This is a genomic window from Companilactobacillus sp. (assembly GCF_022484265.1).
GTDB lineage: Bacteria > Bacillota > Bacilli > Lactobacillales > Lactobacillaceae > Companilactobacillus.
On sequence record NZ_JAKVLR010000001.1, the window covers coordinates 2,422,198 to 2,479,868 of the forward strand.

The 57,671-nt window shown below is 38.8% G+C and carries 61 protein-coding genes, 5 tRNA genes and 1 pseudogene (2 of these 67 only partly in view); 63 read left to right on the forward strand and 4 right to left on the reverse strand.

Annotation, left to right across the window (positions count from 1 at the left end):
* The 10 genes and pseudogenes from LKF16_RS11520 to yedF (LKF16_RS11565) form a co-directional block, all read left to right on the forward strand.
* On the forward strand, nt 1–146 hold the 3' portion of the coding sequence (locus LKF16_RS11520; RefSeq protein WP_291471329.1) for a proline racemase family protein. 868 nt of this gene lie to the left of the window's left edge; the window shows 146 of its 1,014 coding nt (coding positions 869–1,014); its start codon lies beyond the left edge, outside the window; it ends in the stop codon at nt 144–146.
* A 15-nt stretch (nt 147–161) separates the two neighbouring features.
* Entirely contained in the window at nt 162–1,085 is a 924-nt protein-coding gene (locus LKF16_RS11525) for a sulfite exporter TauE/SafE family protein (protein WP_291471326.1), read from the forward strand.
* Nucleotides 1,086–1,183: 98 nt separating this feature from the next.
* Nucleotides 1,184–2,152, forward strand: a pseudogene (gene selD / locus LKF16_RS11530) (selenide, water dikinase SelD); the annotation flags it as partial.
* Between the two features lie 11 nt (nt 2,153–2,163).
* Complete coding sequence (yedF, locus tag LKF16_RS11535) at nt 2,164–2,760, forward strand: sulfurtransferase-like selenium metabolism protein YedF (protein ID WP_291471323.1); 597 nt, start codon at nt 2,164–2,166, stop codon at nt 2,758–2,760.
* An 11-nt stretch (nt 2,761–2,771) separates the two neighbouring features.
* Nucleotides 2,772–3,038, forward strand: a complete 267-nt coding sequence (locus LKF16_RS11540) for a DUF3343 domain-containing protein (protein WP_291471322.1) — start codon at nt 2,772–2,774, stop codon at nt 3,036–3,038.
* Nucleotides 3,039–3,047: 9 nt separating this feature from the next.
* Nucleotides 3,048–4,949: a selenocysteine-specific translation elongation factor gene (selB, locus tag LKF16_RS11545; protein ID WP_291471320.1), complete on the forward strand. Its 1,902-nt coding sequence runs from the start codon at nt 3,048–3,050 to the stop codon at nt 4,947–4,949.
* A gap of 5 nt (nt 4,950–4,954) precedes the next feature.
* Complete coding sequence (locus LKF16_RS11550; protein ID WP_291471318.1) at nt 4,955–6,115, forward strand: aminotransferase class V-fold PLP-dependent enzyme; 1,161 nt, start codon at nt 4,955–4,957, stop codon at nt 6,113–6,115.
* On the forward strand, nt 6,115–7,506 hold the full coding sequence (selA, locus tag LKF16_RS11555; protein WP_291471316.1) for an L-seryl-tRNA(Sec) selenium transferase: 1,392 nt from the start codon (nt 6,115–6,117) through the stop codon (nt 7,504–7,506). The genes LKF16_RS11550 and selA overlap by 1 nt, the downstream gene beginning before the upstream one ends.
* 308 nt (nt 7,507–7,814) lie before the next feature.
* Complete coding sequence (gene yedE / locus LKF16_RS11560) at nt 7,815–9,035, forward strand: selenium metabolism membrane protein YedE/FdhT (protein WP_291471315.1); 1,221 nt, start codon at nt 7,815–7,817, stop codon at nt 9,033–9,035.
* 14 nt (nt 9,036–9,049) lie between these two features.
* Nucleotides 9,050–9,304, forward strand: coding sequence for a sulfurtransferase-like selenium metabolism protein YedF (yedF, locus tag LKF16_RS11565; RefSeq protein ID WP_291471313.1), 255 nt, complete (start codon nt 9,050–9,052; stop codon nt 9,302–9,304).
* Between the two features lie 56 nt (nt 9,305–9,360).
* On the opposite strand, the gene cbpA is transcribed toward yedF (LKF16_RS11565), so the two are convergent.
* Together cbpA and LKF16_RS11575 are read right to left on the reverse strand one after the other, a co-directional pair.
* Nucleotides 9,361–10,023 carry a cyclic di-AMP binding protein CbpA gene (cbpA, locus tag LKF16_RS11570; RefSeq protein WP_291471310.1) on the reverse strand — a complete coding sequence of 221 codons (663 nt, stop codon included), beginning with the start codon at nt 10,021–10,023 and terminating at the stop codon, nt 9,361–9,363.
* Nucleotides 10,024–10,634: 611 nt separating this feature from the next.
* Nucleotides 10,635–11,618: an L-lactate dehydrogenase gene (locus LKF16_RS11575; protein ID WP_291471308.1), complete on the reverse strand. Its 984-nt coding sequence runs from the start codon at nt 11,616–11,618 to the stop codon at nt 10,635–10,637.
* A 147-nt stretch (nt 11,619–11,765) separates the two neighbouring features.
* Here LKF16_RS11575 and pth point away from each other — a divergent pair, with 147 nt between their 5' ends.
* The 21 genes from pth to LKF16_RS11680 all read left to right on the forward strand — a co-directional run bounded on the left by pth (nt 11,766) and on the right by LKF16_RS11680 (nt 38,550).
* Nucleotides 11,766–12,323: an aminoacyl-tRNA hydrolase gene (pth, locus tag LKF16_RS11580; RefSeq protein WP_291471306.1), complete on the forward strand. Its 558-nt coding sequence runs from the start codon at nt 11,766–11,768 to the stop codon at nt 12,321–12,323.
* A 24-nt stretch (nt 12,324–12,347) separates the two neighbouring features.
* Nucleotides 12,348–15,875: a transcription-repair coupling factor gene (gene mfd, locus LKF16_RS11585; RefSeq protein WP_291471304.1), complete on the forward strand. Its 3,528-nt coding sequence runs from the start codon at nt 12,348–12,350 to the stop codon at nt 15,873–15,875.
* Nucleotides 15,875–17,440 carry a putative polysaccharide biosynthesis protein gene (locus LKF16_RS11590; protein ID WP_291471302.1) on the forward strand — a complete coding sequence of 522 codons (1,566 nt, stop codon included), beginning with the start codon at nt 15,875–15,877 and terminating at the stop codon, nt 17,438–17,440. The genes mfd and LKF16_RS11590 overlap by 1 nt, the downstream gene beginning before the upstream one ends.
* Before the next feature lie 2 nt (nt 17,441–17,442).
* The gene (locus tag LKF16_RS11595) at nt 17,443–17,685 is read left to right on the forward strand and encodes an RNA-binding S4 domain-containing protein (protein WP_291471301.1); all 243 of its coding nucleotides are present in this window, start codon (nt 17,443–17,445) and stop codon (nt 17,683–17,685) included.
* 100 nt (nt 17,686–17,785) lie between these two features.
* The gene (locus LKF16_RS11600) at nt 17,786–18,181 is read left to right on the forward strand and encodes an FtsB family cell division protein (RefSeq protein WP_291471300.1); all 396 of its coding nucleotides are present in this window, start codon (nt 17,786–17,788) and stop codon (nt 18,179–18,181) included.
* A gap of 22 nt (nt 18,182–18,203) precedes the next feature.
* Entirely contained in the window at nt 18,204–18,611 is a 408-nt protein-coding gene (locus LKF16_RS11605; RefSeq protein WP_291471299.1) for a S1 domain-containing RNA-binding protein, read from the forward strand.
* Between the two features lie 52 nt (nt 18,612–18,663).
* Nucleotides 18,664–19,992, forward strand: a complete 1,329-nt coding sequence (tilS, locus tag LKF16_RS11610; protein WP_291471298.1) for a tRNA lysidine(34) synthetase TilS — start codon at nt 18,664–18,666, stop codon at nt 19,990–19,992.
* On the forward strand, nt 19,992–20,537 hold the full coding sequence (hpt, locus tag LKF16_RS11615; protein ID WP_291471297.1) for a hypoxanthine phosphoribosyltransferase: 546 nt from the start codon (nt 19,992–19,994) through the stop codon (nt 20,535–20,537). Before tilS ends, hpt begins: the two co-directional genes overlap by 1 nt.
* Nucleotides 20,538–20,617: 80 nt before the next feature.
* Entirely contained in the window at nt 20,618–22,828 is a 2,211-nt protein-coding gene (gene ftsH, locus LKF16_RS11620) for an ATP-dependent zinc metalloprotease FtsH (RefSeq protein ID WP_291471296.1), read from the forward strand.
* 47 nt (nt 22,829–22,875) lie between these two features.
* Nucleotides 22,876–23,760 (forward strand): Hsp33 family molecular chaperone HslO, encoded by an 885-nt coding sequence (hslO, locus tag LKF16_RS11625; RefSeq protein ID WP_291471295.1) that lies wholly within the window; start codon nt 22,876–22,878, stop codon nt 23,758–23,760.
* A gap of 69 nt (nt 23,761–23,829) precedes the next feature.
* Nucleotides 23,830–24,834 carry a tRNA dihydrouridine synthase DusB gene (gene dusB, locus LKF16_RS11630; protein ID WP_291471294.1) on the forward strand — a complete coding sequence of 335 codons (1,005 nt, stop codon included), beginning with the start codon at nt 23,830–23,832 and terminating at the stop codon, nt 24,832–24,834.
* A gap of 56 nt (nt 24,835–24,890) precedes the next feature.
* Entirely contained in the window at nt 24,891–26,381 is a 1,491-nt protein-coding gene (gene lysS, locus LKF16_RS11635; RefSeq protein ID WP_291471723.1) for a lysine--tRNA ligase, read from the forward strand.
* Nucleotides 26,382–26,528: 147 nt separating this feature from the next.
* A tRNA-Val gene (locus tag LKF16_RS11640) sits at nt 26,529–26,601 on the forward strand.
* 34 nt (nt 26,602–26,635) lie between these two features.
* Nucleotides 26,636–26,718 (forward strand) — tRNA-Leu (locus LKF16_RS11645).
* Between the two features lie 32 nt (nt 26,719–26,750).
* A tRNA-Thr gene (locus tag LKF16_RS11650) sits at nt 26,751–26,823 on the forward strand.
* A 4-nt stretch (nt 26,824–26,827) separates the two neighbouring features.
* Nucleotides 26,828–26,899 (forward strand) — tRNA-Gly (locus LKF16_RS11655).
* 116 nt (nt 26,900–27,015) lie between these two features.
* A tRNA-Pro gene (locus tag LKF16_RS11660) sits at nt 27,016–27,089 on the forward strand.
* A 385-nt stretch (nt 27,090–27,474) separates the two neighbouring features.
* Complete coding sequence (locus LKF16_RS11665; RefSeq protein ID WP_291471291.1) at nt 27,475–29,988, forward strand: ATP-dependent Clp protease ATP-binding subunit; 2,514 nt, start codon at nt 27,475–27,477, stop codon at nt 29,986–29,988.
* A gap of 253 nt (nt 29,989–30,241) precedes the next feature.
* Entirely contained in the window at nt 30,242–33,862 is a 3,621-nt protein-coding gene (gene rpoB, locus LKF16_RS11670; RefSeq protein WP_291471289.1) for a DNA-directed RNA polymerase subunit beta, read from the forward strand.
* Nucleotides 33,863–33,896: 34 nt separating this feature from the next.
* Nucleotides 33,897–37,571: a DNA-directed RNA polymerase subunit beta' gene (gene rpoC, locus LKF16_RS11675; protein ID WP_291471287.1), complete on the forward strand. Its 3,675-nt coding sequence runs from the start codon at nt 33,897–33,899 to the stop codon at nt 37,569–37,571.
* A gap of 154 nt (nt 37,572–37,725) precedes the next feature.
* The gene (locus LKF16_RS11680; RefSeq protein WP_291471285.1) at nt 37,726–38,550 is read left to right on the forward strand and encodes an alpha/beta hydrolase; all 825 of its coding nucleotides are present in this window, start codon (nt 37,726–37,728) and stop codon (nt 38,548–38,550) included.
* Here LKF16_RS11680 and LKF16_RS13105 read toward each other — a convergent pair.
* The gene (locus LKF16_RS13105) at nt 38,510–39,223 is read right to left on the reverse strand and encodes a prepilin peptidase (protein ID WP_363305607.1); all 714 of its coding nucleotides are present in this window, start codon (nt 39,221–39,223) and stop codon (nt 38,510–38,512) included. The two genes, LKF16_RS11680 and LKF16_RS13105, sit on opposite strands and share 41 nt — an antisense overlap.
* A gap of 231 nt (nt 39,224–39,454) precedes the next feature.
* Between LKF16_RS13105 and rpsL the strand changes: the two genes are divergently transcribed.
* Genes rpsL through fusA form a run of 3 tightly spaced genes read left to right on the forward strand, consistent with a single transcriptional unit; the run spans nt 39,455 to nt 42,504 of the window.
* The gene (gene rpsL / locus LKF16_RS11685) at nt 39,455–39,868 is read left to right on the forward strand and encodes a 30S ribosomal protein S12 (RefSeq protein WP_291471283.1); all 414 of its coding nucleotides are present in this window, start codon (nt 39,455–39,457) and stop codon (nt 39,866–39,868) included.
* A gap of 31 nt (nt 39,869–39,899) precedes the next feature.
* Nucleotides 39,900–40,370 carry a 30S ribosomal protein S7 gene (rpsG, locus tag LKF16_RS11690; RefSeq protein WP_291471282.1) on the forward strand — a complete coding sequence of 157 codons (471 nt, stop codon included), beginning with the start codon at nt 39,900–39,902 and terminating at the stop codon, nt 40,368–40,370.
* Between the two features lie 34 nt (nt 40,371–40,404).
* On the forward strand, nt 40,405–42,504 hold the full coding sequence (gene fusA, locus LKF16_RS11695) for an elongation factor G (RefSeq protein WP_291471280.1): 2,100 nt from the start codon (nt 40,405–40,407) through the stop codon (nt 42,502–42,504).
* Nucleotides 42,505–42,551: 47 nt separating this feature from the next.
* On the opposite strand, the gene LKF16_RS11700 is transcribed toward fusA, so the two are convergent.
* Nucleotides 42,552–43,616, reverse strand: a complete 1,065-nt coding sequence (locus LKF16_RS11700) for a CPBP family intramembrane glutamic endopeptidase (protein WP_291471279.1) — start codon at nt 43,614–43,616, stop codon at nt 42,552–42,554.
* 402 nt (nt 43,617–44,018) lie between these two features.
* Here LKF16_RS11700 and rpsJ point away from each other — a divergent pair, with 402 nt between their 5' ends.
* From rpsJ to rplQ, 29 genes are all read left to right on the forward strand, one after another.
* On the forward strand, nt 44,019–44,327 hold the full coding sequence (rpsJ, locus tag LKF16_RS11705) for a 30S ribosomal protein S10 (protein ID WP_048704087.1): 309 nt from the start codon (nt 44,019–44,021) through the stop codon (nt 44,325–44,327).
* 31 nt (nt 44,328–44,358) lie between these two features.
* On the forward strand, nt 44,359–44,994 hold the full coding sequence (gene rplC, locus LKF16_RS11710; RefSeq protein ID WP_291471275.1) for a 50S ribosomal protein L3: 636 nt from the start codon (nt 44,359–44,361) through the stop codon (nt 44,992–44,994).
* Between the two features lie 17 nt (nt 44,995–45,011).
* Nucleotides 45,012–45,635, forward strand: coding sequence for a 50S ribosomal protein L4 (gene rplD, locus LKF16_RS11715; protein WP_291471274.1), 624 nt, complete (start codon nt 45,012–45,014; stop codon nt 45,633–45,635).
* The gene (rplW, locus tag LKF16_RS11720; protein WP_291471273.1) at nt 45,635–45,922 is read left to right on the forward strand and encodes a 50S ribosomal protein L23; all 288 of its coding nucleotides are present in this window, start codon (nt 45,635–45,637) and stop codon (nt 45,920–45,922) included. The genes rplD and rplW overlap by 1 nt, the downstream gene beginning before the upstream one ends.
* A 16-nt stretch (nt 45,923–45,938) precedes the next feature.
* Entirely contained in the window at nt 45,939–46,772 is an 834-nt protein-coding gene (gene rplB / locus LKF16_RS11725) for a 50S ribosomal protein L2 (RefSeq protein ID WP_291471271.1), read from the forward strand.
* A 34-nt stretch (nt 46,773–46,806) separates the two neighbouring features.
* On the forward strand, nt 46,807–47,088 hold the full coding sequence (gene rpsS / locus LKF16_RS11730) for a 30S ribosomal protein S19 (protein WP_291471269.1): 282 nt from the start codon (nt 46,807–46,809) through the stop codon (nt 47,086–47,088).
* Between the two features lie 19 nt (nt 47,089–47,107).
* On the forward strand, nt 47,108–47,461 hold the full coding sequence (gene rplV, locus LKF16_RS11735) for a 50S ribosomal protein L22 (RefSeq protein ID WP_291471267.1): 354 nt from the start codon (nt 47,108–47,110) through the stop codon (nt 47,459–47,461).
* Between the two features lie 17 nt (nt 47,462–47,478).
* Nucleotides 47,479–48,153 (forward strand): 30S ribosomal protein S3, encoded by a 675-nt coding sequence (rpsC, locus tag LKF16_RS11740; protein WP_291471266.1) that lies wholly within the window; start codon nt 47,479–47,481, stop codon nt 48,151–48,153.
* Between the two features lie 3 nt (nt 48,154–48,156).
* Complete coding sequence (rplP, locus tag LKF16_RS11745) at nt 48,157–48,588, forward strand: 50S ribosomal protein L16 (RefSeq protein WP_010624918.1); 432 nt, start codon at nt 48,157–48,159, stop codon at nt 48,586–48,588.
* Nucleotides 48,578–48,772: a 50S ribosomal protein L29 gene (gene rpmC / locus LKF16_RS11750; protein ID WP_125707004.1), complete on the forward strand. Its 195-nt coding sequence runs from the start codon at nt 48,578–48,580 to the stop codon at nt 48,770–48,772. The genes rplP and rpmC overlap by 11 nt, the downstream gene beginning before the upstream one ends.
* 23 nt (nt 48,773–48,795) lie before the next feature.
* A complete protein-coding gene (rpsQ, locus tag LKF16_RS11755; RefSeq protein ID WP_291471261.1) occupies nt 48,796–49,068 on the forward strand; it encodes a 30S ribosomal protein S17 in 273 nt (90 codons plus the stop codon).
* Nucleotides 49,069–49,099: 31 nt separating this feature from the next.
* Nucleotides 49,100–49,468 (forward strand): 50S ribosomal protein L14, encoded by a 369-nt coding sequence (gene rplN, locus LKF16_RS11760; RefSeq protein ID WP_291471259.1) that lies wholly within the window; start codon nt 49,100–49,102, stop codon nt 49,466–49,468.
* Nucleotides 49,469–49,500: 32 nt separating this feature from the next.
* The gene (gene rplX, locus LKF16_RS11765) at nt 49,501–49,785 is read left to right on the forward strand and encodes a 50S ribosomal protein L24 (protein ID WP_291471257.1); all 285 of its coding nucleotides are present in this window, start codon (nt 49,501–49,503) and stop codon (nt 49,783–49,785) included.
* Nucleotides 49,786–49,801: 16 nt separating this feature from the next.
* Nucleotides 49,802–50,344, forward strand: a complete 543-nt coding sequence (gene rplE, locus LKF16_RS11770) for a 50S ribosomal protein L5 (protein ID WP_291471255.1) — start codon at nt 49,802–49,804, stop codon at nt 50,342–50,344.
* A gap of 15 nt (nt 50,345–50,359) precedes the next feature.
* On the forward strand, nt 50,360–50,545 hold the full coding sequence (locus tag LKF16_RS11775; RefSeq protein ID WP_291471253.1) for a type Z 30S ribosomal protein S14: 186 nt from the start codon (nt 50,360–50,362) through the stop codon (nt 50,543–50,545).
* Between the two features lie 29 nt (nt 50,546–50,574).
* Nucleotides 50,575–50,973 carry a 30S ribosomal protein S8 gene (gene rpsH / locus LKF16_RS11780; protein WP_291471251.1) on the forward strand — a complete coding sequence of 133 codons (399 nt, stop codon included), beginning with the start codon at nt 50,575–50,577 and terminating at the stop codon, nt 50,971–50,973.
* A 30-nt stretch (nt 50,974–51,003) separates the two neighbouring features.
* Complete coding sequence (gene rplF / locus LKF16_RS11785; RefSeq protein ID WP_291471250.1) at nt 51,004–51,534, forward strand: 50S ribosomal protein L6; 531 nt, start codon at nt 51,004–51,006, stop codon at nt 51,532–51,534.
* A 16-nt stretch (nt 51,535–51,550) separates the two neighbouring features.
* Nucleotides 51,551–51,916: a 50S ribosomal protein L18 gene (rplR, locus tag LKF16_RS11790; RefSeq protein ID WP_291471248.1), complete on the forward strand. Its 366-nt coding sequence runs from the start codon at nt 51,551–51,553 to the stop codon at nt 51,914–51,916.
* 18 nt (nt 51,917–51,934) lie between these two features.
* Nucleotides 51,935–52,435 (forward strand): 30S ribosomal protein S5, encoded by a 501-nt coding sequence (gene rpsE / locus LKF16_RS11795; protein ID WP_291471246.1) that lies wholly within the window; start codon nt 51,935–51,937, stop codon nt 52,433–52,435.
* A 17-nt stretch (nt 52,436–52,452) separates the two neighbouring features.
* Entirely contained in the window at nt 52,453–52,638 is a 186-nt protein-coding gene (gene rpmD / locus LKF16_RS11800) for a 50S ribosomal protein L30 (RefSeq protein ID WP_125768922.1), read from the forward strand.
* A gap of 30 nt (nt 52,639–52,668) precedes the next feature.
* Nucleotides 52,669–53,109 (forward strand): 50S ribosomal protein L15, encoded by a 441-nt coding sequence (gene rplO, locus LKF16_RS11805; RefSeq protein WP_291471241.1) that lies wholly within the window; start codon nt 52,669–52,671, stop codon nt 53,107–53,109.
* Nucleotides 53,109–54,404: a preprotein translocase subunit SecY gene (gene secY / locus LKF16_RS11810; protein WP_291471239.1), complete on the forward strand. Its 1,296-nt coding sequence runs from the start codon at nt 53,109–53,111 to the stop codon at nt 54,402–54,404. Before rplO ends, secY begins: the two co-directional genes overlap by 1 nt.
* A gap of 24 nt (nt 54,405–54,428) precedes the next feature.
* Nucleotides 54,429–55,082 (forward strand): adenylate kinase, encoded by a 654-nt coding sequence (locus LKF16_RS11815; RefSeq protein WP_291471237.1) that lies wholly within the window; start codon nt 54,429–54,431, stop codon nt 55,080–55,082.
* 102 nt (nt 55,083–55,184) lie between these two features.
* Nucleotides 55,185–55,403 carry a translation initiation factor IF-1 gene (gene infA, locus LKF16_RS11820; RefSeq protein ID WP_010624903.1) on the forward strand — a complete coding sequence of 73 codons (219 nt, stop codon included), beginning with the start codon at nt 55,185–55,187 and terminating at the stop codon, nt 55,401–55,403.
* Between the two features lie 32 nt (nt 55,404–55,435).
* Nucleotides 55,436–55,552, forward strand: a complete 117-nt coding sequence (gene rpmJ, locus LKF16_RS11825; protein ID WP_010018546.1) for a 50S ribosomal protein L36 — start codon at nt 55,436–55,438, stop codon at nt 55,550–55,552.
* 21 nt (nt 55,553–55,573) lie between these two features.
* Nucleotides 55,574–55,939: a 30S ribosomal protein S13 gene (rpsM, locus tag LKF16_RS11830; RefSeq protein ID WP_291471223.1), complete on the forward strand. Its 366-nt coding sequence runs from the start codon at nt 55,574–55,576 to the stop codon at nt 55,937–55,939.
* Between the two features lie 16 nt (nt 55,940–55,955).
* A complete protein-coding gene (rpsK, locus tag LKF16_RS11835) occupies nt 55,956–56,342 on the forward strand; it encodes a 30S ribosomal protein S11 (protein ID WP_057814566.1) in 387 nt (128 codons plus the stop codon).
* Nucleotides 56,343–56,405: 63 nt separating this feature from the next.
* Nucleotides 56,406–57,347: a DNA-directed RNA polymerase subunit alpha gene (locus LKF16_RS11840; RefSeq protein ID WP_291471216.1), complete on the forward strand. Its 942-nt coding sequence runs from the start codon at nt 56,406–56,408 to the stop codon at nt 57,345–57,347.
* Nucleotides 57,348–57,374: 27 nt separating this feature from the next.
* A protein-coding gene (gene rplQ / locus LKF16_RS11845) for a 50S ribosomal protein L17 (RefSeq protein ID WP_291471215.1) crosses the window boundary here: on the forward strand, nt 57,375–57,671 show its 5' portion. It continues 84 nt past the right edge of the window; only the first 297 of its 381 coding nucleotides appear in the window; the start codon lies at nt 57,375–57,377; its stop codon lies beyond the right edge, outside the window.

The window sequence follows — 57,671 nt, forward strand, 5'->3', positions numbered from 1 at the left end:
TCTATGGTCGAATCGTAAAGGAAACTAAGGCCGGAGACCTTCCTGCTGTCATTCCAGAAATTACTGGTTCTGCCTGGATCACTGGCTTTAACCAATTTGTATTTGATCCAACAGATCCACTATCAGATGGATTTGAATTGAAGTAGGGGAGGAAACTTATTATGATATTACGCATTATTCAAACAATCTTAGCTATTTTATTGATTTACGTAGTAATCCTTTTTGGTAGAGATATCTACAAGCACCGTCACGAAAATGACGGAAGCATTCCTAAAGCTGCCGGAATCGGATTTATTACTAACTTCTTCGATGCTTTAGGTATCGGAAGCTATGCTCCAACGACAATGTTGTTGAAGCTAACGAAATATTTGAAGTCAGATAAATTGATTCCTGGAACATTAACAGTTGCTTGTTCAATTCCAGTTATCGCAGAAGCTTTCTTGTTCACTAACACAATTAAAGTTGAAGGAACAACCTTGATCTCAATGGTTGTTGCTGCTGCTGTCGGATCATTTATCGGTTCAAAAGTAATGACTAAATTTAATGAAAAAATCGTTCGTATCGTTATGGGTATTGCTCTAGTTATTACTGCCGTATTGATGCTACTTTCACAACTTGGCGTTTTGAGTGCTTTAGGTGCTGGAAACACTGCTATCGGTCTTCACGGAACAAGCTTAGTTATTGCACTTGTTGGTAACTTTATCTTAGGTGCCTTGATGACTGCTGGTGTTGGTTTGTATGCTCCATGTATGGCTTTGGTATATATGCTAGGCATGAGTCCTGCAGTTGCCTTTCCAATCATGATGACCTCATGTGCCGTTCTAATGCCCGTTGCAGCCTACGAATTCATTAAGACTGGTAACTATAACAGGAACGCTAGTATTGGTATCACCATTGGTGGTATTGTAGGTGTAGTAATAGCAGTTCTATTCGTTAAGAGTTTAGACTTGAACGTCTTGACATGGTTGATCATTGTTGTTGTAACATTTACCGGTTTCCAAATGTTATATCAAGGTATCAAACAAAAGAACGAAACAGTCAAACAAGCTCAACAAAATTCTGAAACTAGTTCAGAAACTAAATAGAGCAGTTTAGGATTGCTAATTTTTAAAAAGGGGATGAAATTATGAGTTCAGCTGATGAAAAATTAATCGTATGTGGTGGTTGAAGCTCCAAATTAGGGCCAGGTAGGCTCGAAGATATTCTCAAAGATCTCCACCAAGATAAACAGCCTGATGTAATGGTTGATTTTGATACGACTGATGATGCCGCAATTATCAAGATCAACGACGATACAGCAATTATTCAAACAATTGATTTCTTCCCAACCATGGTTAGCGATCCCTATCTATTTGGTAAAATTGCTGCAGCTAATGCATTGAGTGACGTTTGGGCCATGGGTGGCTCAGTCGTTTCTGCTTTAAATATTGTTGGTTTCCCTGAAGAAATGAATCCAAATATTTTAAAGAAGATTTTACAAGGTGGATTAGAGAAAGTTACTGAATCAGGTGGTTTCTTAGCAGGAGGTCACTCGATCCAAGATCAAAGACCAAAGTATGGTCTTTCAGTTAATGGAATCGTTGATCCAAAGAAAATTTGGAGAAACGATACTTGTCAATTAGGCGACGACTTGATTTTGACCAAGCCACTAGGCGTTGGTATTATCACGACAGCCTACAGTTATGAATCTGTTAGTGAAGACGCATTTAATGCAGCCGTTAATAGTATGTCAACTTTGAACAAGTATGCATCAGAAATTATCAGAAATTATCCAGTTACAGCATGTACTGATATAACCGGATTTGGTTTACTAGGTCACTTAAATGAATTTTTGGATGACAAGTATTCCGCTGAAATTGACTCGACTAGCGTACCAATTTTGCCATCTGCATACGAGTGTGCAGAAGAACTATTGGTAACTGGTGGCGGTCAACGTAATCGTAAATTCCTTGAGGACAAGGTCGACTTTACATTCGACGATATGGCCCTTGAAGAAGTCTTATATGATCCCCAAACTTCTGGTGGTTTGTTATTTAGTATTGATCCTAAATATACTGACGAAGTTTTGGAGAAATTAAATACATTGGATCTAAAGAGTGCTCGAATCGGTCGAGTTACTGAAAAACAAGATCACGAAATCATTGTTAAATAGGGGGAAACATTTTGAAGACAGTAAATGCATTAGACAAGGTATGTCCTGCACCAATTATTATGGCTAAAAAGGCTTTAAAAGAAGAGTCAGAAATCGAAATTAAAGTTAATGACGATATGGCTCCAGAAAATTTAAAGAAATTAGCTCAACAAAAGAAATACGACTATAAAGTTGTTGAAAACGGTCCTAGCGAATGGACAGTCACTTTGAAAAAGACTGCCGAATCAGATCAACCAGATTCAGCAAAAGCTGGTTTTAACGAACAAGGCGAGTCCTATATCGTAGTTATCAATACTGATGTCATGGGACATGGCGATGAACAATTAGGTCAAAACTTACTACACGGTTTTGTTTATTCATTAACAGAACAAGATGTCTTGCCTGACAAGATCATTTGCTACAACGGTGGTGTTAAGCTTCTTCAAGAAGGTTCAGATTATTTGACTGACTTGAAAGCTTTACAAGAAGCTGGCGTAAAGATCTATGGTTGTGGTGCATGTATCGATTACTTCAACCTCAAGGATAAGATTGCAGTTGGAGAAGTCACTAACATGTTCAACATTGTTGAAATGATGCGCAAGCAAAACAGAATCGTTAGACCAGACTAGAGGTAATTGAAATGGCACAAATTTTTGGATTAATGACATTTAACACCACTCACGAGGCAATTGAGATCAAGGAATTGTTGCGACAATATCCTGAATACACTACAAGTATTATTTCAACCCCTGGTAGTATTTCAGCCGGTTGCGGGATGAGCGTTAGATTCAACTATGAAAAAAAGGCTGACATTTTGAAATTACTGTCTGATAAGGGATTAGACTATCAAAAGATTTACAAGGGGACTCGCGTTGGTGTTAAAAGCACTTATGCGATTGATCAATAGGAGGATATCATGGAAACAGTAGGTCAAGATCAAATTATTATTGCGACGGCCGGACATGTGGATCATGGTAAAACTACTTTAATCAAAGCTCTCACTGGAATCGATACTGATACCATGGAAGCTGAAAAAAAGCGTGGCTTAACGATTAACTTAGGCTTCGCTTTTTTCGATTTACCGAATCATGAACAAGTGGGAATCGTTGATGTTCCAGGACATGAGCGATTCTTAAAAAATATGATTGCCGGTTTAAGTGGGATTGATTTAGTTTTACTAGTGGTCGACGCTGCTGAAGGAATTATGCCACAAACTAAGGAACACGTTGAGATCATGTCGTTATTAGGCATCGATAATTACATTGTCGTGCTCAGTAAGATCGACACAGTCGACGACGATATCCGCGAATTAGTTACAGAAGACGTGAAAGATTTTTTGAAAAAACACGATATCGAAGCACCAATCGTACCAGTTGACGCTATTAGTGGCACCGGTATGAAGAATTTGATCGAAATCATGGATAAAAAAGTTGATTCGATCAAGAAACCGAAATATAACGGTATTCCTCGAATCAACGTTGATCGTTCATTTTCTATTAAGGGATTTGGAACGATCATTACCGGAACGTTGCTAGAAGGCGAACTGACTAAAGGGATGACGCTTGAAGCCTTTCCTAGCGGCAAGACAACTAAGATCAGAAATATCCAAGTACATGACGAAGATGTTGACAAGGCAATGCCAGGAACTAGAACTGCCGTCAATCTAGCCAACTTGAAGACTGAAGAGATCAGACGTGGGGATGTACTGACCTTGCCAGGAAATATTCAACCAACTTCGATGCTCGATGTTGACTTTAGGATCTTGCCAGATAAAAATGCACATCTAGTTGATTTGTGGAGCCGTGTCCGGGTTTATCTAGGTGCTGAAGAGATCATCGCTAGAGTCGTTCCTTTGGGAGAAGAAACGATTGATGCAACTAAAGATAATTACTTGCAATTAAGATTGGAAAAACCAGTCGCTGTCAAAAAAGGCGATCGCTATATCATTCGCTCATATTCACCAATGGTCTTGATCGGTGGCGGAACTGTACTGGATCCTAATCCTAAAAAGCATCGTCGCTACAACGATGACGTTTTGGAACAGCTTTCCGTTAAAGCCTCTGGAAATCAAGAACAAATTGCACTCGACTTTTTAATGAATCAGTCAGAACTAGGGGCTACGATCGACGGATTGGCAGACTATTTGAATATTTCAGTTGATGATGCCAAGGCGATCGTCCAAACCTTGACCGATGAAAACGAGGTCACTAAGTACGGTAAGTTAGTCGTAAGCAATGATCGACTAGCTAATTTCAAGAAAGATATTTTGGAAACTCTTGGTGTTTACCACAAGAGCCATCGTCTAGAAAACGGAATGAATAAAGAAGAATTAATAGCAAAATTCCGTACAGTTGTCGATGGTAAAACAATGGAACGCATCCTCGAAAAGATGGTTTCCGAAAAATTGATCCGGATCAAAGGCTTTATTGTTGCGGATGCTAATTTCCACGTTAAGTTAAATAAGTATCAACAAGCAGCCTATGATGAGATCATCGCAACCTTGAAAAAAGACCCATTGATGCCACCAAGCGATGACGATATTGTCGGTAACGATAAGAACAAGCAAGAAGTTTTCAAGTCGCTTGAAGGTCACGTAACAGTGCGGTTAGGCGAAAAAAATGTCATGCTCAAATCGGCTTTTGACGACGTTACTCAACAGGTAGTCAATTACTTGAAGAAGAATCAAACAATGACGATTGCTGAGTTTAGAGACTTAACTGGAGCCAGTCGTAAGTACGGCATGTTGATCCTGGAATACATGGATAAACAGGGAGTAACTCGTCGTAAAGAAAATATGCGGGTATTAGCTAAGGGGTGAAATAAATGATTTATTTTGACAATTCTGCAACCACGGCCATTAAGCCAAAGTCTGTTGGTGAGACTGTCTATAAGACTCTCAGCACGGGTACGTACGGTAATCCTGGACGTGATTCGTCTGATTTTAGTGTCAATGCCAGCGACATGGTCAATCACGCTAGAAACCAAATTAAACAGCTTTTTAACGTGCCATCAACGGACTTGGTCACGTTTACTAACAATGCTACAGAAAGTTTGAACACTGTTTTGAAAGGTTTGTTGCATGCTGGAGACCACGTGATTTCGACTAACTACGAGCATAATTCAGTGATCCGTCCCTTGAATCAATTGCATGAGAATAATCAGGTGGAAGTCAGCTTTTTGCCATTTGATCCCAAAACAGGTCGCTTGATGATCGAGCAGTTAGATCAATTGCTACAGGATAATACCAAAATGATTGTTTGTACTCACGCCTCAAATGTGACCGGCTATGTTTTACCAGTCAAAGAGATCAGCGAGTTTTGTCAAAAACATGACTTGCTGTTCGTAGTTGATGCTGCTCAAACGGCTGGTTTTGAAGATATTGATATTCAAAAAATGCAGATTGATGCACTTTGTTTTACTGGTCATAAATCTTTGTATGGCCCACAAGGCACAGGTGGTATTTGTCTGCGCAAGCCGCTGGAAATTGAACCTTTAAAGAGTGGGGGTACAGGAATTGAATCATTTAATCCACTCATGCCGGCACATTATCCAACGCATTTAGAAGCGGGAACACTCAACGTACCAGGTATTGCGGGATTAGCTGCAGGTGTTGATTATGTCTTAGAACATGGTACTGACAAAATCCGTGCTCAGGTCAATCACCTGACGGATATGATCCAGGATGGATTGGAAAAGTATCCTCAGATCAAGGTTTATACCCCTAGAAATTACGAGACGACTGGTGTAGTGTCATTCAATTTAGAAGGTGTAAATTCAGCTGACGTTGGGCAATGGCTCTGGGATGAATATCAAATCGCCACACGCTCTGGAGCTCACTGTGCACCAAAGGTTCACCAAACCTTTAAAACCGTAGAACAAGGCATCGTACGATTATCGCTATCAAGTTTTAATACCGAAGCAGAAGTTAAAACATTGCTGAGTGCAATTGATAAGATGATCGAAGAAAGTCAGGAGGAAGTCTAATGGATCAACGTTCAATGTTACGTAAATTACCTTCAATGAATGATTTGCTAAATTCAGATATTGCCAAAAATTGGGAACAGCAAGTTGATCAATCAGTAGTCAAAGAGATGATCGAGCAAGTTATTCAAGATACTCGTAAAGCTATTCTAGCTGGTGATATCGATGAATTGGCTGACAACTTTTTTGAATCTAAGGTTGATAAAATGTTAGCTGATCGTCGAGTCAGTGCATTGCAACCTGTTGTCAATGCGACAGGTGTAGTCTTGCATACCAATCTCGGACGTGCCAAATTAGCTAAGGAAGCTGAAGATGCCATCGACAGCGTTGCAAGTCACGCAACTAATTTGGAATACGATATCACCATCGGTCAACGTGGCGATCGCTATAAGTACGTTGGAAAATTAGTTTCCGAATTGACTGGAGCAGACGACGCAATCGTGGTCAACAACAATGCTGCTGCCGTGATGCTGGTATTGAGTTCGTTGTTCAATCAAAAGGAATTGATTATTTCACGTGGTCAATTAGTTGAAATCGGTGGTTCATTTAGAATTCCTGATATTATTACTTCGACTGGTGGAATCTTGAAAGAAGTAGGAACTACCAATAAGACGCACTTGAAAGACTATGAAAATGCTATTAGTGAAGAAACTGGTGGAATCTTACGAGTACATACTAGTAACTATAAATTGATCGGTTTCTCAGAAACGCCAACATCCAAAGAGTTAGCTACCGTAGCGCATAAGTATCACCTGCCACTGGTTAACGATTTAGGTAGTGGTTTAATGATTGACCTTGAAAAATATGGACTAGGTCATGAACCAACGATCCAGGAAGAACTTGAAGACTGTGACCTAGTAATGTTTTCTGGCGACAAGCTTTTAGGTGGCCCACAAGCCGGTATTATCGCTGGTAAACAAGAATATATCGATAAGTTGAAGCACAATCAGCTATTGCGTGCATTGCGTGTTGATAAGATGACCTTGTCCGCCCTGATTGCCACATTGAAGCTATATCGTGACCCTGAATCAGCCATCACCAAAGTTCCAGTATTGCGTGAATTGACAATGAAGGAAGAACAAGTTTTGCAAAAGGCCAAGACCCTGCAAGACTTGATTGAAAAAAATACTGACTTCCATGCCACAATTGAGAAAGGTACTTCCATGGTTGGTGGGGGATCGTTCCCTGATGTCCAATTGCCAACGTATTTGATTGATTTGGAATCAGACTCGTCAGAGACTAAATTGAATCGCTATCTGGAATACGCAACGACACCAATTATTACCCGTGTCAGCCATGGTAAAGTTTATTTAGATCTTAGATCCATCGACGAATCAGACTTCGACAAAATCATTGTTAGTTTGAATGAAGTCCAAAATAAAATCTCGAAATAATTCACAAGCTTTTGAAATTCAGCGATGATATTTTCAAAAGCTTTTTTTGTTGTCTGATTTAATTTTTTTGAAAAGTGTCTTTAAATCCATAACACACGTCTATCATATTTAAACAGAAATGAGCTTTAACTGTATGTTTATCAAGTGATTGGTGAATTCACTGTATTGGATTTTTATTAATAAAATTCGAATCACTTAATAATTAGGGTATGTCCTAAATAATGAAAAATTATTTGTAAACGGTTTATTGAACACTGAAATCTGCTATAATTGATTAGTGAAAAAAATTACAAATTGGGGAGAGTTTTATGGAACGGATGAGAAAAGCCTGGAACCCGTTGATCGTGGTTCCTATTTTGGGTGTTCTGTCAGCTTACTTTTTTGGAATAACTAGTAAGCAATGGGCAGTCACAGGGGAGTTTACTAGATGGGGTGGTCATTTAATGAACTTCGTGGGGATCGATACTTCGAAGTTTACCTACTTTAAAATGATCAAATTTCAAGGAACACCACTTGATCGTGTTGATGGAGTTATGATCATCGGGATGTTCATCGGTGCCTTTGTCGCCGCTTTAATTTCAAATAACGTTAAATTCCGCCTACCAACTTCTAAAACCAGAGTTTTCCAAGCATTAGGTGGCGGTATCATGGCTGGATTTGGTGCTAGATTGGCTATGGGATGCAATTTAGCAGCATTCTTTACAGGAATCCCACAGTTTTCATTGCACGCATGGTTCTTTACGATTTTTACAATTATCGGAACTTATGTTGGTACTAGAATTATCAAGGAACCAGTATTTCAATCAAAAATCAAATTGAAAAAGGTCCACAAGAACACGCTTTATAACATTCATGAAAAAGATAATTCAACTAGAAATAATTGGTTGTTGATCATTAGCACTTTATTAATCTTGTTCTTATTCGTTGTGGAATATAACAAGCAATCATTGTTCCCACTAGTATTGGTATTTGGTTTAGCTTTTGGCTTCTTATTGGAAAAAGGCCAAGTTTGCTTTACTTCAGCTTTCCGTGATCTTTGGACAGCAGGTCGTTCAAACATGACCGTTGCAATCATTCTCGGAATGATCATCAGTACAATTGGTACTTTTGCATTTATTCAAAATGGCACACCTGCGGTTATTCACTGGGCAGGCTGGAATACCGTTATCGGAGGATTCATCTTTGGTGTTGGTATTGTTATCGCTGGTGGTTGTGAAACTGGCTGGATGTACCGTGCTGTTGAAGGACAAGTACATTACATGCTAGTTGGTGTTGGTAACATTTTAGGTTCAATTTTATTAGTTTTAGTTTGGGACAAAGTTGCGCCGGTGCTAGCCTACAATGGCCCAGAAGTTAACTTATTGAAGACTTTCGGACCATATGGTGGCTTGATCATTACTTATGTAGGATTATTGGTCATGCTTGGACTCGTGTACGTTTATGTAAAATGGTACTTCAGAAAAGTTAATAAAAAACAATCTGTTGAGCAGGGAAACCTCAGTAATGAACAACCTGCACAACAGGTTTAATAGGAGGCACTACCATGAAAGAAACAAATAACGCAAAGACAGATTACACAATTGATTACTTTTTAAACTTGGAAGGCGAACCTTGTCCATTCCCAGCAATGTCAACGATCGATGCTTACGATGACATGAAAGATGGCGAAGTTATTGAAATCATCAGTGATTGTCCACAATCGATCAACAACATTCCGGTTGATGCAAAAAATCGGAATCATGAAGTATTGTTGGTTGAACAAAATGGACCAACTTTCAGATATGTAATCAGAAAATAGACAAAAATAAGGTAGAAACCAATCGGTTTCTACCTTATTTATTTGCGATTATATTTTTACAAGGTTGATTTATCTAAAATCTTACCTGACTTGAGGTCGTCGATTTCTGAAACTACAAAGCCTTTGCGTTCTAGTTTAGTGATGATCAATTTAAGTGTATCGATCGATACGCCAGAAGGAAGGGTGAACAAAGTTCTACGAACAACTTCATTAGACTTCGCATCCAAAGTAACACAGGCAGCGATTGAAACATACTTAGAAATGATCTTAGACATTTTAACTAAGTCGCCACGGTCTCCAGATGAACTGACAGTTAGGACGTAGCTACTGATCTCTAAGTTCCAAGCATCTGACAGCATGCTGAGCAATCTAGCATGGGTCAAAATACCGTAGAACAAGTTTGATTCATCTAAGACTGCAATGTAAGGCAAGTCTTTAATGTTGAAGAAGACTTTGAAAAATGGTGAGTCAACGCTGATCGTTTTAGTAGCGTTTTTCATCAAGGTTGTGACTGGTAAGTTCATGTCGCCGCCACGTGATTTGTGACGATAGATGTGCATCTTATAAATATTTCCCCTAAATATTTGTCCGCTTTCATCTAAGATCGGAACGCATCGAAAACCTGAGTCTTCAAGTACTTTTAATGCTTCTTCAAGAGTGACCGTTTCTTTAACTGTGGTCAATTTTTCTTTCTTTAGTACTAGTGTTTTAACTAACATAATATCATTCTCCATCCGCACTCAATGTACTTATAATACAGTAATTTGGTCCAAAACTAAAGTGGGGTAGGGTGGCTACGATTCAAAACGGATTATTGTCTGGAACGTAGTGGTCTAAATTGATTATGTTCGTGGTCATGGATAGTGGGGATGAATATTTGTAGTTCATTGAAATGCAGACGAAGTAGGACTGCTTTGTACGATTTGTGTCTGATTTATGATCTAACCATAGTTCTTTTTCAATAGGAATCGCCGTCGGCTCCGCTTTGCTCCACGCTCCGCCGTTTACTCAGACTAAGCGCCTTGCGCTAAATCTGAGTAGATGACCACCTTTTTCTTTTAATAGGAATCGCCGATGGCTCCACTGCGTTGTGCGCATCGCCGTTTACTCAGACTACGCACCTTGTCGCTAAGTCTGAGATATATATGACTGCAATTTCAGTGCACCTATCTGATTTATGTTCTGACCATAGTTTCTTTTAATAGGAATCGCCGATGGCTCCACTGCGTTGCGCGCATTGCCGTTTACTCAGACTAAGCGCTTTGCGCTAAGTCTGAGTAGAAAAAAAGAACCCACATAGTGGGTTCTTTAGATTAATGCTATAAAAGGATTATTGACGACCTTTGATTCCTGTTGCTTCGAATCCGTCTTTAAGGATCTTAGCTAATTCGTCAGCTGATTTGTGCATTTGTTTTGATTCTTCATCTGTCAATGGTACTTCGATGATTTGGTTCAAACCTTTACGGTTAACAATAGCTGGTGAACCGATATAAATATCTGAAACGCCATATTGACCTGTCATCATGTTTGATAATGGAAGAACAGTGTTTTCATCTGAAAGCAATGCTTTTGAGATTCTTGCAAGTGCAGTACCGATACCGTAGAATGTAGCACCCTTAGTATTGATAATGTCGTAAGCTGCGTTAACAACTTTCTTGTAGATTCCGTCAAGTGTTTCTTGAGTGATTTCTGGATGTTGTTCCATCCATTCGTTCATTGTTACGCCACCGATTGTAAGATGTGACCATGCAGCAAATTCTGAATCACCGTGTTCACCTAAGATGTAACCATGAACTGAACGAGGGTCAACGCCAACAGCTTCACCGACAAATTTTTGTAGTCTAGCTGTATCTAGTGATGTACCTGATCCAATTACACGTTCCTTAGGGAAGCCTGATAGTTTCCATGTAGCATATGTAAGGATATCAACTGGGTTAGCAGCAACTAAGAAGATACCATTGAAGCCTGAGTCAACGATTGGGTCAACGATTGTCTTCAAGATGTTCAAGTTTTTGTTAACCAAGTCAAGTCTTGTTTCACCTGGTTTTTGTGGTGCACCTGCAGTGATAACTACTAAGTCAGCGTCTTTAGCGTCTGAGTATTCACCTGCATGGATGTTCTTAGGATATGAGAATGGAAGTGCATCAGCAAGATCCATTGCGTCACCCTTGATCTTATCCTTAGCAATATCGCAGATAACTAGTTCTTGAGCGATACCTTGAAGTGTCATTGCGTATGCGTATGTTGAACCTACAGCACCGTCACCGACTAAAAGTACTTTTTGATGATTCTTTTCATTTGTTGGAGTCGTCATTATAAAATATCATCCCTTCAAAAAAAATATTATGTTCCAGAGCTAATTATACAAATAATCATCAATAATGTACAATAACGATACGAAAATAGTGAAAAATTTTCTTATCTTAAATGATATAATTGGACTTCGAAATGGGGAATTAACGTGAAATGCATCATCGGATTAGGCAATCCTGGTAAAAAATACGATAAGACTAAGCATAATATGGGCTTTATGACTATTGATAAATTAATGGATAGTTATAATCAAACTCAAATGAAAAAAGATTTTGAAGCAGAATACTGCAAATTCAAAGTTGGTTCCGAGACCGTTTTTTTAGTCAAACCACTAACGTTTATGAATGATTCAGGCCGTGCTGTCAGAATGATCAAAGGCTATTTCCAAATTCAAGATGACGAGATCATGGTGATTCAAGATGATCTTGATATGCCAATTGGAAAAATTAGACTCCGATCCAAGGGTTCTGCAGGTGGTCATAACGGAATTAAGAGTATAATCTCAGCTGTAGGCACGAAGGACTTTAAACGAATTAAAATTGGTATTCAACACCCACAACGACAGACAGTTGTTAACTGGGTCTTGACGCCATTTTCAAAAGATGACGCTCCAGCCGCTTTTAACGGTATCGACAACGCTGCTGCGGCAGTGGAAGACTGGATCGATGGAGCAAGTTTTGATCAATTAATGAATAAGTATAATTAGGTACCTTCTGGAAGGGGGCCAAATGTGGATTTTTTAAAGTACATTTCCAATAAGCTCAATCTCGGGGAATTTATAGAGAACGTTAAGCCTGACACTAAGAATATGTTGACAGGCCTAACTGGATCGACGATTTCCCTTTTTGCGTTGGATCTATTAGAGAAAAAGAATCAGAAGATCATGATTGTGGAAAATACCAATTTCCACGCTAATCGTTTATATGACGATCTCAATCTTCTTAACTCGGAACAAGTACATCTTTTTCCAGTTGAAGAAGCTATCTCAACTGAAATTGCTACTAGTTCACCAGATGAATTAGCTCAAAGACTAGATGCTTTGAGTTTCTTAGTCGACGACAAGCCCGGTATTTTGGTGACATCGACATCTGGGATCGAATACGCTTTGTCAGCTAAAGAGCTGTTTGAAGCTTCTCAGCTAAAAATTAAACAAAATGAAGATTACGACTTAAATAGTTTGAATGCATCATTTGTCCAAATGGGTTACAGCAAAGAAAAGTTAGTTGCTAAACCTGGAGACTTTGCGATTCGTGGTGATATTGTCGATATTTATCCACTAAATGTCGATGACCCGATCCGAATCGAATTTTTTGGCGATCAAGTTGATAAAATCAAATCGTTTGATACTGAGACTCAACGTAGTATCAATGAGTTATCAGAGATAAATATCTTGCCAGCCAAAGACCGTATCGTCACGCAAGAGCAAGCTGATGCCGGACTTAAAAAGCTGCAAAAGAGTTATGACAAACAATTAGATACTGATGATAAAGATGTTAAAAATAATCTTGAGGTGACCTTCGGACAAACCGTTGATGCTTTAGCAGAAGGGATGCGTCCAGATAATCTCGGTTCGATCGTTGATTTTATGATCGAGAAACCAGTGAGCTTGATCGATTACTTAACTGACGATGATATCGTGATTTTTAATGAATATAACCGTCTGGTTGAACAGTCGAACGATAATCAAGCTGACAATCAAGATTGGCTAGCTAGTCAGTTGGAATACGGCAAAGCCTTGCCTGAACAAAAGATTCGTCAGAATTTCTCAGACATCGTCAAAAATGACGAACATGCGGAGATTTATTTATCGACTTTCCAACAAGGAATGGGTCGAATGACCTTGAACCAATTGCACAATGTACCAGTACGTTCGATGCAACAATTTTTCAGTCAGATGCCTTTATTAAAATCTGAAGTAGAAAGATGGCAGAAACAAAAATATACTGTCATGATCTTGATCAGCAACGAAAAGAGAATCCAAGCTATCAGCAATACCTTAGTTGATTTTGGAATCAAAGCTTCATTAACTACTGCTGACAAGATCTTGCCGGAACGTACGCAGATCATGAACGCTACTTTGGGATTAGGTTTTGAAATGTCTGAAGAAAAAGTGGCTGTGATCACTGAAAAAGAATTATTCAACAAGCAGCCTAAACGTCGTCGCCATCAAACGTTGGCTAACGCTGAACGTTTAAAGAGCTATTCAGAATTAAAGCCAGGCGACTATGTTGTCCACGTCAATCATGGTATTGGTAAGTTTATTGGCATGAAGACGATGGAAGTTGACGGTAAGCACCAAGACTACATCACAATCGAGTATCGTGACGACGGCCGTTTGTTCATTCCAGTATCTCAACTGGATATGGTACAAAAGTACGTTTCGTCAGAAGGTAAGTCGCCGAAGATCAATAAACTTGGCGGTAAAGAGTGGGCTAAGACTAAGAGCAAGGTCCAATCTAGTATTGAAGATATTGCTGACGACTTGATCGACTTATATGCTAAGCGTGAATCCGAAAAGGGCTACCCATTTCCAAAGGACGACCAAATGCAGCATGACTTCGACAATGCCTTCCCATACCCAGAGACACCAGATCAATTGCGTTCGGTCGATGAAATCAAACGCGATATGGAAAAAGCTCACCCAATGGACCGACTGTTAGTTGGTGACGTTGGCTTTGGTAAAACTGAAGTTGCATTAAGAGCGGCCTTTAAGGCAGTCGAAGGTGGCAAGCAAGTTGCATTTTTAGCACCGACGACACTTTTAGCTCAGCAGCATTACGAAACTATGAAGGAACGTTTTGAAGGTTTCCCAGTAAATATTGCCGTCTTGTCACGTTTCCAGACTCGTAAGCAAAGTAAAGAAATAATTGAAAAATTAGAGACCGGCGAGGTAGATATCGTTGTCGGTACCCATCGACTTTTGTCTAAGGATGTTAAGTTCAAAGACGTTGGGTTACTGATCATTGATGAGGAACAACGATTCGGCGTTAAGCATAAGGAAAAGATCAAGGAATTAAAGGCAAATGTTGATGTCTTGACATTAACCGCAACGCCAATTCCGAGAACCTTGAATATGTCGATGCTCGGAGTTCGTGATTTGTCATTGATCGAAACGGCGCCTAGCAATCGTTATCCAGTTCAAACTTACGTCATGGAACAAAATTTTGACGTGGTAGCTAGTGCCATCAAGCGTGAAATGGAACGTGGCGGGCAAGTGTTCTACTTGCACAACCGTGTTGAGGATATGGAACAGACTGCTAACCAGATTCAAGCCTTAGTTCCAGAAGCTAGAATTGCGACTGCTCATGGTCGAATGAATGAAACGCAAATGGAAGGCGTGATTGCCGATTATTTGAATGGCGAATATGATGTCCTCGTCACAACGACTATCATTGAAACTGGTGTGGATATGCCAAACACCAATACCTTGATCGTTGAAAATGCCGACCGGTACGGATTATCACAGCTTTATCAAATTCGTGGTCGAGTCGGACGTTCCAGCCGTGTGGCGTATGCTTACTTAATGTATCGTCCTAATAAGGTCTTGACTGAAGTTGGTGAAAAACGACTAGAAGCCATCAAGAACTTTACTGAGTTAGGTTCTGGTTTTAAGATTGCCATGCGTGATTTATCTATTCGTGGAGCTGGTAATTTACTAGGAAAACAGCAGCATGGATTTATTGATTCAGTCGGATTTGATTTATATACGCAAATGCTGAATGATGCTGTGGCTAGAAAACGTGGTCACACTCGTGCTGAAAAAACTAATTCAGAGCTTAATTTGGAAATCGATGCTTATCTTCCTGCAGATTACATTACTGACGAGCGTCAAAAAGTCGAACTTTACAAACGTATTCGTCAGATCGATTCAGTTGAGAACTATCAAGAGGTTCGTTCTGAGTTGATCGACCGTTTTGGGAAGTATCCAATCGAAGTCGCTAACTTATTAGACGTCAGTTTATTAAAGGCTAACTTTGACGAAGCGCTAGTCCAAAAAGTCATGATGAAAAATGGTATGATAGCAATTACTTTTTCAAAGAAAGCTACAGATTATTTAACAGGAGATTTGGTTTTCAAATTTTTAGAGAACACCACTATGAAGGCAACTGTCAAAAACAATAACGACTCATTTGTGATTACGTTAGATTCAGGCAGCGTTGCTAAAGATCAGTGGTTTAGCCAACTACAAATTTTTGCTGAAAAGATGGCTATTAAGTTTAATGAACTCAAGAAAAAGAAAGCTAAAGATAAGAAGTAATGAAGAGAGAAACCGTTTCTAGAGCAGTTCGTGGCACTTGGGTCTTAACGATTGCTTCATTGTTCTCTGAATTCTTAAGTGCTGTTTATCGGATTCCCTTACAAAATATCGTTGGAGATCGAGGATATTTTATTTATCAGCAAGTCTATCCAATCTATGGGATTTTTTCCGTTTTAGCATTGACTGGGCTGCCAGTAGTGTTGTCTAAAACATTTGCGCAACAAGAAAATGATGCTGCCAAGAATAGATTATTAAAATTAACGTTTGTAATTTTATTGGCGATATCTATCGGAGCGACCGCAGTTTTGTGGGGTGCGTCAAGATATATTGCGTCATTCATGGGTGATCCAAGCTTATATTTAGAGATCAGGACAGTCAGTCTTGCGTTTTTACTAGTTCCATTTGAGGCTAGTTTGAGAGGACTCTTTCAAAGTGATCTGATCATGGAACCAAGTGCTATCTCGCAAGTTTTGGAGCAATTTATTCGAATTGTCTTGATAATTGTGGCAGCGGTGATGTTTAGCAAAAGCACTATCAACTTGTATCAGATGGGTGCCTTAGCAAATAGCGGATCGTTTTTTGGAGGAATTGTTGCGGTTGTAGTTTTACTGTTTACCTTTTTTAAAAAGGAACGAAATTTCTTCCAGAAGACTAATTCTGTCAATGTAAAACTGGAAAAAGGACTTGGATTAGAGATCATCCTGATAATATTTTTTACCGGGATAACGATTTTTTACCAGTTCATTGATTCGTTTAGCATGCTGCGATTATTGATGCGCAGCGGGATGCCATTAAATCAAGCGGAGATCATGAAAGGTGTATTTGATCGGGCTCAGCCGTTGATCCAGCTGGGAATCGTGATTTCCTTGTCGTTTATTTCGACTATCATGCCGCAACTAAGGCAGGGTCAACAATCTGAGAAAAATAAATCATTGATCAATTCAATGGTCAGGGTTTGCATTGTTTTAGCAATTGCTGAAACAGCCGGGTTGATTGCTCTGATGCCGGATGTCAACACGATGCTCTTTACAGATTCCACTGGCTCAGTCGCATTGGCAATTTATATGTGTTCGATTTTCTTTGTTTCAACAATTAATTTGTTGATTGCAGTTACTAGTGGGGATGCTAGCAAAAATTTTGCCAAGCTATTGATTTTTATTTTTTCATTAATAATCAAAATCGGCTTGAACATAATCTTGATACCAAGATTTCATATTTCAGGAGCTGCCTTAGCGACAGTCGGAAGTGAAATTGTTATCTTAATAGGATTGATCCTGATTTATCGACGAGATTTAGAATTTTTAAGTCTCAGTTGGGATTTTATGGTCAAAAGTCTAAGTTCAGGTTTGATCATGGCACTTTCAGTCAGAGCATTAGAACAATTTACATTGCATTTTATTGAATTGACTCGTGGTACTTCAGTTTTGATCAATTTGATCTTGATACCAGTAGGGATCTTAATATTCGTATTCCTGATTGCGCATTTGAAAATATTGAAAAAATCCGAATGGGAGATCTTGCCGCTCGGTGCAAAAATAACTAAGTTTATAAAAGTAGAGGAATAACTATGAGATTAGATAAATTTTTAAAAGTCAGTCGGATTATCAAGCGTCGGACAGTCGCTAAAGAATTTACCGACAACGGCCGTGCTTTAGTCAATGATCGAGTTGCAAAATCTTCAACTAATGTTGAGGTGGGAGACACGATCGAGCTTCACTTTGGTGAAAGAACTATGAAAGTTCGCGTTCTAAATACCAAAGAAACTACCAAGAAAAATGAATCAGCTGATTTGTACGAAGAAATAAACTAGCTAATTTCTTAACCAAAGTTTAAAAAATATAAAATTTTAACAAATTCCCTTGCAAAGTTGGTATACTCAATGTATTGATTTTTTACGGGGGAAATATGGCATGGAGTTACGAAATATAGCACATTCAAACGTCTCGGTCCTTAGTCCCAAGCAGGATTCAGTGTCCAAGTCGAATCAAAGACAAGCTGACTATGTTGCTAAGGTGCATCAGAGAAGATTGATTTTTATCGGTGCATTGTTTGCTGTCGTGATCTTATTTTTTGGGTCACAGATATTATTTTCACAAAGATCTTATTCTCAAATAAATCAACAAGTTGAAGTCAATCAATCTAAGTTGGCAAAACAAAAGTCAACTGAAAAGGATTTGAAAATTCAACTCAATCAGTTACAAGATACCAATTATTTAGAAAAATACGTTCGGGATAAATATATGTACACTAAGCCAGGCGAACAAGTCTATAATCTACCTGTTAACGACACGGCGGTACAAAAATAGGGAAAGGGAATTTTTTATTTAGATGACAGTTGAAGTAGGATCCAAAACAGAAGGTAAAGTTACCGGCATTACTAATTTTGGAGCATTTGTTGATCTCGGCGATAACCAGAGCGGAATGGTTCATATCAGTGAGATTGCTGATAGTTACGTCAAGGATATACATGACGTTTTAAAAGTCGGGGACACGGTCAAGGTGCTAGTATTAAATGATAAGGACGGCAAGATAGCTCTTTCAATTAAACAAGCATCTGACAAGCCTAAACCTCGTCATCATGAAAGAAAGCCACGTCAACAGCATCAACCACAACATCACGTTGAAAGTTTTGACGATATGATGTCTGGATTTATGAAACAAAGTGAAGAAAGATTAAGTACAATTCGTAAGAATACAGAAGGTAAACGTGGAGGCCGTGGAGGTCGTCGCGGATAATTATAAATAGGGGTTGGGACATTTGTTCCAACCTTTTTAATTAGGAGCAATAATGACACATGAAGTAAACATGGTCAGTTCAGTCAAAAAGTTTTTAAAAGCCAATCAGGCAAAACGAGTCCTGATTGCGGTATCTGGTGGGATCGATTCGATGGTTTTAACGGATATCCTTCTGAGAATTTGGAACAAAGCTGATCTGGCAGTTGTCAACGTCGATCATGATTTACGACCCGAAAGTAGGTCAGAAGTTGAATTTGTCCAACAATACTGTCAAAAGCAGAGCATAGCTTTTTATACCGCAAAATGGAATCACGATTCTGATGGGTTAGGGATGGAAGCAGCTGCTAGAGAATTCAGATATAATTTTTTTCAAAGAATCATGCAGGAGCAGAATTTTGATACCTTATTGACGGCACATCATGCCAATGATTTGTCAGAAAATGTTTTGATGAAACTGATTCGTTCGGGAAACGTTTATGAAGTAACCAGTCTCAAAAAAAGACGTGATTTTTCAGTGGGACAACTTCTACGTCCTTTACTTGAATATTCCAAATCTGAGTTAAGAGAATACAGTGATGAGCGTCAATTAAAACATATTCAAGATGAGACCAATTTTGAAAATATTACAATGCGTAATCGCTTGAGAAATGATATTTTTCCCCAATTACAAAAAGAAAATGGACAATTGCTGAAACATTTTAATTTATTTGAGAGTCAATTAAATGCTTTGATCAAATTAGCCGACACGCAGTTTTCGCAGATTGAAGATGCAATGCAATTACAATATCAACCTGATCAGCTTTCTGGAGAATTAATTCCATTAAGTCAACTTGACGATAGCCAACAAACTTTGTTTTGGGGAAGAATGTTCACTAACAAATTTCCAAAACTTTCAATTAGCAATCGACAGATTCAACAAATTATCACGATTGTAACGGGGCAAAAGCCCAATACAGAGGTTAATTTGGAAAACGGCTGGAATTTTGAACGGGCTTATACGAAGTTCTACTTGAAGAAGATTCAGCAATACTCAGGCTTTGATTTGCCGGTCGAGATTGGCAAAGAATATCGGGTCAATGGCCGAATTTTTAAATTAGAGCCTGCCACAGCGGATACAGCAACAATTGCTTTTTCGCATAGGCCCAAACAAATCGTTTTGCGAACGAGAAAAAATGGCGACAAGTTGTTGATCAATAATTCAAAGCATCAAAAACTCAGCAAAAGATTTATTAATGAAAAGATACCCGAAGATAAAAGAAGAAATTTGCCGATATTAATATTCGATAATGAGATTGTTTGGGTTGAAAAAATATATAATATAGGGGACTATTTAAAAAAGAACACTGTTTTCTATAAAATCACTTTCAAAGAGGTAAAGTAATGAATTCCGACATACAAAGAGTTTTGGTATCTGAAAAAGAAATTGCTGATGCAAATCAAAGATTGGGCAAACAGCTTTCAGAAGATTATGCTGGTAAGAATCCACTATTCGTATGTATCCTACGTGGTGCAGCCATGTTTATGATGGATTTGATCAAAAACATCGACATTCCGCTAGAATATGACTTCATGGATGTTTCAAGTTACGGTGGCGAAAATACTGTATCGACTGGAGACGTTAAAATCATTAAAGATCTCGATACTTCTTTACGTGACCGCGATGTTGTTATTGTTGAAGATATTATCGACACTGGATATACTTTGGATCGACTGATCGAATTGTTTAACACTCGTCATGCTAAGTCGATTAGAATCGTATCTTTTTTAGATAAACCATCTCGTCGTATCAAACATGTTCATGTTGATTATAATGGTGTTAAGATTCCAGATGAGTTCGTTGTTGGCTATGGTATGGATTACAACGAGAGATATCGTAATCTTCCATATGTTGGAGTCTTAAAACCAGAAATTTATTCTTCAAAATAGCAAATTAGAAGTACAATTATTATTGTGTTAATATCCACTAATGTTACAATATGTAACGTCTAAGTCTTAGGAGGAAACATATGAAAAATAATCGAAATAGGCTAATTAATAATAGCCTGTTTTATATCTTGCTATTTGTGGTATTGGTACTTGCAGCAAGTTGGTTTGCGGGCGGTCAGTCAACTGATCAATCAAAGACACTTAGCCAAGACCAATTCATTACGCAATTAAAACAAGGCAAGGTGAAGAGTTTCAAAATTGAGCCAATCGGAGGAGCTTACCAAGTAACTGGTAATTACAAGAAAGCTCAAACTTCAAATACTACCCGTGTTTCGTTGTTGGGTCGTAATAGTTCTTCGAGTTCAAAAGTAACTCAATTTACTTCTACCGTGTTACCTAACAATGATACTTTGAAACAAATTAATAATGCCGCTATGGCTAAAGACGTTAAGACTACAGCAGCTGCTAAGTCTCAATCTAGTCAGTGGGTATATTTGATTATTTCCTTTGTTGTACCACTAGTACTTATCTTCTTCGTATTCTTTGCCCTAATGGGCCGAGGTGGACAAGGCGGTGGCGGTGCCAACCGAGTAATGAGCTTTGGGAAATCTAAGGTTAAACCCGAGGATCCTAAGAAGAACAAAGTTCGTTTCTCAGATGTTGCTGGTGCTGAAGAAGAGAAACAAGAACTTGTTGAAGTTGTTGATTTCTTAAAAGATCCACGTAAGTATGTTTCACTTGGTGCTAGAATACCATCTGGTGTGCTTCTAGAAGGACCTCCTGGTACTGGTAAAACTTTACTAGCTAAAGCTGTTGCTGGTGAAGCTAAGGTTCCATTCTATTCAATCTCTGGTTCTGATTTCGTTGAAATGTTCGTTGGTGTTGGTGCATCTCGTGTTCGTGATTTATTCGAAAACGCCAAAAAAGATGCTCCTTCAATCATCTTCATTGATGAAATTGATGCCGTTGGTCGTCAACGTGGCGCTGGTACTGGTGGCGGTAACGACGAACGTGAACAAACTCTTAACCAATTATTGATTGAGATGGATGGTTTTACAGGTAACGAAGGTGTTATCGTTATGGCTGCTACTAACCGTTCCGATGTTCTTGATCCTGCGTTACTTCGTCCAGGTCGTTTTGACCGTAAGATCTTGGTTGGACGTCCTGATGTTAAAGGCCGTGAAGCAATTCTTAAAGTTCATTCTAAGAACAAGACCTTTACAGACGATGTTGATTTGAAGGTTATTGCTCAACAAACTCCTGGTTTCGTTGGTGCTGACCTTGAAAACTTGCTTAACGAAGCTGCCTTAGTTGCAGCAAGACGTCATAAGACTAAGATCGATTCTTCAGATATCGATGAAGCTGAAGATCGTGTTATTGCTGGTCCTGCTAAGAAGAACCGTGTTATTTCTGATAAGGAACGTCACATGGTTGCCTACCACGAAGCTGGACACGCATTGATCGGTTTGGTACTTAATGACTCACGTGTTGTTAGAAAAGTTACTATCGTACCTCGTGGACGTGCCGGCGGTTATGCTATCATGCTTCCTAAGGACGATCAAAACTTAGTTACGAAGAAAGAATTAACTGAACAAATTACTGGTTTGCTAGGTGGTCGTACAGCCGAAGAAATTATCTTTGGACAACAATCATCCGGAGCCTCAAATGACTTTGAGCAAGCTACTAATATTGCCAGAACAATGGTTACTGAATACGGTATGACTGATCGACTTGGTACTGTTCAACTTGAAAAAGATGGACAACCTGTTGGTTCAGGTGGTTACCGTGCAGAACCTACATATTCACAAGATACTGCTAAAGCAATTGATCAAGAAGTTAAACGTATTATTGATGAAGCTCATGAACAAGCTCGAGAAATTATCGAAAGCCACCGTGATCAACATAAATTGATTGCTGAAGCACTCTTGAAATATGAAACACTTGATGAAAAAGAAATTCTTAGCTTATTCAATACTGGTAAGATGCCAGCTAACGATAAGAACGAACAATTCCCAAGTGAAAGTGCTGCAACATTTGAACAAGCTAAACGTGCTGCTGAAGCAAAAGATGCTGCTAAACAAAAGTCTGAAGATCAAGCAAATGATCATGATGATTCTAATAACTCAGATGACTCAGGTTCAGATAACGGTTCAGGAACTTCCGATGTTGAAAAGCCAGATGATGTTTCAAATGATTCAGATAATCAAAAGTCAGATGATTCAGATGACGATCCAAACAAAATTGAATTTCCATCTGAAAAAGATGACAACAACGATAATAATAAAGATTAAACGAAAGCGACTCGATGAGAGTCGCTTTTCTTATGGAGGTTAATGCAATGGCAGATAAATTATTAAAGGCTGTTTCTAACAATGGTAAATTTCGTGTTTATGTGATTGATGCAACCGACACTATTGCGGAAGCTCAAAAGCGTCACGATACATGGACTAATTCAACTGCTGCCTTAGGTAGAACAATGATTGGTTCGATCTTAGTAGCAACATCAACCTTAAAAGATGATGAAGATTTAACAACTAGAATCGTAGGCGATGGTCCAGCTGGTGCGATCGTCGTTGATGCTAATGCACAAGGAGAAACTAAAGGATACATTCAAAATCCTCATGTAAGTTTACCGTTAAATGACAAGCACCATATCGATGTTCGCGGTGCAGTTGGTACAAAAGGTACTTTAAGCATTACTAAAGACCAACATTTAAAAGAGCCATTTACTGGTCAGACACCATTGGTGTCAGGTGAAATTGGCGATGATTTCGCTTATTACATGGCTCAGTCAGAACAAATACCATCTGCAGTTGGTGTTTCAGTTTTTGTTCACCCTAATGAAACCGTCGGGAAAGCTGGTGGATTTTTGATTCAAACGTTGCCTGGAGCAAACGATGATGATATCACGACAATCGAAAATAACCTGAAGGTCGTTCCTAACATTTCTGAACTGATGAATGAGGGACTCACATCAGAAGAAATCATGGATAAGTTGATGCATGGTATCGAGATGAAGATTCTTGATTCGCTAGATATCCAGTTTAAGTGCGATTGTTCCAAAGAACGTTTTTCAAAATCTTTGGCTACACTAAGAGACTCAGAAATCCAAGCAATGATTGATGAAAATCACGGTGCAGAGGCAGTTTGCAAGTTCTGTAATAACAAGTACGAATTTTCTGAAGCAGATTTAAAGAAAATTCTCGTTGAAAAAAATCAATGATATTTGCCAACCAAAGATAATTTTTGATATCATGACAAGTTGTAATTGAAAAAATTAGAGGTACAAATGATGGAATGGAAAATAGGTAATGTCACAATTCCTAATCAGATCGTTGTCGCACCTATGGCAGGGATCACGAACAAATCATTTCGACTTACCGCACGTGAATTCGGTGCAGGTATGGTGGTTTGCGAAATGGTCAGTGATAAAGGAATTCAATTCCGTAATAAAAAGACGCTTGGCATGTTATCAGTTGATCCACATGAGCATCCAGTAAGCATTCAACTTTTTGGCGGGGACCAAGAGAACTTGGTTCAAGCTGCTCAATACGTTGCTGAAAATACTAATGCGGATATTATCGATATCAACATGGGATGTCCAGTCAAAAAGGTCACTAAAGAAGATGCAGGTTCCAGATGGTTACTAGACCCTGATAAGATTTATCAAGTTGTCAAAGCAATCACATCAGCTATAGATAAACCATTAACAGTTAAAATGAGAACTGGTTGGGACAGCGACCATATCTATGCCGTTGAAAATGCTTTAGCTGCTCAAGAGGGTGGTGCATCCGCAATCGCCATGCACGGTCGGACAAAAGCCCAATTTTATCAAGGCAAAGCAGACTGGGATATTTTGCATGAAGTTGCACAAAAGTTGACTATTCCTTTTATGGGAAATGGCGACATCAAGACTCCTCAGGATGCTAAATACATGATCGAGGAAGTTGGGGCAGATGCCGCAATGGTCGGTCGTGCTGTACTTGGTAACTTGTGGAAACTAAATGCTATGGAGCATTACCTTGAAACAGGTGAGTTACTTCCAGAGCCAGAACCACGAGAAAAAATAAATACTGCTAAAATTCAGCTCGAACGTCTGGTAGACTTAAAGGGTGAGAAAGTCGGCGTTCCAGAATTCCGTCAACAAGCAGCTTATTATCTCAAAGGTATCCCACATGCTGTACGTACGCGTGCACAAGTGATGGAAGTAGATACTATGCAAGAAGTATTTGATATTCTGGATCGTTTCGTCGAAGACTACGAAAAACGCGAAGCTAGATCAAGTAGAGTTTCGTAGGAAAAGGGGAAGAAAATTTGAGCAATCGTAAAAAGCCAACTGGCGAAGAAAGACAAATGAACGACCAACTTAGAGTTCGTCGCGAAAAATTACAAGAATTATATGATGAAGGCGTTGATCCATTCGGTTCACGTTTTGAAAGAACAATGCTTGCCCAAGAAATCCACGACAAGTATGGCGATGAAGACAAGGAGACTCTTGAAGAACAAGATCTACCTGTAGTGATTGCCGGTCGTATGATGACTAAACGTGGTAAGGGTAAAGTTGGTTTTGCGGATATTAGAGACCGTTCTGGTAAGATCCAAATTTACGTTCGTAAGGATGAAGTCGGCGAAGAAAACTATCATATCTTCAAACGCGCCGATATTGGTGATCATCTAGGTATTCATGGTGAGATCATGAAAACTGATATGGGTGAATTAACTGTCAAGGCCACTCACATTACAATGTTGGCTAAATCATTGCGTCCATTACCTGATAAGTATCATGGTTTAACAAATGTTGAACAAATTTATCGTCAAAGATATTTGGACTTGATCGCCAATCCAGATAGTTTTGACCGTTTCAAAAAACGTACTAAGATCATTGCTGCTATTCGTGAATATTTGGATGGCGAGGGATTTATGTCGGTTGAAACACCAGTCTTAAATACTCAAGCTGGTGGTGCTAGTGCCCGTCCATTCATCACGCATCACAATGCTTTAAATATGGAAATGTATTTACGTATTGCGTTGGAATTACCATTAAAACGTTTGGTCGTTGGTGGATTCGAACGAGTATACGAAATTGGTCGTGCCTTTAGAAATGAAGGATTGGATACTCAACACAACCCTGAATATACTTCTCTTGAAACATATGCTGCTTACTGGGATATGACTGATGTAATGAAAGAAGTTGAAGGAATCTTTAGACATGCTGCTGATAAAGCTTTAGGAACTCAAAAATTCACTTATCAAGGTGAAGAAGTTGATTTAAGCAAGCCTTTCAAACGTATCAAGATGGTTGATGCTATTAAGGAACAAACTGGCGTTGACTTTAGTCAAGACATGGATCTTGAACAAGCACGTAAGCTTGCTGATGAGAAGGGCGTTCATTATGAACAATTCTGGGGAGTAGGGCATATCATTGCTGCGTTCTTTGATGAGTTTGTTGAAGATACTTTAAAAGAACCAACATTTGTTTATGAATATCCACTAGAAGTTTCTCCATTGGCTAAGAAGTCAAAGGATAATCCAGAATTCACAGATCGTTTTGAATGCTACATTTTAGGTCATGAATTTGGTAATGCCTTTACCGAGCTAAATGACCCAATTGATCAAAAACAACGTTTTGAAGCACAAGCTGAAGAGCGTGAACAAGGAAACGATGAAGCCGAACATATCGATGATGACTTCGTTGAAGCACTTGAATATGGTATGCCACCAACTGGTGGACTAGGAATTGGTGTTGATCGTCTAGTTATGTTATTAACAGACGCACCTTCAATTCGTGACGTGATCTTGTTCCCAACAATGAGACCAGAAGACAATAAAGAAAACGAAGAATAAATATTAAGCCATGACGTTGAGTCATGGCTTTTTTGCTGGATTGGCTTAGTTTAGAGTCCTTTGAAAATATCTTCAAAAAATTTGCTTTTTTACGTTGACAATCATTTAAACTATTAGGTATACTAATATAGTTGTTTCGCAAGACATGGAGGATTAGCTCAGCTGGGAGAGCATCTGCCTTACAAGCAGGAGGTCACAGGTTCGATCCCTGTATCCTCCATTAAGCAATTAATGCTTAATGGTTTCATAGTTTTGCGGGTGTGGCGGAATTGGCAGACGCGCTAGATTTAGGTTCTAGTGTCCAATGGACATGAAGGTTCAAGTCCTTTCACCCGTATTGTATTAAAATAAATGGTAATGCAAAATGTTGCCGACTTAGCTCAGTTGGCAGAGCATCTGTCTTGTAAACAGGGGGTCGGAAGTTCGAATCTTCTAGTCGGCATTTTGCGGAAGTAGTTCAGTGGTAGAACATCACCTTGCCATGGTGGGGGTCGCGGGTTCGAATCCCGTCTTCCGCTTCATTCAAAGAGTTATGAGAAGTTAGATATTTCTCATAACTCTTTTTGTTTTAACTGGAGAAAATAACTTAAGAGTAATAACATTATATATGACAGTAATTTGCTGTGTAATAAAACGGGAAGTAGCTCAGCTTGGTAGAGCACCACGTTCGGGACGTGGGGGTCGCAAGTTCAAATCTTGTTTTCCCGATTCAGAATAATCAATCCGAGAGGATTGATTATTTTTGTTCTAAAAAGGATCTAATACTTTACAAACTATGAAGTAAATATTAATATAGTTGTCCTTAAACTCTTCATAATCTCTAAATATTCAACATACAAATTTTCAATTTATCAAGAATTAAGATGGTTATTATTTTGCACCCGGTCAGATAGTTGGTAAAATAACACATAAGAACATGAATATTTTTTTGAACCAATTTGTATGAATTACAACATAACAATGTTATTGTTGCTTTAGATTCTATTAGGGAATATTTAAGAGCGAAAGTTTAGGAGATTGCATATTGCTTGCAATTTTATTCATGAGAATTATACTTTCATCACAAGTAAATTAATAAGTCGAGGTAACTAATATGGACAAAGTGTTTACCGAAAGCGCGAAAAACGCACTTGTTTTGGCTCAAGAGCAGGCCAAGACATTTCATCATAATGCTGTTGGAACTGAACACATTTTACTAGGTCTAACCATGGAAAATGATGGTATTGCAGGAATTACTTTGCGAGATTTAGCTGTTAGTGATCGAGACGTTCAAGAAGAAATCGAACATTTGACTGGATATGGCGATACTTCAGCTAATGCTGCAAGTGGTATTTACTTGCCATACTCACCAAAAGGTCAACAAATCTTATCAAGTTCAGAGACTGTTTCAAATCAATATAGTTCAAGCAGAATCGGAACAGAGCATATTTTATTAGCAATCTTAGATGATTCTGATAATTTAGCAAACAGAATTTTGACCAACTTAGGTCTTAGTTTAACTAAAACTAAAAATCTACTACTAAGTAAAATGGGAATGAGCAATAAGACTGCTCGTCGTGGATTAGGAATAAATCAAAAGAAGAAGACTGCCCAAGCAGGTACTCCAACGCTAGATTCCCTTGCACGTGACTTAACAAAATTAGCTTCAGACAACCGTGTTGACCCAGTTGTAGGTCGTGCTAAAGAAGTTGAAAGAACTATCCAGATCCTCAGTCGTCGTACTAAGAACAACCCTGTTCTTGTCGGTGAACCTGGTGTTGGTAAGACTGCCATCGTTGAAGGATTGGCCGAGGCAATCGTTGCTAAAGATGTTCCTTCTGATATGCAAAACAAACGAATCATGATGTTAGATATGGGCTCACTCGTTGCCGGTACTAAGTATCGTGGTGAATTTGAAGATCGTTTGAAGAAAATCATTGAAGAGATCTATGCTGACAAGCATGTCATCTTATTCATTGATGAATTGCATACTTTGATTGGTGCCGGTGGTGCTGAGGGTGCCATTGATGCTTCGAATATCTTGAAACCTGCACTAGCTCGTGGAGAACTTCAACTTATTGGTGCAACTACATCAAATGAATATCAAAAGTACATTGAAAAAGATACAGCCTTAGAGCGTCGTTTTGCTAAGGTCTACGTTGAAGAACCAACTGCTGAAGAATCGATTCAGATTCTTGATGGTTTACGTCCACGTTACGAACAACATCATGGATTGACTATTTCTGACGAAGCGGTCAAAGCTGCCGTTAGATTATCAACTAGATACTTAACTAACCGTTTCTTGCCAGATAAGGCAATTGATTTAATGGATGAAGCTTCAGCTAAAGTTCGTATCCACAACAGTGAGAATAACAATGAGCTTGAAAAATTAAACACTAAATCACTAGAATTGATCGATGAAAAGAATGCCGCCATTATGAATCAAGACTTTGGCAAGGCAGCTCAAATTCGTGAGAAGGAACAAGATCTTCAAGAAAAGATTGAAAGCTACAAACAAGAACAAGCTAACGGCAAACACAAGAAGCCAGTCGTTACTGAAGAAGACATTGCCGAGATCATTGCTGACTGGACCGGAGTTCCTGTTAAGCAGATCACCCGTAAGGAAAGTGAACGTCTGCTTAATCTTGAAAAAGAATTGCATAAACGCGTTATTGGACAAGATGATGCAATCAGCGCTGTATCAAGAGCTATCCGTCGTGCCAGAAGTGGTATGAAAGACCCAGATCGTCCAATCGGTTCATTCATGTTCTTAGGACCTACCGGTGTTGGTAAGACTGAGTTAGCCAAATCAATTGCTGAAGTAATGTTTGGCTCAGAAGATAACTTGATCCGTGTCGATATGTCAGAATACATGGAACAATACAGTACTTCAAAACTGATTGGTTCAGCTCCTGGATACGTTGGATTTGATGATGGTGGTCAATTAACTGAAAAAGTTAGAAATGAACCTTATTCAGTTATCCTTCTAGATGAGGTTGAAAAAGCTCATCCAGATGTCTTCAACATCTTGTTACAAGTACTAGATGATGGTATTTTGACAGATGCAAAGGGACGTAAGGTCGACTTTAGAAATACGATCATTATCATGACTTCTAACTTGGGTGCACGTTCACTTGAAGATGACAAAGAAGTTGGTTTCGGTGCTAAAGATGTCACAACTGACTTTAAGGAAATGCAATCAAGAATTGATTCAGAATTGAAGAAGTTCTTCAGACCTGAATTCTTGAACCGTATTGACGAAACAATTGTCTTCAAAGCACTAAATAAGGAACAACTCAAGTCGATTGCTAAGATCATGAGTAACAATCTTAGAAAGAGATTGGCTGAAAGAAATATCGAATTATCGATCTCACCATCTGCTTACGATGATCTAGTTAAAGATGGTTACAATCCAGAATATGGTGCACGTCCAATGAGAAGAACTATCCAACGTGAGATTGAAGATCCAGTCAGTGAATTGTTGTTGATGAACAACATCACTGAAGGAGACACTATCAAAGTTGGCTCAAAGAAGGGCAAGATCGATATCACGATTGCAAAGCCAAAGAGTTCAAATAGTAAGAAAAATAAAAACAATCAAAAGAGCGACGATAAGGTCAAAAATTAATTAAGCTTTACCATTGACAAATTAGTTTTAGGCTAGTAATATTACTTTTGAGATTTAAAGTTCAAAACGCAAACCGCGATCTATTGTCCGTGGCGATGCCGTATAGAAAAAGCAAAAATAGAATTAGTTTCTATTTTTGGTTTTTTTTTGCCTAAAATTAGGTAGAAAAACCGTTTACATGCAATTTGTAACCAAATTGTAATATTTCTTGCGGCTTCAAGTTTTGGCAAAAATAAATGTTGAGGTGAAGAATTTGACTTTTCATAACGTAAATTATGGTGCACACCGTGTTCGTCGTAGTTATGCCAAGATCAAGGAAGTACTTCCACTACCAAATCTTATTGACATTCAAAAGAATTCATACAACTGGTTTTTAGACGAAGGTCTAAAAGACATGTTTGATGATGTTATGCCAATCGATGATTTTGCTGGAAATCTTTCTTTGGAATATGTTGACTACAAACTGCTAGAACCTAAGTATACAGTTGAAGAAGCTAGACAACATGATGCTAATTATTCAGCCCCATTGCACGTTACTTTGAAATTGACTAACCACGAAACTGGCGAAATCAAGACTCAAGACGTGTTCTTTGGCGACTTCCCAATAATGACTGACCAAGGTACTTTCATTATTAATGGTGCTGAACGTGTTATCGTTTCTCAATTAGTTCGTTCTCCTGGTATCTACTACAATACTGATACTGATAAGAACGGCCGTGTAAGTTGGGGAACTACTGTTATTCCTAACCGTGGTGCATGGTTGGAATATGAAACAGATGCTAAAGGATTAGGATATGTCAGAATTGATAGAACTAGAAAACTTTTGATCACAGAACTTGTTCGTGCTCTTGGTTTTGGTTCAGATGCTGAGATTCTTGATATTTTTGGCGAAAATGATACTTTGAACCTCACTCTTGAAAAAGATGTACATAAAGATACTTCTGATTCACGTGTTGAAGAAGCTTTAAAGGATATCTATGAAAGACTTCGTCCTGGTGAACCTAAGACTGCTGACAGTTCTCGTTCATTGCTATATGCTAGATTCTTCGATCCACGTAGATATGACTTGGCTCCAGTTGGTCGTTACAAGATCAACAAGAAGCTAAACTTAAAGACACGTCTATTGAATCAAACATTGGCTGAAACATTGGCTGACCCTGATACAGGTGAAGTTGTTTTAGCTAAAGATACAGTTATCGACCGTGATGCAATGAGCAAATTGAGCCCATTCTTAGATCGTGACGATTTCAAGACAGTTACTGTTCAACCTTCTGATGAGGGTGCTCAAACAGATCCTGTTACACTTCAAATCATCAAGATCTACTCAAAAGAAGATAACGAAAAAGTTGTTAATATCATCGGAAACGGTCATATTGACGAACACAATCGTACAATCCAAGTTGCTGATATCTTAGCTGGCTTGAACTACTTCTTGAACTTAAAAGAAGGTATCGGTTCAACAGATGATATTGATCACTTGGGTAACCGTCGTATTCGTTCAGTCGGTGAATTACTTCAAAACCAATTTAGAATTGGTTTGTCACGTATGGAACGTGTTGTACGTGAAAGAATGTCAATTCAAGACTCATCAACTGTTACACCTCAACAATTGATCAACATTCGTCCAGTTGTAGCTTCAATCAAGGAATTCTTTGGTTCATCACAACTTTCACAGTTCATGGATCAGACTAACCCACTTGGTGAGCTAGAACACAAGCGCCGTCTATCAGCCCTTGGACCTGGTGGTTTAACTCGTGACCGTGCCGGATATGAAGTTCGTGACGTTCACTATACTCACTATGGTCGTATGTGCCCAATTGAAACTCCTGAAGGTCCTAATATTGGACTTATTAACAACTTGGCTTCATACGCTATTGTTAATAAATATGGATTTATTGAAACTCCATATCGTCGTGTTTCATGGGATACGCATAAAGTTACTGATAAGATCGATTACTTAACAGCTGATGAAGAAGATAACTATATCGTTGCTCAGGCTAATACTAAGTTGACTGACGATGGTGCCTTTGCTGAACCAACAATTTTGGCTCGTCACAAGGATGACAACATTGAAACAACTGCTGAAAAAGTCGATTACATGGACGTTTCACCTCGTCAGGTAGTTTCAGTTGCAACAGCATGTATTCCTTTCTTGGAAAATGATGACTCGAACCGTGCCTTGATGGGTGCTAACATGCAACGTCAAGCTGTTCCTTTGATCAATCCACATGCACCACTTGTTGGTACAAGTATGGAATATATTGCTGCTCATGATTCTGGTGCTGCACTTCTTGCAGATCATGCCGGAACCGTGCAATATGTTGATGCTAAAAAAGTTACTATCGAACGTGACGATGACGGCACGATCGATGAATATAAAGTTACAAAATTCCGTCGTTCAAATAATGGTAAATCATACAACCAAAGACCAATCGTTCGTAAGGGCGAAAAAGTTAAGGCTGGAGATATCATTTGTGATGGTCCTGCCATGGAAGGTGGAGAATTGGCTTTAGGTCAAAACCCACTTATCGCTTTCATGACTTGGAACATGTATAACTACGAAGATGCTATCGTTCTTTCAGAAAAATTAGTTCGTGAAGATGCTTATACTTCAATTCATATTGAAGAATATGAATCAGAAGCACGTGATACTAAACTTGGACCTGAGGAAATCACTCGTGAAATTCCTAACGTCGGTGAAGAGTCACTTAAAGATCTTGATGAATTCGGTGTTATTCGTATTGGTGCCGAAGTACGTGACGGCGATATCTTAGTTGGTAAGGTAACTCCTAAAGGTGTTACTGAATTATCTGCTGAGGAACGTCTACTGCACGCTATTTTCGGTGAAAAAGCTCGTGAAGTTCGTGATACATCACTCCGTGTACCTCACGGTGGTGGCGGTATTATCCAAGACGTTAAGGTATTTACACGTGAAGCTGGCGATGAATTGAACCCTGGTGTAAACATGATGGTTCGTGTCTACATCACTCAAAAACGTAAGATTCAAGTTGGTGACAAGATGTCTGGTCGTCATGGTAACAAGGGTACTGTTTCAATCGTTGTCCCTGAAGAAGATATGCCATACATGCCAGACGGTACTCCAGTTGATATCCTATTGAACCCAATGGGTGTTCCATCCCGTATGAATATCGGACAAGTTCTTGATCTTCATTTAGGAATGGCTGCTAGAAAACTTGGTATTCACGTTGCCACACCTGTTTTCGATGGTGTAAGTAATGAAGAACTTTGGGACATCGTTAAAGAAGCTGATATGGATTCTGATGGTAAGTCAATTCTTTATGATGGACGTACAGGTGAACCATTCAAGAACCGTGTTGCTGTTGGTGTCATGTACTACTTGAAACTAGCTCACATGGTTGATGATAAGTTACATGCTCGTTCAATCGGACCTTACTCATTAGTTACTCAACAACCACTTGGTGGTAAAGCTCAATTCGGTGGACAGAGATTTGGTGAAATGGAAGTTTGGGCTCTTGAAGCTTATGGTGCCGCTTATACACTTCAAGAAATCTTGACATACAAGTCTGATGATATTGTTGGACGTGTTAAGACTTATGAAGCAATCGTTAAGGGCGAAAGTATTCCTAAGCCTGGTGTTCCTGAATCATTCCGTGTTCTTGTCAAAGAATTGCAAGCTCTTGGACTTGATATGAAAGTTCTAGATAACGATCAAAAAGAAATCGAACTTAGAGATATGGATGAAGACGACGATACAGTAAGCATCGACGCTCTATCTAAATTTGCTAAGCAACAAGAACAAAAACGTGCTGAAGAAGAAGCTAAGAAGTTAGAAGCAGAGGATAACAACTCATCTGTTCAATCTAACAATTCGCAAGGTACAAAATCAGAATAATAGTCAAAATTTAGCATGTTAGGGAGGTTACCTTTTGATAGACGTTAATAAATTTGAAAGTATGCAAATTGGTTTGGCTTCTCCAGATAAGATCCGCAGTTGGTCTTATGGTGAAGTTAAGAAACCCGAAACAATCAACTACCGTACTTTGAAGCCAGAAAAAGATGGTCTATTCGATGAAAGAATTTTTGGACCAACTAAAGACTGGGAATGTGCCTGTGGTAAGTACAAACGTATCCGCTATAAGGGTATTGTTTGTGATCGCTGTGGTGTTGAAGTTACTCGTTCAAAAGTTCGCCGTGAAAGAATGGCACACATTGAATTAGCAGCTCCTGTTACACATATCTGGTACTTCAAGGGTATTCCATCACGTATGGGACTAGTTTTGGACATGAGCCCAAGAAACCTTGAAGAAGTAATCTACTTTGCTTCATACGTAGTTATTGATCCAGGTGATACAGACCTAGAAAAGAAACAATTACTAACTGAATCTGAATACCGTAAGAAGCGTGAAGAATTTGGCAACAAGTTTGTTGCCAAGATGGGTGCTGAAGGTATCAGAGAACTTCTTAGTCAAGTTGACATGGAAGAAGAAGTTAAAGATCTTCGTGAAGTCTTAAAGACTGCTCAAGGTCAAAAACGTACACGTGCAATCAGACGATTAGATATTTTGAGTGCTTTCCAAAATTCTGGTAACAAACCAGAATGGATGGTAATGGATGCTATTCCAGTTATCCCACCAGATCTTCGTCCAATGGTTCAACTTGAAGGTGGCCGTTTTGCCACTTCCGATTTGAACGATTTGTACCGTCGTGTAATTAACAGAAACAACCGTTTGAAGAGATTGTTGGACTTAAATGCTCCTAATATCATCGTTCAAAATGAAAAGAGAATGCTTCAAGAAGCTGTTGATGCTTTGATCGATAACGGTCGTCGTGGACGTCCTGTTACTGGTCCTGGTAACAGACCATTGAAGTCACTCTCACATATGCTTAAAGGTAAGCAAGGACGTTTCCGTCAGAACTTACTTGGTAAGCGTGTTGACTATTCAGGTCGTTCTGTTATCGATGTTGGTCCTACATTGAAGTTCTATCAATGTGGACTTCCTCGTGAAATGGCTTTGGAATTATTCAAACCATTCGTAATGCATGAATTAGTTAAAAGAGAAATTGCTTCTAACGTTAAAAATGCTAGAAGAAAAATTGATCGTCAAGATGATGACATTTGGGATGTTCTTGAAGATGTAATCAAAGAACGTCCAGTATTGCTTAACCGTGCCCCTACGCTTCATAGACTTGGTATCCAAGCTTTTGAACCTGTATTGGTTGATGGTAAGTCAATTCGTCTACATCCACTTGCTTGTGAAGCTTATAATGCCGATTTTGATGGTGATCAGATGGCTGTCCATGTGCCACTATCAGACGAAGCTCAAGCTGAAGCACGTATGTTGATGCTTGCTGCTCACCATATCCTTGCTCCTAAAGATGGTAAACCTATCGTTACACCATCACAGGACGTTGTTTTAGGTAACTATTATCTAACAATTGAAACAAGACATATGGATGGCGAAGGTAAGATCTTCAAAGATATCAATGAAGTTAAGATGGCCTTGTTGAACGGACAAGTTCACTACCATACAAGAATTGGTATCTCGGTTGCATCAATGCCTAATAAGCCATTTAGAGAAGATCAACGTGATAAGGTTATGATCACCAGTGTTGGTAAAGTAATCTTTAACGAAATTCTTCCTGAAGACTTCCCATACTTGAATGAACCTACTGATGATAATCTTATCAATGGTGTTCCTGACAAGTACTTCCTTGAAAAAGGTCAAAACATTGAAGACCGTTTGGATGAAATGGAACTTATTGACCCACTTAAGAGTAGTTATTTAAGTGACATCATTGCCCAAATCTTCAAAGTTTACCGTGTTCAAAGAACATCAGAATTACTTGATGATATGAAACAATTAGGTTACACAATCTGTACATATTCTGGATTAACAGTTGGTGTTACAGATGTTCCTAACTTGACTGAAAAACCAGAAATCATTGAAAAGGCCCACAAACAAGTTGCTTCAATTTCAAAACAATTCCGTCGTGGACTTATCACTGACCAAGAACGTCATGATCGTGTTATTAGTGTTTGGAACGAAACAAAGGACGATATTCAACAAAAGCTTATCGACTCATTTGATCCAACAAACCCTATCTCAATGATGTCTGACTCTGGTGCCCGTGGTAATATCTCAAACTTTACACAGCTTGCCGGTATGCGTGGACTTATGGCTGCCCCTAACGGTGGTATGATGGAAATCCCTGTTATTTCTAACTTCCGTGAAGGACTATCTGTTTTGGAAATGTTCATGTCAACTCACGGTGCTCGTAAAGGTATGACCGATACAGCCTTGAAGACAGCCAACTCAGGTTACTTAACTCGTCGTCTAGTTGATGTTGCTCAAGATGTTATCGTACGTGAAGAAGATTGTGGTACTGATCGTGGACTTGAAGTAAGTGCTATTACTGAAGGTACAGATATGATCGAACCATTATTTGACCGTTTAGTAGGACGTTATACACAAAAGACAGTTAAAGATCCTTCAACTGGTGAAGTAATTGTCCCTCGTGGAGTCCTAATGGATGAAGACATGGCTCAAAAGATCGTTGATGCCGGTGTTCAAACAGTTACTATTCGTTCAGCATTTACATGTAACACAAAACACGGTGTATGTAAGAAATGTTACGGCCGTAACCTTGCTACTGGTGAAGAAGTTGAAATTGGTGAAGCAGTCGGTACTGTTGCTGCTCAATCAATCGGTGAACCAGGTACACAGCTAACAATGCGTAACTTCCATACTGGTGGTGTTGCTGGTGGCGATGATATTACACAAGGTCTTCCTCGTGTTCAAGAAATCGTTGAAGCAAGAAATCCTAAAGGTCTTGCAGTTATTTCAGAAGTTGACGGTACAATTACTGCCATCGATGAAAACCCTGCAGAACATACTAAGGAAATTACCGTTGAAGGTAAGATCGATTCAAGAACTTACAGTGTTCCTTATACATCAAGTGTTGCTGTTGCCGAAGGTGACGTCATCACTCGTGGTTCTAAGTTGACACAAGGTTCAATCGATCCTAAGGAATTAATCAAGATCACAAACGTTCAAACAACAGAAAATTATCTACTTGCAGAAGTTCAAAGAGTTTACCGTATGCAAGGTGTTGATATTTCTGATAAGCATTTCGAGGTTATGATCAGACAAATGCTTCGTAAGATCCGTGTTCTTGATCCAGGTGATACAGATGTATTGCCAGGTGAATTAATGGATATCTCTCAATTCACAGATCACAACCGTGATACTTTGATCAAGGGTGGAGTTCCTGCTACAGGACGTCCAGTATTGCTTGGTATTACTAAAGCCTCACTTGAAACAAACAGTTTCTTGTCTGCTGCTTCATTCCAGGAAACAACTAGAGTTCTTACTGACGCATCAATTCGTGGTAAGAATGATCCACTTCTTGGACTTAAAGAGAATGTTATTATTGGTAAACTTATCCCTGCAGGTACTGGTATGGCTAAGTACAACCACATGGAACCTAAGAAGACAGGTCCTATGGCAGCAAACTCTTTAAACGGAGCCTACACAATTTCTGACATCGAAGAGCAAATGAAAGCTGAAGATGCTAAGAAGCAAGAAGAAAAAAATAAATAATCAGTTGAATAGCTGATTTTCAAAAAGCTGTTGTGGTTTATGCCACAGCAGCTTTTTTGGTGCAACGATCAATTACCTCCAAGACTTTTGCAAAACTCCAAAGTGTGTTAATTTACTTGACAGAAGGTTATTAAATACGAGATGGAGGAATTGTATGTTAGAAAAAGAAACGCTTGAATATCAGGGAAACAAGTTTGGCCTAGATGCTTATTGGCTTGATATCATCAAAGATTACGACAAAGAAGTTAAACATCCGTTGGCAATTATTATTCCTGGCGGTGCATTCAAATTCCATACTGACCGTGAATCTCAACCAATCGCAATGAAATTTGCAGCCGCTGGAATTCATTCGCTAGTATTTCATTACCAATTGCTAGAAGATAATAAGTCAGTTTATCCTTTAGCACTTCAAGAATTAGCAACAACGTTGAACTGGGTTCAAACTCAGGCTCAATCTAAACAAATTGATTTGGACAAAATCTTATTGATTGGATTCTCTGCCGGAGGACAAATCGTTGCCAACTTCAATTCGCTTATGACCAATGCCAAGACTAAGCAACAAATTTTTGATCATGAAATCTCAGTAATGCCTGCGGCTAATATCATGGGATATTCAGTTGTCGATATGACTTTAGGTTGGCCTAAAGAAATCTCAGATGTTGAAAAAATCAGTCCAGATAAACTATTTTGGAAAGCACAAGACACACTAACAGCCAATGGCAAGCCTTGTTTCATCTGGCAAACTGTGACCGATGGAACGGTTCCAGTAACTAATTCGTTAGCTTATGCGAATAAATTGGAAGAATTAAATATTCCGTTTGAGATGCATCTATTTTCTAGTGGCCCCCACGGATTGTCATTAGCCACTTATCAAACACAAGCACCAGGTGGAACCGATAAATTAAATCGTCAAGCATCTAAATGGTGGGGACTATGCCTTAATTGGTTAGCCCAAATTGGAATAATTCCGGAAAACTAAATATTTTTAAATCAAAGATCAGATAGTTTACTCCTATTGAAACTGTTAAATAGGGGATGAATCTAAATGATCTTTTTTGATTGATTGAAAAAACAACTAAGCAAAAGATGCATGCAAATAGCAACGCTTTAATAGCAAATGGAATTCCAAACAATAAGCAGACCATCACTAGAACATCGATATCTCCGGAGCCGATTCCGTTGACTAGCATTTGAAAAATTTTGAGTAGTATTAAAAATATCAATGCTTGTAGATAATATAAATGTGTGATGTGCATGATAAAAGCAGGTAATAGCAATAAATAATAATACGGGTAGATGTAGCCCTTGTAATAATCTGAAAAAGCCAACAAGATCAATGTGGCGAAAATTGGTAAGATAAACCAAAAATCGTTTTTCAAAATATAGAACAAAAGTAAAAATATCCCTCCCAATGTCTCAGTTAGAGGATATATCAAGGAAATTGGATTATTGCAGCAATTGCTCTTACCAAATTGTTTTAAATAGCTTAAAATAGGAATGATATTTATCAACGATAATTGTTTTTGACAAAAATCGCAGTGGGATCTGCGTAAACTAAAGAGTTGGTCAAGGTCCTCACTTCCGACTACGTTCAAAAACGAAACTAGACAAGCACCTGAAAAGAAGATTGTTATGTACAGCAGTAATTGCATTTTTATCACCTCAAAATAGATTACGTGATTTAATCAGCAATTTTCTTATAAAGTTACGTTGACACTATCATTTCTAGATGGTATTCTAATAGACGTGCTTTTATTGGCAGCAAGAATAGTTTTGTTTATAAATATAAGCTCAAAAGGTATGCCACGCTAGTGGTTTATTATTTTTCAAAAATTGTGAACCACCTGGATGTGTGTACTTAAAATTTTTAGGAGGAACTTTGAATGCCTACAATTAACCAATTAGTACGTAAAGGCCGTAAGTCACAAACTTCAAAGTCTGATGCACCTGCATTGAACTACGGCTACAACAGTATGAAGAAAATTGCTACAAAGAACCCAGCACCACAAAAACGTGGTGTTGCAACTCGTGTCGGAACAATGACACCTAAGAAACCTAACTCAGCTTTACGTAAGTATGCCCGTGTTAGATTATCAAACCTTATCGAAGTAACAGCATATATTCCTGGTATCGGACACAACTTGCAAGAGCATAGTGTTGTTCTTGTCCGTGGTGGTCGTGTAAAGGATCTACCTGGTGTTCGTTATCACGTTGTTCGTGGTGCTCTTGATACAGCCGGTGTTGATGGACGTATGCAAAGCCGTTCAAAATACGGTGCTAAGAAACCTAAGAAATAATTAGTTAAGAATAATAACGGAGGAATTTAATATGCCAAGAAAAGGTAGCGCTCCAAAACGTGACGTTTTGCCTGACCCAATGTACAACTCAAAATTAGTAACACGCTTGATCAACCATTTGATGTATGACGGTAAAAGAGGTACAGCCTCAACAATTCTTTACCGCGCATTTGACATCATCAAAGATAAGACTGGTAACGAACCATTGGATGTCTTCGAAGAAGCCATGAACAATGTTATGCCAGTTCTAGAAGTTAAGGCTCGCCGTATTGGTGGTTCTAACTACCAAATTCCTATTGAAGTACGTCCAGACCGTCGTACAACATTAGGTTTACGCTGGATCGTAAGTTATGCTCGTTTACGTGGTGAACACACAATGGACGAAAGATTAGCAAACGAAATCATGGATGCAGCTAACAATACTGGTGCTGCAGTTAAGAAACGTGAAGACACTCATAAGATGGCTGATGCCAACCGTGCCTTTGCTCATTATCGTTGGTAGAATTCAGATCACACAAAAGGAGATATAGTTCTCAATGGCTAATAAACGTGAATTTCCATTAGAAGAAACTCGTAATATCGGTATCATGGCCCATATTGATGCTGGTAAAACAACAACAACAGAACGTATTTTGTACTATACTGGTAAAATCCATAAAATTGGTGAAACTCATGATGGTGCTTCACAAATGGACTGGATGGCCCAAGAACAAGAACGTGGTATTACTATTACATCAGCTGCTACAACTGCTGAATGGAAAGGTAACCGTATCAACATCATCGATACCCCAGGACACGTTGACTTCACAATCGAAGTTGAACGTTCACTTCGTGTTTTAGATGGTGCCATCACAGTTCTTGATGCACAATCTGGTGTTGAACCACAAACTGAAAATGTTTGGCGTCAAGCTTCAACATACGGTGTTCCACGTATTGTTTTCGTTAACAAGATGGATAAGATCGGTGCTAACTTCGACTACTCAGTTGAAACACTTCACGAAAGACTAGATGCTAACGCTCATGCTATCCAAATGCCTATCGGTGCTGAAGATAACTTTGAAGGTGTTATTGATCTTATCGAAATGAAGGCTGACCTTTATGACGAAGATGAATTAGGTACAAAGTGGGATACAGTTGATGTTCCTGACGAATATGTTGAAGAAGCTAAGAAGAAACGTGGCGAATTGATCGAAGCTGTTGCTGACGTTGATGACGGAATCATGGAAAAGTATCTTGATGGTGCTGAAATTTCTAACGATGAAATCCGTGCTGCAATTCGTAAAGCTACAATCGACTTGAAATTCTTCCCTGTACTTGCAGGGTCTGCCTTCAAGAACAAGGGTGTTCAAATGTTGATGGATGCGGTTGTTGATTACCTTCCATCACCACTTGAAGTTCGTCCTTACAATGCTACTAACCCTGCTGATGGTAGTGAAGTAGAATTGCAAGCTGACGACAGCAAACCATTTGCTGGTTTGGCATTTAAGATTGCTACTGACCCATTCGTTGGTCGTCTAACATACATCCGTGTATATAGAGGATCACTTGAATCAGGTTCTTACGTTCTTAATGCTTCAAAAGATAAGCGTGAACGTGTTGGTCGTTTGCTACAAATGCATTCTAACCACCGTAAAGAAATCCCAGAAGTTTTCTCTGGTGATATCTGTGCCGTTATCGGTTTGAAGAACACAACTACTGGTGACTCATTGACAGACGTTGATGATCCATTGATTCTTGAATCATTGGATATTCCAGATCCAGTTATCCAAGTTTCTATCGAACCTAAATCAAAAGAAGATAGAGATAAGATGGATGTTGCCATCCAAAAACTATCCGAAGAAGATCCAACTTTCCAAGCTGAAACAAACCCTGAAACAGGTCAAACATTGATCTCAGGAATGGGAGAACTTCACTTGGATATCATGGTTGACCGTATGAAGCGTGAATTCAAGGTTGACGCTAAAGTTGGTGAACCACAAGTTGCCTACCGTGAAACATTTACTCAAGCTACTAAAGCTCAAGGTAAATTCGTTCGTCAATCTGGTGGTAAAGGTCAATATGGTGACGTATGGATCGAATTTACACCTAATGAAGAAGGAAAAGGCTTCGAATTCGAAGATGCTATCGTTGGTGGTGTTGTTCCTCGTGAATACATTCCTTCAGTAGAACAAGGATTGAAAGAAGCTATGGAAAACGGTGTTCTTGCCGGATATCCATTAATCGATGTTAAGGCTAAGTTGTATGATGGTTCATACCACGAAGTCGATTCATCTGAAGCTGCCTTCAAGATTGCTGCTTCTATTGCTCTACGTAACGCTGCTAAGTCAGCTGGTGCTGTTATTCTTGAACCTATCATGAAGGTTGAAATTGTAACACCAGAAGATTACTTAGGTGATGTTATGGGACAAGTTACAGCTCGTCGTGGACGTATCGAAGGTATGGAAGAACGTGGAAACGCTCAACTTATCAACTCATATGTTCCACTTTCAGAAATGTTCGGTTATGCTACTACACTTCGTTCAGCTACACAAGGCCGTGGTACTTTCACAATGGTATTTGACCATTACGAAAAGGTTCCTAAGTCAATTCAAGCTGACATTATCAAGAAAAATGGTGGCACACCTGCAGAAGACTAATTTAGTCAATTAAAAAACCAAAGCTTAGGCTTTGGTTTTTTTGTTGTCTAATAAAATAATTGAAATGTTTGGTTTTGTTTCTTTTGGCTATTCACTAATAATAAAATTGCGATGATTATAAAGACAGTCGATTCTGCAACGGTAATAATGATACTATCCAAATTGATTTTTCCAGTCATCAATTGGTTTGAGGATGAAAGAAAAACTAGTACATCGATCAGTGCGTGGAAAAAGACCGTTAAGTAAAATGCATTGGTGTACAAATATACTGCAGCTAAATACATTCCAAATGCGAAAGCAAAGATAACTTGGGTAATAGTATTACCCAGATCTTGACCAGCAAAAATATTCATTCCGTGCATTAATCCAAACAAGATACTGCTGATTACTGCGGAATAAATGAACCTGTTTCTACTATTATAGAAAGCTTTCATCAGGATAGTCAGGATCCCAAATCTAAATATAAATTCTTCTGCGATTCCAGCTTCCAAACCACCTAAAATATTATTAGCGGTAAAATGCAAATTTTTAATACTAAAGGTTACTAATGAGGCAAGCATGGTATTTCCACTGGCAAAAGCATTCCAGAGTGCAAACCAGATCGTAAACAAACAAATAGCTGCAAAGGCCCAATGATTTATATTTTTTGATAGTCGATACTTTGGGAACCCATATCCCCACGCATACATGGCTACTAGAACCATGATCATCATGATGATTGCCCCATCAAAAATAGTATTCGATAATGTCTTGATGATAGACATGGAAGCTAATTCTGTGCTATCGACCATTAAATCCAGTGCTGAGCTGGCAGTAAAAAAGAAAGAAAAAATCAACAAGACGATTCTCATGAGAGCTGTCTTAACTGGAACTATCAACATATAAGTATACGGTATGTACATGATCACAGAATACGCGATCACAACAGTCAGTCCAAAAGGAGACTGCCAATTGATAAATGATTTGGTCAAGATTATCAGGTAAGAGACTGAGAAGGGAATCAGCATCGCTTGAGCAAAGGCTTGAATTGCCCAATTGATTTTCGCAAGGGTGGATCGTAGGTTGGATTGAGTTACGAACAATCCCAGAATATTGAAGAGAAGCAAAAGCATATAAAGAGAATTCCCCTTTATAAAAGAAAAAAGTAAAACTATTATAGAATTTACGATCAATTGAGCGTAGAATAACTTCTGTTGGACTGAAAAGTTTTTTAACATAATGTTTTCCTTACTATATTAGTAGTTAATTCAATTATGACACAATGTTTTCATTTGGCATTGAATAGAGATTTTTAAGTTTAAATACCTAAAAATTCCTTGATAATGCCGGTTCAATCGTGTATTATAAGAAAAGTGCTTATTTCATAGGAGAAGTATGCGCCTATAGGTATTTAATAAATATCGACGGCATAGAAGTGAGAGGTTGCGACACGCCCGGCCGCTTTGCCACGGCAGAGCTGTTGGATATTTTCACTGAGCCGGTCATCTTGAAAGAGACAAAAAGGAGGTAACCCCATGGCAAGTCAAAAAATTCGCATTCGCTTGAAGGCTTACGAACATCGTATCTTAGATCAATCAGCTGACAAGATTGTGGAAACAGCAAAGAGAACTGGTGCTGAAATTTCAGGTCCAATTCCTTTACCAACAGAACGTTCACTATATACAGTGTTGAGTTCACCGCATAAGCATAAAGATGCTAGAGAACAATTCGAAATGCGTACACATAAGAGACTTATTGACATCGTTAATCCATCACCTAAGACAGTTGATTCATTAATGAAGTTAGATCTACCATCTGGTGTAGATATCGAAATCAAATTATAATAAACAAAAATAAATTATTGGAGGTGCAAACATGGCCAGAAAAGGAATTCTTGGTAAGAAAATTGGAATGACTCAAATTTTCAGTGATAACGGCGAATTAGTTCCTGTTACAGTTGTTGAAGCAACACCTAATGTTGTTACTCAAGTGAAAACAGTAGAATCAGATGGTTATGAAGCTATTCAACTTGGCTTTGAAGACCGTCGTGAAGTTCTAACTAACAAGCCTGCCAAAGGTCATGCGCAAAAGGCAAACACAACTCCTAAACATTACACACGCGAATTTCGCGATGTTGAAATGGGAGATTACGAATTAGGTGGAGAAGTTTCAGTAGACACATTTAATTCAGGTGACATTGTCGACGTTACAGGTACAACAAAGGGACATGGAATGCAAGGTAACATTAAGAGATTTGGTCAATCTAGAGGTCCAGAAACTCACGGTTCTAGATATCACCGTGTTGCTGGTTCAATGGGTGCCATCATCAACCGTGTATTCAAAGGTAAGATGCTTCCCGGACGTATGGGTAACAACCGCGTTACAACACAAAACTTAGCAATCGTTAGAGTAGATGCAGATAAAAATGCTATCTTGATCAAGGGTAATGTCCCTGGTGCTAACAATTCACTAGTTAAAATTCAAACAGCTATTAAAGCTAATACAAAATAGGAAGGAGGAACTGAGTTATGACAAAAATCACAGCCTATAAAAACAGCGGTGCTGAAAATGGTACTGTTGAAGCCAATGATTCAATCTTTGGTATTGAACCAAACGATAGTGTAGTTACAGATGCTGTTATCATGCAACGTGCTACATTAAGACAAGGTACACATGATGTTAAAAACCGCTCTGAAGTACGTGGTGGTGGTAAGAAACCATGGCGTCAAAAAGGAACAGGTCGTGCTCGTCAAGGATCAATCCGTTCACCACAATGGGTTGGCGGTGGTACTGTTTTCGGTCCCACACCTAGATCTTACGCATACCATCTTCCTAGAAAGATTAGCCGTTTAGCATTGAAGTCTGTACTTTCACAAAAAGCTGCTGACGGTAACATGATCGTTATCGACTCAATTTCATATGACAAGCCAAGTACAAAATCATTTGCACAATTACTTACAAAAGTAGGTGCTGACAACAAGGCTTTAGTTGTTCTTGAAGACGGAAACGATAACGTTGCTTTATCAGCAAGAAATATTGATAAAGTTACAGTTGTAGCACCAGAAGGTGTAAACGTTCTTGATGTTATCAACGCTAACAAGTTAGTCGTTACACAAGCAGCACTTTCTAAAATTGAGGAGGTGCTCGGATAATGAGTGCAAGAGACGTAATTATTCGCCCAGTCGTTACTGAAGGCTCAATGGATGCAATGGCAGACAAGAAATACACATTTGATGTTGCTCTTGATGCTAACAAAGTTAACGTTAGACAATCTATTGAAGAAATCTTCGGTGTAAAAGTTAAAAAAGTAAATATTATGAATGTTTCAGGTAAGAAGAAGCGCCAAGGTCGTTATGTTGGATTTACAGCAAAACGTCGTAAAGCTATTGTTACACTTACTGAAGATTCAGACGAAATTAAGATTTTTGATGAAGAATAATTAAGGAGGTCAAATAATGGCGATTATCAAGTATAAACCAACCACAAACGGTCGTCGTAATATGACAGGTTCTGACTTTGCTGAGATTACAAAGAAATCTCCTGAAAAGACATTGTTAGAATCACAAAGCCATACAGCTGGTCGTAACTCATACGGTCATATTACAGTTCGTCACCGTGGTGGTGGTCACAAGCAACACTACCGTATCATTGATTTCAAACGTACTAAAGATGATGTAGTTGCTACAGTTAAGGCAATCGAATACGATCCAAACCGTACAGCTAACATTGCATTATTACACTATTCAGATGGTGTTAAGTCATACATCTTAGCTCCTAAGGGCCTTGAAGTTGGACAAAAAGTTCAATCAGGTACTGAAGCAGATATCAAACCAGGTAATGCTCTTCCATTAGCTAACATTCCTGTTGGTACAATCTTGCATAATGTTGAATTGAAACCTGGTAAGGGTGGTCAATTAGGCCGTTCTGCTGGTACATCAATCCAATTGTTAGGTAGAGATGGAAAGTACTCATTACTACGTTTACCTTCTGGTGAAGTTCGTATGATCCTTTCAACTTGCCGCGCTACTGTTGGTGCTATTGGTAATGAACAACATGAATTAATTAAGATTGGTAAAGCTGGTCGCAAACGTTGGTTAGGTTTCAGACCTACAGTTCGTGGTTCAGTTATGAACCCTAACGATCACCCACACGGTGGTGGTGAAGGTAAAGCTCCTATCGGTCATCCATCTCCTATGTCACCATGGGGTAAGAAGACTCTTGGTAAGAAAACTCGTTCAACTCATGCCAAATCTGAGAAACTTATTGTTCGTCATAGAAAAGGTAAGTAATCATTTCGCAAGAATAATATAAGGAGGACATAAGATGAGTCGTAGTTTAAAAAAGGGACCATTCGCTGATGCACATCTTCTAAAGAAGATCGATGCTCAACAAGATTCTGAAAAGAAGTCAGTTATCAAGACATGGTCAAGACGTTCAACAATTTTTCCTAGTTTTGTAGGATTCACTATTGCAGTTCATGATGGGCGTAAACATGTGCCAGTTTATATCCAAGAAGATATGGTTGGCCACAAGTTGGGCGAATTCGTTCCAACACGTACATTCCATGGTCATGGAACTGACGATAAGAAAACAGCAGCTAAGTAATAAGAAGGGAGACTAAATGATGGCAGAACAAGAAATTACATCGGCAACAGCCGTAGTGAAAAATGTTCGTATTGCACCTCGTAAAGCCCGTCTTGTTATTGACTTGATCAGAAACAAGAACGCTGCTGAGGCATTAGCAATTTTGCAATTCACACCAAGAGCAGGCTCTCCTATTGTTGCCAAGGCTCTTAAATCTGCAATTGCAAACGCAGAACACAACTTTGATTTAGATGCACAAAACCTCGTAGTTAGCGAAGCATTCGTTGACGAAGGTCCTACTCTAAAACGTTTCCGTCCTAGAGCAAAAGGTTCAGCATCACCAATTAACAAAAGAACAAGTCACATTACAGTTGTAGTAACAGAAAAAGATTAGTATTGGAGGTAACTTGAGTGGGTCAAAAGATTAATCCAGTCGGATTCCGTGTCGGCGTTATCCGTGACTGGGATGCCAAATGGTATGCAGAAAAAGATTTTTCAACATTCTTACATGAAGATCTTAAGATTCGTAAGTATATTGAAGACAGACTTTCAAACGCTTCAGTTTCAAGAATCGAAATTGAACGTACAGCAAAGAACGTTACTATTTCAATTCACACTGCCAAACCTGGTATGGTTATTGGTAAGGGTGGTTCCGAAGTTGAAAAATTACGTAACGAACTAAACAAATTAGTTAACAGAAACATTCACATCAACATCATTGAAATCAAGAAACCTGATTTAGATGCAAAACTTGTAGGTGAAAACGTTGCTCGTCAACTTGAAGCACGTATCGCATTTAGACGTGCACAACGTCAAGCCGTACAACGTTCACGTCGTGCAGGTGCAAAGGGTATCAAGATTCAAATATCTGGTCGTTTAAACGGTGCCGATATGGCTCGTAGAGAATGGCATACAGAGGGAACTGTTCCTCTTCACACATTGCGTGCAGATATCGATTATGCATGGGTTGAAGCAAAGACTCAATACGGTAACTTAGGTGTTAAAACTTGGATCTACCGTGGTGAAATTCTTCCTGCTAAACCACAACATAACAATACAGACAATAACGAAGGGAAAGGAGAATAATCTATGCTAGTACCAAAGCGTGTAAAACACCGTCGTGAATTCCGTGGCAAGATGCGCGGAGAAGCTAAAGGTGGTAAGAACGTCGATTTTGGTGAATATGGTTTGAAAGCACTTGATTCAAGCTGGATCACTAACAGACAAATCGAAGCAGCTCGTGTTGCTATGACTCGTTACATGAAGCGTGGTGGTAAGGTTTGGATTAAAATCTTCCCTCACAAATCATACACTGCTAAGGGTGTAGGTGTTCGTATGGGTTCTGGTAAAGGTGCTCCTGCAGGTTGGGTTGCCGTAGTAAAACGTGAAAAAGTCATGTTTGAAATCGGTGGCGTTCCTGAAGAAGTAGCTCGTGAAGCCCTAAGACTTGCATCAAACAAACTTCCAGTTAGAACTAAGTTTGTTAAAGCAGAGAAAGTAGGTGGCGCTGATGAAGGCTAGTGAAATCAAAGAGCTAACTGCTACTGAGTTACAAGACAAAGTTAAGCAATATAAAGAAGAATTATTCAACCTTCGTTTCCAACAAGCTACTGGTCAATTGGAAAATACAGCACGTTTAAAGGCTGTTAGAAAGAATATCGCAAGATTAAGAACTGTTCAAAATCAAGCAAACAACGATAAATAATAAACAGGAAGGGAGATCTCACGTTGAGCGAAAAAGAAACTCGTAACAATCGTAAAGTATACCAAGGCCGCGTTGTTTCAGATAAGATGGACAAGACAATTACTGTCGAAGTTTCAACTTACAAGAAACATCCAGTTTATGGCAAACGTGTAAAATACTCTAAGAAGTTTTACGTTCAAGACGAAAAGAACGAAGCTAAAATGGGCGATGTTGTTCGTATTATGGAAACTCGACCTTTGTCAAAGACAAAGCGCTTCCGTTTATTAGAAATCGTCGAAAAAGCAGTTATTATCTAGTATTAAATACTGACGAGAGGAGGACTAATAAGTGATTCAACAAGAAAGCCGTTTAAAAGTTGCAGATAACTCTGGAGCTCGTGAAATTCTAACTATTAAAGTTCTCGGTGGTTCAAACCGTAAAATAGCAAATATCGGTGACATTATCGTCGCTACTGTCAAACAAGCAACACCAGGTGGCGTTGTTAAAAAAGGTGACGTTGTTAAAGCCGTTATCGTAAGAACTGTATCAGGTGCACATCGTACAGATGGTTCATACATCAGATTCGACGAAAACGCTGCAGTTATTATTAATGCTGATAAAACACCTAGAGGAACTCGTATCTTCGGACCCGTTGCTCGTGAACTACGTGATAGCGATTTTATGAAGATCGTATCATTGGCACCAGAAGTGCTATAAAAAGAACAATTTAATTCAGGAGGTGCTGAATAGTGTTTGTAAAAACTGGAGACAACGTTGAAATTATTTCTGGCGATGACAAAGGCAAGCAAGGTACTGTAGTTAAAGCTTTACCTGCTGTCAACAAGGTTATTGTTAAAGGCTTACATGTTGTAAAGAAGCATTCAAAGCCAACTAACACTCAACCACAAGGTGGAATCGTCGACGTTGAAAGACCTATCGATGCAACTAACGTTAAAGTCGTTAAGGGATCAGCTAAGAAAACATCTACAGCCAAGAAATCAACAAAATCAACTGATAAAAAAGAAGATAAGTAAGAAAGGAGAAAACTAAATGGTTAATGCATTAAAAGAAAGATATGTAAAAGAAATCACACCATCAATGATGGAAAAATTCAATTACACATCAATTATGCAAACACCTAAGATCGAAAAAATCGTTCTTAACATGGGTGTTGGTGATGCTATTGCTAACTCAAAGAACCTTGATGAAGCCGTTGAAGAATTAGGACTTATTGCAGGTCAAAAACCTTTGATTACAAAAGCAAAGAAATCTATTGCCGGATTCAGACTTCGTGAAGGAATGTCAATCGGTGCCAAGGTTACAATCCGTGGCGATCGTATGTATGACTTCTTAGACAAGCTAATCAATGTCGCTCTACCTCGTGTTCGTGATTTCCGTGGTGTAAATACTCGTTCATTCGATGGCCGTGGTAACTACACATTAGGTCTTAAGGAACAATTGGTTTTCCCAGAAATTGATTATGATAAGGTTAACAAGATTCGTGGATTGGACATTGTTATCGTAACAACAGCTAATTCTGATGAAGAATCACGTGAACTTCTATCACAAATCGGAATGCCATTTACAAAATAAAGGAGGGTCATTAAATTGGCTAAGAAATCTCAAATCGTACGTAACCATCGACCAGCCAAGTTTTCATCACAAGAATACACACGTTGTGAAAACTGTGGCCGTCCACATTCTGTATATCGCAAGTTTAAACTTTGCCGTATTTGCCTTCGTAATTTAGCTCACGACGGTCAAATTCCTGGTATGAGAAAAGCTAGTTGGTAGAATTTAACTATAACAAGGAGGTAAATTAAATGGTCATGACAGATCCTATTGCAGATTACCTAACACGTATCCGCAATGCTAATATGGTAAAGCATGAATCTCTAGAAGTGCCTGCTTCTAACATTAAGAAGAGCATTACTGAGATTTTAAAGAACGAAGGATTTATCAAGGATTACGAAGTTGTTGAAGACAATAAACAAGGTGTTCTTCGTATTTTCCTTAAATATGGACAAGATCAACAACGCGTTATTACTGGCTTGAAACGTATTTCAAGACCTGGTTTGCGTAGTTATGTTGATGCTGATAATGTACCAAAGGTTCTTAATGGACTAGGTATTGCAATTATCTCAACTTCAAAAGGTGTAATTACTGATAAAGAAGCCCGTGCACAACACGTTGGTGGAGAAGTAATTGCTTACGTTTGGTAATAATTTTTAAGGACAAGGAGGTGCACAAATTTGAGTCGTATCGGTTATAAAGTAATTGAAATTCCAGAAGGCGTTACAATTACACAAAATGATGAAAACATCACTGTTAAAGGTCCAAAGGGTGAAATTACAAGACATTTCAACCCTGCAATCAAGCTAACTGTTGAAGGTAACGAAGCTAAGTTCACACGTGAAAGCGACAATGACAAAGCTCTTCACGGAACAATGCGTTCAAACCTAAACAACATGGTTCTTGGTGTTACTGAAGGATTTGAAAAGAAACTTGAACTTAGAGGTGTTGGTTACCGTGCCCAAGTTAAAGGCACAAAGCTAACTCTTTCAGTTGGTTACTCACATCCTGTAGACATGGATGCACCAGAAGGCATTAAGATCGAATCTCCTTCAAATACTGAGATCAACATCTCAGGTATTAGTAAGCAAAAAGTTGGACAATTTGCTGCTGAGATTCGCGACGTACGTCCCCCAGAACCATATAAGGGTAAAGGTATTCGTTATGTTGATGAATATGTACGTCGTAAAGAAGGTAAAACTGGTAAATAGTAAATAATTCTATGAGGTGAAAATTGTGATTACAAAACCAGATAAAAACAAAGCACGTCAAAAGCGTCAAAAACGCGTTCGTGCCAAAATCTCTGGTACTGCTGAGTGCCCACGCTTAAATGTGTTCCGTTCGAACAAAAACATTTACGCTCAATTAATTGATGACGTAAAGGGTGTAACGCTAGCAAGTGCCTCAACTCTTGATAAAGAAATCAAAGACGGTTCAAAAGTTGAACAAGCTTCTGCTGTTGGTGCATTACTTGCAACAAGAGCTAAAGCTGCTAAAATCAGCGACGCTGTATTTGATCGTGCAGGTTACCTATACCACGGTCGTGTACAAAGTCTTGCTGAAGCTGCTCGTGAAAATGGGCTAAAATTCTAGAAGGAGGAAACCAAACTTATGACATATATCGATCCATCTCAATTAGAGTTAGAAGATCGCGTTGTTTCAATCAACCGTGTTACTAAAGTTGTTAAAGGTGGACGCCGTCTACGTTTTGCAGCCATCGTAATCGTTGGAGATAAGAATGGCCACGTTGGTTTCGGAACTGGTAAAGCACAAGAAGTTCCTGAAGCTATCCGTAAAGCTGTTGAAGATGCTAAGAAGAACTTGATTACCGTACCTATGGTCGGATCAACAATTCCTCACGAAGTAATTGGTAGATTCGGTGCTGGTAAGATCATGCTAAAACCTGCTGTTGAAGGTTCTGGTATCGCTGCTGGTGGTTCCGTTCGTGCCGTTATGGAATTAGCCGGTGTTGGTGATATTACAAGTAAATCACTTGGAAGAAACACACCAATCAACGTTATCCGTGCAACAATCGAAGGACTAAAACAAATCAAGACTGCTGAAACAGTTTCAGACATGCGTGGAATTTCAGCTCAAAACTTGCTTAACTAGAAGAAAGGTGCGTAATAATGGCTAAACTTAAAATTACTCTTATTAGAAGTGCAGCTCACCGCCTTCCTGCTCAACGTAAAACTGTTAAAGAACTAGGACTTGCAAGAGTTAATAGTTCTGTTGTTAAGCCGGATGATCCTGCTATTCGCGGTGCTGTTTTAAAAATTGCTCATTTAGTTAGTGTTGAAGAAGTTAAAGATTAATAATTCATTCATAGATTAGGAGGTGCAAGAATGGAACTACATGAACTTAAACCTAGTGAAGGTTCAAGACATTCTAGAAAACGTTTAGGTCGCGGTACTTCAAGTGGTACTGGTAAGACTGCTGGTCGTGGACAAAAAGGTCAATTAGCTCGATCAGGTGGTAAGACACGTATCGGTTTTGAAGGTGGACAAATGCCTTTATTCCGTCGTATGCCAAAACGTGGATTTAAGAATATCAACCGCAAAGAATATGCAGTTGTGAACCTTAAAGACTTAAACAAGTTCAGTGACGGCGCTGAAGTAAATCTTCAAACATTAAAAGAAGCTGGAATCGTTAAGAAAGAATATAACGGTGTTAAGCTACTTGCCAATGGTGAAGTATCAGCTAAGTTAACTGTTAAAGTTGCAAAAAGCTCTGACGCCGCTACCAAAGCTATTGAAGCTGCTGGTGGCTCAGTCGAGGTGATCTAATGTTTAGAACTATCAGAGATGCTCTAAAGGTTAAAGAAATTCGCCAAAAGATCTTCTTTACCCTTATGTTACTTGTGATTTATCGATTGGGTTCTCAGATAACTGTACCTGGCGTTAACGCTGCAGCAATGGACAAAGTTAGTCAATCTGGCTTGGTTCCATTGCTTGATACAGTTACTGGTGGTGGTTTATCAAACTATTCCATCTTCTCAATGGGTGTATCACCATTCATCACTGCACAGATTGTTGTTCAATTGTTACAAATGGACATCGTTCCTAAGTTTGTTGAATGGAGTAAACAAGGTGAAGTTGGACGTAGAAAACTTAACCAAGTAACAAGATATCTAACAATTGTGTTAGGATTCGTACAATCAATCGGTATTACTGCCGGTTTCAACACATTGAGTAGCTTGCATTTGGTTAAAACACCAAACGCTCAAGCATTCATTACAATCGGTATTATTCTTACCGGTGGTACAATGTTGCTAACTTGGATTGGTGAGCAAATCACTGATAAAGGTCTTGGTAATGGTGTTTCAGTAATTATCTTTGCTGGTATTGTTGCTAGATTCCCTTCTGGAATTCAACAAATCTGGCGTGATTACATTCAAAATGCCAATTCCGCAGACCTTGCTAAAAATATCGGATTCATCGTTGGACTAGTAATTCTTATCTTGATCGTTGTTCAGTTTGTTACATATGTACAACAAGCAAGTAGAAGAATTCCTATCCAATATACAAGACGTGCTGCAGGTAGCGGAAGTGAAAGTTTCTTGCCACTTAAAGTCAACGTCGCTGGTGTTATCCCAGTTATCTTCGCTAGTTCGTTTATCGTAACGCCTCAAACTATTTTGATGGCATTCCAAGCAAACCATAGTGGAGATTCATGGTACCAAGTACTATCAGAAATATTCAGTATGCAAACAACTACAGGATCATTACTTTATACGTTGTTGATTGTGTTATTTACTTTCTTCTATGCATTCGTTCAAGTAAATCCTGAAAAATTATCAGAAAACTTGCAAAAACAAGGTGCATATATTCCAGGTGTTTGGCCTGGAAATGAAACAATTAAATTTATGAATGGTGTCCTACTTAGACTTTCTACAGTAGGTTCAATCTTCTTAGGTTTAGTTTCATTGCTACCTTTACTTGCAGCTAACTTGTTTAACCTACCTCAATCAATTGGATTAGGTGGTACAAGTTTACTTATCATCGTTGGTGTTACAGTTGAGATGGATCGTCAACTTAGAGGTCTATTGATGAAACGTGAATACGTTGGGTTTATCAGATAAGTAAATTGTTGGGAGATGTAAAGAATGAACATTATATTGATGGGATTGCCTGGTGCTGGTAAGGGTACACAAGCAGAAAAGATTGTTGAAGATTTTGATATTGTCCATATTTCGACTGGCGATATGTTCAGACAAGCTATGGCCGACAAGACTAAAGTTGGTTTGGATGCCAAGTCTTATATTGACAAGGGAGAACTTGTTCCTGATGAAGTAACAGAATCTATTGTCGAAGAACGTTTAGGCAAAGATGATGTTCAAAAGAGCGGATATATGTTAGATGGTTTTCCAAGAACTATCGATCAAGCTAACGCTTTACAGACAATTGCAAAAAATGTAAACAAGCCGATCGATGGTGTAATATATATTGATGTTAAACCAGAGGTTCTTGTTGAACGCCTATCTGGTAGATATATTTGCAAAAATTGTGGAGCAACATATCACAAAATCTACAATCCAACAAAGGTAGAAGGTACTTGTGATGTTTGCGGTGGTCATGAATTTTACCAACGTGAAGATGACAAACCTGAAACTGTTAAGAACAGATTAAAAGTAAACATCGAAATGAATACTCCACTTATTGATTTTTACGACAAGTTAAACTTGTTGCACAAGATCAATGGTGAACAAGAAATTGATGATGTATATAAAGAAGTTAAAAAGGTTTTACAAAGTCTGTAAAACTTTTTAACTTTGGTTTGTTTACTTTATGGTAAAAACATTGTATAATGTTGAGCCGTATGCAAATGAACTAAATCCCGTGATCATTGGAGGTTAATATCTTTGGCAAAAGATGATGTCATTGAAGTAGAAGGAACAATTTCAGAAACATTGCCTAATGCAATGTTTAAGGTGAAACTTGAAAATGGAGCTACTGTTCTAGCCCATGTGTCAGGTAAAATCCGTATGCACTATATTAGAATTTTGCCCGGCGATAAGGTCACTGTTGAATTGTCACCTTATGATTTAACCAAGGGAAGAATTACATATAGATATAGATAACAAGTATTTTAATGGAATGGAGGTTCCACAATATGAAAGTAAGACCATCCGTTAAACCTATGTGTGAACACTGCAAGGTAATCAAGAGACGTGGACGCGTCATGGTTATTTGTTCTGCAGATCCAAAACACAAACAAAGACAAGGATAATAAAATAGGAGGCGCAACTTAATGGCTCGTATAGCAGGTGTAGATTTACCTCGTGATAAGAGAATTGTTATTGCCTTAACTTACATTTTTGGTATCGGCAATACTACTGCACAAAAAGTACTTAAAAACGCTGATGTTTCAGAAGACGTTCGTACACGTGACTTGACTCCTGATCAAGAAGACAAGATTCGTGCTGAAATCGACAAGATCCCTGTTGAAGGTGACTTACGTCGTGAAACAAGTATGAACATCAAGAGACTTCAAGAAATTGGTTCATACCGTGGTATGAGACATCGTCGTGGTTTGCCCGTTCGTGGACAAAACACAAAGAACAATGCTAGAACTCGTAAAGGCAAGAAAGTTTCTATTGCCGGTAAGAAAAAGTAGGATAGGAGGTTAATTCATGGCTCAAAACAAAGGTCGCAAACGTCGTACAAAGAAACATATTGAATCTGGAGTAGCTCATATCCACTCAACTTTCAATAACACACTAGTTATGATCACTGATGTTAACGGTAATGCCGTTTCATGGTCATCTGCTGGTGCACTTGGATTCAAGGGAAGCCGTAAGTCAACACCATTTGCTGCACAAATGGCTGGAGAAGCAGCTGCTAAGGAATCAATGGAACATGGTATGAAAACAGTAGAAGTAGCTGTCAAAGGACCTGGTTCAGGTCGTGAAGCCGCAATTCGTTCATTACAAGCCACAGGTTTGGAAATTACTGCAATTCGCGACGTCACACCAGTTCCACATAATGGCTCACGTCCTCCAAAGCGTCGTCGTGTATAGTATGGTCTTATACCCATATGAACTGAGCTACACACATTTCGTTTTGAAAGGGGAACTAACCGAATGATCGAATTTGAAAAGCCAACCATTACACCTGTTGAAGAAAGTAATGATCATGGTAAATATATTATTGAACCGCTCGAAAGAGGATACGGTACTACATTAGGTAATTCATTACGTCGTGTTTTACTTGCATCACTACCTGGTACAGCGGTTTCTGATATTCAAATAGATGGTGTCTTGCATGAATTTTCTGCAGTTGATGGAATTATCGAAGACGTTACACAAATCGTGCTTAACGTTAAGAGTCTATCATTGAAGTCTTATGCTGAAGAAGGCAGCCTAAAGGCAGAGATCGACGTTACTGGTCCTGCTACTGTTACAGCAAAAGACATCAAAGCAGATGACGACTTGGAAATTTTAGACCCTGAACAATACATCTGTACTGTTGCAGAAGGTGGACATTTCCACATGCAATTGACAATTAAAAATGGTCGTGGATATACTCCTGCAGAACAAAACAAATCAGACGAAACACCTATCGGTGTTTTACCAGTTGACTCAATTTTCACACCAGTTGAAAAAGTTAACTACCAAGTTGAAAATACTCGTGTGGGTAAAAGAAACGACTTCGATAAATTGACAATCGATATCTGGACTAATGGTTCTATTGGTCCTAGAGAAGCTATTAGTTTGTCTGCTAAGATCCTTACAGAACATTTAACAAGTTTTGTAAATCTTACCGAAGAAGCTAAAAGTGCCGACATGATGATTGAAAAAGAAGAAACACAAAAAGAGAAGAAGCTTGAAATGACTATTGAAGAACTAGATCTTTCTGTTCGTTCATATAATTGTTTGAAGCGTGCCGGTATCAATACTGTGCAAGAGCTTACTGAAAAGACTGAAGCAGATATGATGCGTGTTCGTAACTTAGGACGCAAGTCACTTGTCGAAGTTAAAGAAAAGCTTTCTGATCTTGGATTATCATTAAAGCAAGAAGATTAATATCAAATTCATACAGGAGGTAAACACATGGGCTACCGTAAATTAGGACGTACAAGTTCTCAAAGAAAAGCAATGTTACGCGATTTAACTACTGATTTAATCATTAATGAACGTATTGTTACAACACAAACACGTGCTAAAGAACTCAGTCGTACAACTGAAAAGATGATTACTTTAGGTAAACGTGGCGATTTACACGCTCGTCGTCAAGCTGCTGCTTTTGTTAGAGACGAAGTTGCTAACATCACAGAAGATGATGATGCAGTTGTAGTACAATCAGCTCTTCAAAAGTTATTTAGTGATATCGCTCCTCGTTACAAAGAA

What these genes read in the sequence shown, in the direction of transcription:
- LKF16_RS11525 (WP_291471326.1), top strand. Translation starts at nt 162, where the DNA reads ATGATATTACGCATTATTCAAACAATCTTAGCTATTTTATTGATTTAC.
- LKF16_RS11540 (WP_291471322.1), top strand. Translation starts at nt 2,772, where the DNA reads ATGGCACAAATTTTTGGATTAATGACATTTAACACCACTCACGAGGCA.
- selB (WP_291471320.1), top strand. Translation starts at nt 3,048, where the DNA reads ATGGAAACAGTAGGTCAAGATCAAATTATTATTGCGACGGCCGGACAT.
- LKF16_RS11550 (WP_291471318.1), top strand. Translation starts at nt 4,955, where the DNA reads ATGATTTATTTTGACAATTCTGCAACCACGGCCATTAAGCCAAAGTCT.
- selA (WP_291471316.1), top strand. Translation starts at nt 6,115, where the DNA reads ATGGATCAACGTTCAATGTTACGTAAATTACCTTCAATGAATGATTTG.
- yedE (WP_291471315.1), top strand. Translation starts at nt 7,815, where the DNA reads ATGGAACGGATGAGAAAAGCCTGGAACCCGTTGATCGTGGTTCCTATT.
- yedF (WP_291471313.1), top strand. Translation starts at nt 9,050, where the DNA reads ATGAAAGAAACAAATAACGCAAAGACAGATTACACAATTGATTACTTT.
- cbpA (WP_291471310.1), bottom strand. Translation starts at nt 10,023, where the DNA reads ATGTTAGTTAAAACACTAGTACTAAAGAAAGAAAAATTGACCACAGTT.
- LKF16_RS11575 (WP_291471308.1), bottom strand. Translation starts at nt 11,618, where the DNA reads ATGACGACTCCAACAAATGAAAAGAATCATCAAAAAGTACTTTTAGTC.
- LKF16_RS11590 (WP_291471302.1), top strand. Translation starts at nt 15,875, where the DNA reads ATGAAGAGAGAAACCGTTTCTAGAGCAGTTCGTGGCACTTGGGTCTTA.
- LKF16_RS11595 (WP_291471301.1), top strand. Translation starts at nt 17,443, where the DNA reads ATGAGATTAGATAAATTTTTAAAAGTCAGTCGGATTATCAAGCGTCGG.
- LKF16_RS11600 (WP_291471300.1), top strand. Translation starts at nt 17,786, where the DNA reads ATGGAGTTACGAAATATAGCACATTCAAACGTCTCGGTCCTTAGTCCC.
- LKF16_RS11605 (WP_291471299.1), top strand. Translation starts at nt 18,204, where the DNA reads ATGACAGTTGAAGTAGGATCCAAAACAGAAGGTAAAGTTACCGGCATT.
- tilS (WP_291471298.1), top strand. Translation starts at nt 18,664, where the DNA reads ATGACACATGAAGTAAACATGGTCAGTTCAGTCAAAAAGTTTTTAAAA.
- hpt (WP_291471297.1), top strand. Translation starts at nt 19,992, where the DNA reads ATGAATTCCGACATACAAAGAGTTTTGGTATCTGAAAAAGAAATTGCT.
- ftsH (WP_291471296.1), top strand. Translation starts at nt 20,618, where the DNA reads ATGAAAAATAATCGAAATAGGCTAATTAATAATAGCCTGTTTTATATC.
- hslO (WP_291471295.1), top strand. Translation starts at nt 22,876, where the DNA reads ATGGCAGATAAATTATTAAAGGCTGTTTCTAACAATGGTAAATTTCGT.
- dusB (WP_291471294.1), top strand. Translation starts at nt 23,830, where the DNA reads ATGGAATGGAAAATAGGTAATGTCACAATTCCTAATCAGATCGTTGTC.
- lysS (WP_291471723.1), top strand. Translation starts at nt 24,891, where the DNA reads ATGAACGACCAACTTAGAGTTCGTCGCGAAAAATTACAAGAATTATAT.
- LKF16_RS11665 (WP_291471291.1), top strand. Translation starts at nt 27,475, where the DNA reads ATGGACAAAGTGTTTACCGAAAGCGCGAAAAACGCACTTGTTTTGGCT.
- LKF16_RS11680 (WP_291471285.1), top strand. Translation starts at nt 37,726, where the DNA reads ATGTTAGAAAAAGAAACGCTTGAATATCAGGGAAACAAGTTTGGCCTA.
- LKF16_RS13105 (WP_363305607.1), bottom strand. Translation starts at nt 39,223, where the DNA reads ATGCAATTACTGCTGTACATAACAATCTTCTTTTCAGGTGCTTGTCTA.
- rpsL (WP_291471283.1), top strand. Translation starts at nt 39,455, where the DNA reads ATGCCTACAATTAACCAATTAGTACGTAAAGGCCGTAAGTCACAAACT.
- rpsG (WP_291471282.1), top strand. Translation starts at nt 39,900, where the DNA reads ATGCCAAGAAAAGGTAGCGCTCCAAAACGTGACGTTTTGCCTGACCCA.
- fusA (WP_291471280.1), top strand. Translation starts at nt 40,405, where the DNA reads ATGGCTAATAAACGTGAATTTCCATTAGAAGAAACTCGTAATATCGGT.
- LKF16_RS11700 (WP_291471279.1), bottom strand. Translation starts at nt 43,616, where the DNA reads ATGCTTTTGCTTCTCTTCAATATTCTGGGATTGTTCGTAACTCAATCC.
- rpsJ (WP_048704087.1), top strand. Translation starts at nt 44,019, where the DNA reads ATGGCAAGTCAAAAAATTCGCATTCGCTTGAAGGCTTACGAACATCGT.
- rplC (WP_291471275.1), top strand. Translation starts at nt 44,359, where the DNA reads ATGGCCAGAAAAGGAATTCTTGGTAAGAAAATTGGAATGACTCAAATT.
- rplD (WP_291471274.1), top strand. Translation starts at nt 45,012, where the DNA reads ATGACAAAAATCACAGCCTATAAAAACAGCGGTGCTGAAAATGGTACT.
- rplW (WP_291471273.1), top strand. Translation starts at nt 45,635, where the DNA reads ATGAGTGCAAGAGACGTAATTATTCGCCCAGTCGTTACTGAAGGCTCA.
- rplB (WP_291471271.1), top strand. Translation starts at nt 45,939, where the DNA reads ATGGCGATTATCAAGTATAAACCAACCACAAACGGTCGTCGTAATATG.
- rpsS (WP_291471269.1), top strand. Translation starts at nt 46,807, where the DNA reads ATGAGTCGTAGTTTAAAAAAGGGACCATTCGCTGATGCACATCTTCTA.
- rplV (WP_291471267.1), top strand. Translation starts at nt 47,108, where the DNA reads ATGGCAGAACAAGAAATTACATCGGCAACAGCCGTAGTGAAAAATGTT.
- rplP (WP_010624918.1), top strand. Translation starts at nt 48,157, where the DNA reads ATGCTAGTACCAAAGCGTGTAAAACACCGTCGTGAATTCCGTGGCAAG.
- rpmC (WP_125707004.1), top strand. Translation starts at nt 48,578, where the DNA reads ATGAAGGCTAGTGAAATCAAAGAGCTAACTGCTACTGAGTTACAAGAC.
- rplE (WP_291471255.1), top strand. Translation starts at nt 49,802, where the DNA reads ATGGTTAATGCATTAAAAGAAAGATATGTAAAAGAAATCACACCATCA.
- rpsH (WP_291471251.1), top strand. Translation starts at nt 50,575, where the DNA reads ATGGTCATGACAGATCCTATTGCAGATTACCTAACACGTATCCGCAAT.
- rpsE (WP_291471246.1), top strand. Translation starts at nt 51,935, where the DNA reads ATGACATATATCGATCCATCTCAATTAGAGTTAGAAGATCGCGTTGTT.
- rpmD (WP_125768922.1), top strand. Translation starts at nt 52,453, where the DNA reads ATGGCTAAACTTAAAATTACTCTTATTAGAAGTGCAGCTCACCGCCTT.
- rplO (WP_291471241.1), top strand. Translation starts at nt 52,669, where the DNA reads ATGGAACTACATGAACTTAAACCTAGTGAAGGTTCAAGACATTCTAGA.
- secY (WP_291471239.1), top strand. Translation starts at nt 53,109, where the DNA reads ATGTTTAGAACTATCAGAGATGCTCTAAAGGTTAAAGAAATTCGCCAA.
- LKF16_RS11815 (WP_291471237.1), top strand. Translation starts at nt 54,429, where the DNA reads ATGAACATTATATTGATGGGATTGCCTGGTGCTGGTAAGGGTACACAA.
- rpmJ (WP_010018546.1), top strand. Translation starts at nt 55,436, where the DNA reads ATGAAAGTAAGACCATCCGTTAAACCTATGTGTGAACACTGCAAGGTA.
- rpsM (WP_291471223.1), top strand. Translation starts at nt 55,574, where the DNA reads ATGGCTCGTATAGCAGGTGTAGATTTACCTCGTGATAAGAGAATTGTT.
- rpsK (WP_057814566.1), top strand. Translation starts at nt 55,956, where the DNA reads ATGGCTCAAAACAAAGGTCGCAAACGTCGTACAAAGAAACATATTGAA.
- LKF16_RS11840 (WP_291471216.1), top strand. Translation starts at nt 56,406, where the DNA reads ATGATCGAATTTGAAAAGCCAACCATTACACCTGTTGAAGAAAGTAAT.